At 72.4% G+C, this 56,551-nt stretch carries 48 protein-coding genes (2 of these 48 running past the window's edge); 25 read left to right on the top strand and 23 right to left on the bottom strand.

The window, feature by feature from the left end; translation table 11 throughout:
- Positions 1–563, bottom strand: partial view of an asparagine synthase (glutamine-hydrolyzing) gene (asnB, locus tag ACZ6S0_RS24690; RefSeq protein ID WP_465921682.1) — the 5' end (the start) only. Its footprint begins 1,288 nt before the window's first position; 563 of the gene's 1,851 nt are visible here — the first part of the coding sequence; the start codon lies at positions 561–563; its stop codon lies beyond the left edge, outside the window.
- Positions 564–654: 91 nt separating this feature from the next.
- Complete coding sequence (locus ACZ6S0_RS24685) at positions 655–2,016, bottom strand: sensor histidine kinase (protein WP_465921681.1); 1,362 nt, start codon at positions 2,014–2,016, stop codon at positions 655–657.
- Between the two features lie 68 nt (positions 2,017–2,084).
- Here ACZ6S0_RS24685 and ACZ6S0_RS24680 point away from each other — a divergent pair, with 68 nt between their 5' ends.
- Positions 2,085–2,996, top strand: coding sequence for a LysR family transcriptional regulator (locus tag ACZ6S0_RS24680; RefSeq protein ID WP_465921680.1), 912 nt, complete (start codon positions 2,085–2,087; stop codon positions 2,994–2,996).
- 200 nt (positions 2,997–3,196) lie between these two features.
- Positions 3,197–4,579, top strand: coding sequence for a type I glutamate--ammonia ligase (locus ACZ6S0_RS24675; protein WP_465921679.1), 1,383 nt, complete (start codon positions 3,197–3,199; stop codon positions 4,577–4,579).
- Positions 4,580–4,631: 52 nt separating this feature from the next.
- Here the strand turns inward: ACZ6S0_RS24675 and ACZ6S0_RS24670 are convergent, their stop codons facing one another.
- Positions 4,632–6,305, bottom strand: coding sequence for a glycosyl hydrolase family 28-related protein (locus ACZ6S0_RS24670; RefSeq protein WP_465921678.1), 1,674 nt, complete (start codon positions 6,303–6,305; stop codon positions 4,632–4,634).
- Positions 6,306–6,662: 357 nt separating this feature from the next.
- On the opposite strand from ACZ6S0_RS24670, the gene ACZ6S0_RS24665 reads away from it, so the two are divergent.
- The 7 genes from ACZ6S0_RS24665 to ACZ6S0_RS24635 all read left to right on the top strand — a co-directional run bounded on the left by ACZ6S0_RS24665 (position 6,663) and on the right by ACZ6S0_RS24635 (position 22,242).
- A complete protein-coding gene (locus ACZ6S0_RS24665; protein ID WP_465921677.1) occupies positions 6,663–7,949 on the top strand; it encodes an esterase-like activity of phytase family protein in 1,287 nt (428 codons plus the stop codon).
- A 134-nt stretch (positions 7,950–8,083) separates the two neighbouring features.
- Positions 8,084–11,575, top strand: a complete 3,492-nt coding sequence (locus tag ACZ6S0_RS24660; RefSeq protein ID WP_465921676.1) for a phosphodiester glycosidase family protein — start codon at positions 8,084–8,086, stop codon at positions 11,573–11,575.
- A gap of 265 nt (positions 11,576–11,840) precedes the next feature.
- Positions 11,841–14,210, top strand: coding sequence for an ExeM/NucH family extracellular endonuclease (locus ACZ6S0_RS24655; protein ID WP_465921675.1), 2,370 nt, complete (start codon positions 11,841–11,843; stop codon positions 14,208–14,210).
- A 95-nt stretch (positions 14,211–14,305) separates the two neighbouring features.
- The gene (locus ACZ6S0_RS24650) at positions 14,306–15,820 is read left to right on the top strand and encodes a TIGR02677 family protein (protein WP_465921674.1); all 1,515 of its coding nucleotides are present in this window, start codon (positions 14,306–14,308) and stop codon (positions 15,818–15,820) included.
- A complete protein-coding gene (locus ACZ6S0_RS24645) occupies positions 15,810–17,030 on the top strand; it encodes a TIGR02678 family protein (protein ID WP_465921673.1) in 1,221 nt (406 codons plus the stop codon). The genes ACZ6S0_RS24650 and ACZ6S0_RS24645 overlap by 11 nt, the downstream gene beginning before the upstream one ends.
- Entirely contained in the window at positions 17,027–21,028 is a 4,002-nt protein-coding gene (locus ACZ6S0_RS24640; protein WP_465921672.1) for a TIGR02680 family protein, read from the top strand. The genes ACZ6S0_RS24645 and ACZ6S0_RS24640 overlap by 4 nt, the downstream gene beginning before the upstream one ends.
- Positions 21,025–22,242, top strand: coding sequence for a TIGR02679 family protein (locus ACZ6S0_RS24635; protein WP_465921671.1), 1,218 nt, complete (start codon positions 21,025–21,027; stop codon positions 22,240–22,242). The genes ACZ6S0_RS24640 and ACZ6S0_RS24635 overlap by 4 nt, the downstream gene beginning before the upstream one ends.
- Before the next feature lie 18 nt (positions 22,243–22,260).
- On the opposite strand, the gene ACZ6S0_RS24630 is transcribed toward ACZ6S0_RS24635, so the two are convergent.
- Positions 22,261–22,746 (bottom strand): MarR family winged helix-turn-helix transcriptional regulator, encoded by a 486-nt coding sequence (locus ACZ6S0_RS24630; RefSeq protein WP_465921670.1) that lies wholly within the window; start codon positions 22,744–22,746, stop codon positions 22,261–22,263.
- A gap of 68 nt (positions 22,747–22,814) precedes the next feature.
- Between ACZ6S0_RS24630 and ACZ6S0_RS24625 the strand changes: the two genes are divergently transcribed.
- Entirely contained in the window at positions 22,815–23,783 is a 969-nt protein-coding gene (locus ACZ6S0_RS24625; RefSeq protein WP_465921669.1) for a prolyl oligopeptidase family serine peptidase, read from the top strand.
- Positions 23,784–23,818: 35 nt separating this feature from the next.
- On the opposite strand, the gene ACZ6S0_RS24620 is transcribed toward ACZ6S0_RS24625, so the two are convergent.
- Positions 23,819–24,838, bottom strand: a complete 1,020-nt coding sequence (locus ACZ6S0_RS24620; RefSeq protein ID WP_465921668.1) for a zinc-binding dehydrogenase — start codon at positions 24,836–24,838, stop codon at positions 23,819–23,821.
- A gap of 63 nt (positions 24,839–24,901) precedes the next feature.
- Between ACZ6S0_RS24620 and ACZ6S0_RS24615 the strand changes: the two genes are divergently transcribed.
- Positions 24,902–25,270 carry a winged helix-turn-helix transcriptional regulator gene (locus tag ACZ6S0_RS24615; RefSeq protein WP_465921667.1) on the top strand — a complete coding sequence of 123 codons (369 nt, stop codon included), beginning with the start codon at positions 24,902–24,904 and terminating at the stop codon, positions 25,268–25,270.
- A gap of 27 nt (positions 25,271–25,297) precedes the next feature.
- Here ACZ6S0_RS24615 and ACZ6S0_RS24610 read toward each other — a convergent pair whose 3' ends face one another.
- Both ACZ6S0_RS24610 and ACZ6S0_RS24605 read right to left on the bottom strand, forming a co-directional pair.
- On the bottom strand, positions 25,298–26,140 hold the full coding sequence (locus ACZ6S0_RS24610; RefSeq protein ID WP_465921666.1) for an SDR family NAD(P)-dependent oxidoreductase: 843 nt from the start codon (positions 26,138–26,140) through the stop codon (positions 25,298–25,300).
- Positions 26,140–27,111: an SDR family NAD(P)-dependent oxidoreductase gene (locus ACZ6S0_RS24605; protein WP_465921665.1), complete on the bottom strand. Its 972-nt coding sequence runs from the start codon at positions 27,109–27,111 to the stop codon at positions 26,140–26,142. Before ACZ6S0_RS24605 ends, ACZ6S0_RS24610 begins: the two co-directional genes overlap by 1 nt.
- Before the next feature lie 184 nt (positions 27,112–27,295).
- Here ACZ6S0_RS24605 and ACZ6S0_RS24600 point away from each other — a divergent pair, with 184 nt between their 5' ends.
- From ACZ6S0_RS24600 to ACZ6S0_RS24565, 8 genes are all read left to right on the top strand, one after another.
- Positions 27,296–27,841 carry a hypothetical protein gene (locus ACZ6S0_RS24600; protein ID WP_465921664.1) on the top strand — a complete coding sequence of 182 codons (546 nt, stop codon included), beginning with the start codon at positions 27,296–27,298 and terminating at the stop codon, positions 27,839–27,841.
- A gap of 116 nt (positions 27,842–27,957) precedes the next feature.
- Positions 27,958–28,863 carry a DUF4097 family beta strand repeat-containing protein gene (locus ACZ6S0_RS24595; RefSeq protein WP_465921663.1) on the top strand — a complete coding sequence of 302 codons (906 nt, stop codon included), beginning with the start codon at positions 27,958–27,960 and terminating at the stop codon, positions 28,861–28,863.
- A gap of 29 nt (positions 28,864–28,892) precedes the next feature.
- Positions 28,893–29,858 (top strand): ATP-binding cassette domain-containing protein, encoded by a 966-nt coding sequence (locus ACZ6S0_RS24590; protein WP_465921662.1) that lies wholly within the window; start codon positions 28,893–28,895, stop codon positions 29,856–29,858.
- Positions 29,855–30,658: an ABC transporter permease gene (locus ACZ6S0_RS24585; protein ID WP_465921661.1), complete on the top strand. Its 804-nt coding sequence runs from the start codon at positions 29,855–29,857 to the stop codon at positions 30,656–30,658. Before ACZ6S0_RS24590 ends, ACZ6S0_RS24585 begins: the two co-directional genes overlap by 4 nt.
- Entirely contained in the window at positions 30,655–31,194 is a 540-nt protein-coding gene (locus tag ACZ6S0_RS24580; RefSeq protein ID WP_465921660.1) for a DUF1707 SHOCT-like domain-containing protein, read from the top strand. Before ACZ6S0_RS24585 ends, ACZ6S0_RS24580 begins: the two co-directional genes overlap by 4 nt.
- Before the next feature lie 110 nt (positions 31,195–31,304).
- On the top strand, positions 31,305–32,078 hold the full coding sequence (locus ACZ6S0_RS24575) for a maleylpyruvate isomerase family mycothiol-dependent enzyme (protein ID WP_465921659.1): 774 nt from the start codon (positions 31,305–31,307) through the stop codon (positions 32,076–32,078).
- 119 nt (positions 32,079–32,197) lie between these two features.
- The gene (locus ACZ6S0_RS24570; protein WP_465921658.1) at positions 32,198–32,578 is read left to right on the top strand and encodes a YciI family protein; all 381 of its coding nucleotides are present in this window, start codon (positions 32,198–32,200) and stop codon (positions 32,576–32,578) included.
- A 25-nt stretch (positions 32,579–32,603) separates the two neighbouring features.
- Complete coding sequence (locus ACZ6S0_RS24565; RefSeq protein WP_465921657.1) at positions 32,604–33,764, top strand: RNA polymerase sigma factor; 1,161 nt, start codon at positions 32,604–32,606, stop codon at positions 33,762–33,764.
- A gap of 53 nt (positions 33,765–33,817) precedes the next feature.
- On the opposite strand, the gene ACZ6S0_RS24560 is transcribed toward ACZ6S0_RS24565, so the two are convergent.
- Positions 33,818–34,189: a DoxX family protein gene (locus ACZ6S0_RS24560; RefSeq protein WP_465921656.1), complete on the bottom strand. Its 372-nt coding sequence runs from the start codon at positions 34,187–34,189 to the stop codon at positions 33,818–33,820.
- 124 nt (positions 34,190–34,313) lie between these two features.
- The gene (locus ACZ6S0_RS24555) at positions 34,314–34,751 is read right to left on the bottom strand and encodes an ester cyclase (RefSeq protein ID WP_465921655.1); all 438 of its coding nucleotides are present in this window, start codon (positions 34,749–34,751) and stop codon (positions 34,314–34,316) included.
- 32 nt (positions 34,752–34,783) lie between these two features.
- Here ACZ6S0_RS24555 and ACZ6S0_RS24550 point away from each other — a divergent pair, with 32 nt between their 5' ends.
- Entirely contained in the window at positions 34,784–35,044 is a 261-nt protein-coding gene (locus tag ACZ6S0_RS24550; protein ID WP_465921654.1) for a cupin domain-containing protein, read from the top strand.
- A gap of 15 nt (positions 35,045–35,059) precedes the next feature.
- Here the strand turns inward: ACZ6S0_RS24550 and ACZ6S0_RS24545 are convergent, their stop codons facing one another.
- Positions 35,060–35,872, bottom strand: coding sequence for a FadR/GntR family transcriptional regulator (locus ACZ6S0_RS24545; RefSeq protein WP_465921653.1), 813 nt, complete (start codon positions 35,870–35,872; stop codon positions 35,060–35,062).
- Between the two features lie 238 nt (positions 35,873–36,110).
- On the opposite strand from ACZ6S0_RS24545, the gene ACZ6S0_RS24540 reads away from it, so the two are divergent.
- Both ACZ6S0_RS24540 and ACZ6S0_RS24535 read left to right on the top strand, forming a co-directional pair.
- Complete coding sequence (locus ACZ6S0_RS24540) at positions 36,111–36,956, top strand: hypothetical protein (protein WP_465921652.1); 846 nt, start codon at positions 36,111–36,113, stop codon at positions 36,954–36,956.
- A gap of 41 nt (positions 36,957–36,997) precedes the next feature.
- On the top strand, positions 36,998–37,426 hold the full coding sequence (locus ACZ6S0_RS24535) for a GlcG/HbpS family heme-binding protein (RefSeq protein WP_465921651.1): 429 nt from the start codon (positions 36,998–37,000) through the stop codon (positions 37,424–37,426).
- A 65-nt stretch (positions 37,427–37,491) separates the two neighbouring features.
- Here ACZ6S0_RS24535 and ACZ6S0_RS24530 read toward each other — a convergent pair whose 3' ends face one another.
- From ACZ6S0_RS24530 to ACZ6S0_RS24495, 8 genes are all read right to left on the bottom strand, one after another.
- Positions 37,492–38,922, bottom strand: coding sequence for an MDR family MFS transporter (locus ACZ6S0_RS24530; RefSeq protein ID WP_465921650.1), 1,431 nt, complete (start codon positions 38,920–38,922; stop codon positions 37,492–37,494).
- 9 nt (positions 38,923–38,931) lie between these two features.
- Positions 38,932–39,513, bottom strand: coding sequence for an NADPH-dependent FMN reductase (locus ACZ6S0_RS24525; protein WP_465921649.1), 582 nt, complete (start codon positions 39,511–39,513; stop codon positions 38,932–38,934).
- A 93-nt stretch (positions 39,514–39,606) separates the two neighbouring features.
- Positions 39,607–40,464 carry an ABC transporter permease gene (locus ACZ6S0_RS24520; protein WP_465921648.1) on the bottom strand — a complete coding sequence of 286 codons (858 nt, stop codon included), beginning with the start codon at positions 40,462–40,464 and terminating at the stop codon, positions 39,607–39,609.
- Between the two features lie 4 nt (positions 40,465–40,468).
- The gene (locus ACZ6S0_RS24515; protein WP_465921647.1) at positions 40,469–41,338 is read right to left on the bottom strand and encodes an ABC transporter ATP-binding protein; all 870 of its coding nucleotides are present in this window, start codon (positions 41,336–41,338) and stop codon (positions 40,469–40,471) included.
- Between the two features lie 70 nt (positions 41,339–41,408).
- Complete coding sequence (locus tag ACZ6S0_RS24510) at positions 41,409–42,467, bottom strand: ABC transporter substrate-binding protein (protein ID WP_465921646.1); 1,059 nt, start codon at positions 42,465–42,467, stop codon at positions 41,409–41,411.
- A 150-nt stretch (positions 42,468–42,617) separates the two neighbouring features.
- Entirely contained in the window at positions 42,618–44,078 is a 1,461-nt protein-coding gene (locus ACZ6S0_RS24505) for a benzaldehyde dehydrogenase (protein ID WP_465921645.1), read from the bottom strand.
- Positions 44,075–45,688 carry a thiamine pyrophosphate-binding protein gene (locus ACZ6S0_RS24500; protein ID WP_465921644.1) on the bottom strand — a complete coding sequence of 538 codons (1,614 nt, stop codon included), beginning with the start codon at positions 45,686–45,688 and terminating at the stop codon, positions 44,075–44,077. The genes ACZ6S0_RS24505 and ACZ6S0_RS24500 overlap by 4 nt, the downstream gene beginning before the upstream one ends.
- Positions 45,685–46,803: a fumarylacetoacetate hydrolase family protein gene (locus ACZ6S0_RS24495; protein ID WP_465921643.1), complete on the bottom strand. Its 1,119-nt coding sequence runs from the start codon at positions 46,801–46,803 to the stop codon at positions 45,685–45,687. The genes ACZ6S0_RS24500 and ACZ6S0_RS24495 overlap by 4 nt, the downstream gene beginning before the upstream one ends.
- Before the next feature lie 172 nt (positions 46,804–46,975).
- On the opposite strand from ACZ6S0_RS24495, the gene ACZ6S0_RS24490 reads away from it, so the two are divergent.
- On the top strand, positions 46,976–47,920 hold the full coding sequence (locus ACZ6S0_RS24490) for an IclR family transcriptional regulator (protein WP_465921642.1): 945 nt from the start codon (positions 46,976–46,978) through the stop codon (positions 47,918–47,920).
- 31 nt (positions 47,921–47,951) lie between these two features.
- Here the strand turns inward: ACZ6S0_RS24490 and ACZ6S0_RS24485 are convergent, their stop codons facing one another.
- Positions 47,952–48,704, bottom strand: a complete 753-nt coding sequence (locus ACZ6S0_RS24485; RefSeq protein ID WP_465921641.1) for an IclR family transcriptional regulator — start codon at positions 48,702–48,704, stop codon at positions 47,952–47,954.
- A 159-nt stretch (positions 48,705–48,863) separates the two neighbouring features.
- Between ACZ6S0_RS24485 and ACZ6S0_RS24480 the strand changes: the two genes are divergently transcribed.
- Positions 48,864–50,048 carry a 4-hydroxybenzoate 3-monooxygenase gene (locus ACZ6S0_RS24480; RefSeq protein WP_465921640.1) on the top strand — a complete coding sequence of 395 codons (1,185 nt, stop codon included), beginning with the start codon at positions 48,864–48,866 and terminating at the stop codon, positions 50,046–50,048.
- Positions 50,049–50,101: 53 nt separating this feature from the next.
- On the opposite strand, the gene ACZ6S0_RS24475 is transcribed toward ACZ6S0_RS24480, so the two are convergent.
- Complete coding sequence (locus ACZ6S0_RS24475) at positions 50,102–50,521, bottom strand: PepSY domain-containing protein (protein WP_465921639.1); 420 nt, start codon at positions 50,519–50,521, stop codon at positions 50,102–50,104.
- 111 nt (positions 50,522–50,632) lie between these two features.
- On the opposite strand from ACZ6S0_RS24475, the gene ACZ6S0_RS24470 reads away from it, so the two are divergent.
- A complete protein-coding gene (locus tag ACZ6S0_RS24470; RefSeq protein ID WP_465921638.1) occupies positions 50,633–51,565 on the top strand; it encodes a dihydrodipicolinate synthase family protein in 933 nt (310 codons plus the stop codon).
- 37 nt (positions 51,566–51,602) lie between these two features.
- Here the strand turns inward: ACZ6S0_RS24470 and ACZ6S0_RS24465 are convergent, their stop codons facing one another.
- The 3 genes from ACZ6S0_RS24465 to ACZ6S0_RS24455 all read right to left on the bottom strand — a co-directional run.
- Positions 51,603–53,183, bottom strand: coding sequence for a DUF7405 family protein (locus ACZ6S0_RS24465; RefSeq protein WP_465921637.1), 1,581 nt, complete (start codon positions 53,181–53,183; stop codon positions 51,603–51,605).
- A gap of 179 nt (positions 53,184–53,362) precedes the next feature.
- Positions 53,363–55,240, bottom strand: a complete 1,878-nt coding sequence (locus ACZ6S0_RS24460; protein ID WP_465921636.1) for a hypothetical protein — start codon at positions 55,238–55,240, stop codon at positions 53,363–53,365.
- Between the two features lie 41 nt (positions 55,241–55,281).
- Positions 55,282–56,551 carry the 3' portion of an alpha-galactosidase gene (locus ACZ6S0_RS24455; RefSeq protein ID WP_465921635.1) on the bottom strand. The gene runs 857 nt beyond the window's last position, so 1,270 of the gene's 2,127 nt are visible here — the last part of the coding sequence; its start codon lies off the right edge, out of view; it ends in the stop codon at positions 55,282–55,284.

Below are 56,551 nucleotides of genomic sequence, written 5' to 3'. Positions count from 1 at the left end.
CCCATCAGCTCGCACAGCCCCTCGGCGTCGAGCACCCGCCGCGCCATCGGGTTGGCCAGGATGGCCTTCGGCTCCGAGCCGAACAGGACGCCGCGCGGGGTCGGGTAGTAGTACAGCGGCTTGATGCCCATGCGGTCGCGGACGAGGAGGAGTTCCTCGGAGCGGGCGTCCCAGATGGCGAAGGCGTACATGCCGTTGAGGTGCTCGGCCAGGTCCTGTCCCCATTCGAGGTACGCGCGCAGCACCACCTCGGTGTCACTCTGGGTGCGGAAGCGGTGGCCGCGGGCGATCAGCTCCGCGCGCAGTTCGCGGTAGTTGTACACCTCTCCGCTGTAGGTGAGGACGGCGGGCTCCCGCCCGTCGTCGTCGGCCACCATCGGCTGTCGCCCACCCGCGAGGTCGATGATGGCGAGCCTGCGATGCCCGATGGCGGCGTGGGAGGCGGTCCAGAGCCCCTCGTCGTCGGGTCCGCGGCAGGCCATCGTGTCGGTCATGGCCTGTGCGGTGTCGCGGGCCTCCCGGAGGTCTCGCTCGAAGTCGACCCATCCGCAGATGCCACACATGTTGGTCCCCCCATCTTTCGAGGTTCCTAGACGTGCCCGCTTTTAGGTAGATTGTCGGGATTTGTCGCTAAATGTGGTGTATGTCGCTTTTTTAGTGATGGCCTCTTGGCGCAGGCGGGCAGCCCTCGATCGGGAGGCGCAGGGCGAACCTGGCCCCCTGGGGCGAGTCCTCGACCTCGAGCGTCCCGCGGTGCGTATGGGCGATGTCACGGGAGATGGCCAGGCCGAGTCCGCTCCCGTTGGGGTCGCGGCGGCGGCTGTCGTCCAGGCGGACGAAGCGTTCGAAGATGCGTTCGCGGTTGGCGGGGGCGACGCCGGGGCCGTCGTCGGTCACCGCCAGGACGGCCTCGCCGCCGTCCAGTTCGACGCTCACGACGACCGCGGAGCCGGCGTGCCGCTGCGCGTTGGCCAGCAGGTTGTCCAGCACGCGGATGAGCTGCATCCTGGACCCGCAGACGACGAGCCCGGGAGTGGCCTCGACCGTGGCCGGCACCCGGCCGTGCTGCGCGGACACCTCCGTCTCGGCCAGCTCGCCCAGGTCGATCGGCTCGGGCGGCACGGGGTCGGCGGCCCGCAGGCGGGCCAGTTGCAGCAGGTCGTCGACGATCGCCTCCAGCCGGTCGGTGGCCGCCAGCGCCGAGCGGATCGTCGCGTGGGGATCGGTGTCGTCGGGATATCGCACCGCCTCCTCCAGTTGGGCGCGCAGCCCGGTGAGCGGGGTGCGCAGCTCGTGCGAGGTGGTCGAGGCGAAGCGGCGCTGCTGCTCCACCGCGCCCTCCAGGCGGACGAGGGTCACGTTGGCGGTGCGGGCGAGCTGGACGAGCTCGTCGTCCCCGGGCGGGACGGGGACCCGCAGGCTCAGGTCGCTCACCGTGATCTCCGAGAGCCGGGCGCGGATGGCCTCGACGGACCGCAGCGTACGCCCCACCAGCAGCCACGTCGTCCAGGCGGCGACGGTCGTGATGAGGACGATCCCGGCGCCGATGAGGAGTTCGAGCCGGGGCATGGCCAGCAGGTCGGGCTCGGGGGTGCCCGCGTAGACGACGGCGGCGTCGTCCGCGGGGGTCAGCCGGATGGCCATCAGCGCGAGGCACGGCCCCTTCACCGGACACTCGATGATCCGCATGAACCGGTCGTCCGGCGGCGGGCGTACCCGGCTGAGCGGGATGGTCTCCGAGGCCCGCCTGCTGGACTCCACCACGCGATGGCGGGCGTCCACGATCTGGACCAGCTCGACCGGGGCGGAGGCGGGGATCTCCTCGGGGATCGCGCCGCGCCGCGCCAGCGCGCTCCACTGGCTCGCCACGCGCTCGGCCTGGTCGAAGACGGAGTTCTGGAGCTTGTAGCGGATCGCCAGGTCCAGCGTCGCGCCCAGCCCGGTGAGGATGATCAGCGCGAACGCCCCCACCGCGAACGTGTAACGCGCGCGGATGGAATCGGTCAACCTCCCCATGTCGATAGTCTCAGCACAATTGGGACCAGAGAGAAATGCGCTTTAAGCGAGTTTTATACGCTTATGGTATGGACCTGCAGCTACGCCATCTTCGCGCCCTCGTCGCGGTGGTCGACGCGGGCACCTTCACCGACGCGGCGGAGTTGATCGGCTGCTCGCAGGCCGCGGTCTCCCGTTCCATCGCCGCGCTCGAAGCCTCGCTCGGGGCACGAATGCTGGAACGGTCCACCCACCACGTCGCGCTCACGAGCGCGGGCGGGCGGGTGCTCTCCCACGCCCGGCGCGTCCTCGACGAGATCGCCTACCTGCGGCGGATCGCCGACGAGTCCCACTCCGAACTGCGGCTCGGCTACGCCTACGCCGCCCTGGGCAAGCACACGCGCCGCCTGCAGAAGACGTGGGCGCTGGCCCATCCCGGGATGCCGCTGGTGTTCGTCCACTCCAACAGCCCGACGGCCGGTCTCAGCGAGGGCGTCGCCGACGTCGCCGTGATCCGCCGCCCCCTCTCCGACGACCGCTTCGAGGTCACCTCGGTCGGCGTCGAGACCCGCTACGCCGCGATGGACGTCGACCACGCCCTCGCCCGGCGCCGTTCGGTGAGCCTGGCCCAACTCGCCCGCTACACCGTCGCGATGGACCACCGCAGCGGCACGACCACCCCCGACCTGTGGCCGCTCGGCGCCCGCCCCGCGACCCGCTTCACCGACGGGGTCGACGAGTGGCTCACGCTCATCGCCTCCGGCCAGGCCGTCGGGGTCACCGCCGAGGCCACCGCCAACCAGAACCCGCGGCCCGGCGTCGCCTACCGCGCCGTCAGCGACGCGCCCCCGATAGACGTCCGGCTGGCCTGGTGGAAGGACGACCCGCCCCCCTGCCTGGACGCGCTGCTGAGGATGACCCGCGAACTGTACGCGAGCACACCGCCCGTACCGCCACAACGCTCGCGCCCGCAGACCGCGCGGCAGGGCCGGGCCAGGTAGCCGAAGGGCCTGGTCAGGTAAGGGACCTCGATCGAAGACGCCAGGAATTCCGCGGATCCCGGAGCTGTGACGCCGGTCACCTGTACCGTTCCATGCGGACGACGGTCCCACCGCCGTGCCGCACGGATGACGGTCTCACGTGACGGCGCCCGCCGCGCGGCGCCGGCCGGGCAACACGGATCCCTTGGGGGGAGTACAGGATGATCGCGCAGGACCTGGAGAGCACGGCCGTTCGGCGGGACGCCGGTGACCTGGCGAAGGAGGGCGTCGTCGGGGTCACCATCGTGTGGGCCGACAACAACGGCATCCCGCGCTCGCGTACGGTGCCGGTCGACCAGTTCGACGCAGCGGTGCGCCGAGGTGTGGGGGTGACGCCGCTGTTCGCGGTGTTCGACTCGCACGACCAGATCACGTTCGAGCACGCGCCGCTGGGCACGCCTTCGGGTGACATCCGGCTGGTGCCGGTCAACGATCGGCCGGTGCGGCTGGCGGGACAGCCGGGGTTCGGCTGGGTGCCGGGCCGGCTGACGGAGGCCGACGGGTCGCCGTGGGCCTACGACCCGCGGGGCGTGCTGGAGCGTCAGGTGGCCCGCGCGGCGGATCTCGGGCTGCGGTTCCTGGCCGGCTACGAGATGGAGTTCCAGCTCACGACGACCGGTCACGAGGACGGCGACCTGCCGCGCCCGGCCTTCGAGGGCCCCTCGTACGGGCCCGCGAAGCTGCTGGCGGTCGACGAGTTCGCCGGTCAACTGCTGAGCGACCTGCGCGAGAACGGCATCCGGGTGGGCCAGTTCCACGGCGAGTACGGCCCGGGCCAGTTCGAGTTCAACATCGCCCCCGCCGACCCGCCGGCCGCGGCCGACCAGCAGGTGCTGGCCCGCCAGACCATCCACGCCGCCGCCCGGGCGCACGGGCTGCGCGCGAGCTTCGCCCCGCTGGTGACCCTGGGTCAGGTGGGCAACGGGTGGCACCTGCACACGTCGGTGTCGCGGGCGGGGGTGAACCTGCTGTCTGGCGGGAACGGTCCACACGGGCTCACCGCCGACGGGGCCGCGTACCTGGCCGGGCTGCTGCGCGACCTGCCGGCCGTGGTGGCCGTCACCGCCCCGAGCCAGTGCTCGCTGCAGCGGCTGCGGCCGGGGTTCTGGTCGGGCGCGTACGCGTTCTGGGGCGTCGAGAACCGGGAGGCGGCCCTGCGCCTGGTGCCCTCCACCCCGCTGCTGGGGCCCGACCACGCGAACGTCGAGCTGAAGCCGTCGGACGCGTCGGGGAACCCGTACCTGTCGCTGGCCGTGGTGATCGCGGCGGGCGTGGCCGGGATCGAGGACGGGCTCACGCCGCCCCCCGCGATCCAGGAGGACCCCGGGCGGTGGAGCGAGTGCCGCCGGGCCGAACTCGGCGTCCGCCGCCTGCCCACGACGGTGGCGGAGCAGACGGAGGCGCTGCTGGGGAGCGAGCGGATCAGGAACGCGCTGGGCGAGGAGCTGACCGGCGCGTTCCTGACGGTGCGGGCGTCCGACGCGGCGTGGGCCGCCGACCGCGACGCGACCGAGGTGGTCCGGGCACACCGCTGGCTGTACTGACCGGCCCTCCCGGCACGGCTTGCACCGGTCCTCCCGGCTCGGCTCGGTGGGGTCAGTGCGGGAGGTGGTCGCGCTGGGCGGCGTACAGGTCGGTGACGCGGGGCGTCGAGCCCTGCTGGGCGGCGAGGTTCTGCAGGTCACTGGCGAAGTCCCGGGGCAGCCCGCTGGCCGTGTCGGCGGTGCCCCGCACGCCCAGGGTCACGCTGCGCGGGGCGACGTCCGCGACCGCCACGGCGTACGCGCTGTCGCCCGTGATGCGGACGTTCCAGTGCGCCATCCTGGCGCCGAACAGCGGGCCGGAGGCGGCCGAGCCGCCGACCCGGCCGTTGTTCACCAGGGTGATGTCGGTCCTGACGTTCTCGAAGGGCAGTGCCCGGTGGGTGTCGAACGTGCCCTCCGCCATCCGGCCGCGCCGCCAGACGTTGCCCGACGACAGGCCCTCCACGTTGAGTCCGTGGTGGAGGGCGCCGGACGGCACCGGCACGGTGAACTCCTCGATCACGAAGTCCTCGACGAGGTTGTCGTGCGACTGCATCCGGCAGGCGAAGCTGTGGTGCACGGCCCGGCCGCCGACCGCGACGTCCGAGAGCGTGATCGACTTGGCGGAGGTGAACCCGAAGCCGAGGTCGCAGTTCTCGACCCGGACCCCGCTCGCCCAGCAGTCGTGCACGGCCTGGAAGCAGACCCCGTTCGAGCCGGGGTGCCTGTTGTGCGCGGTCATCGCGACCGGTTCGTTGCGGATGGTCAGGTGCTCGACGCCGCTGTCGCTGACCGTGGGGCCGATCGCCCTCAACCGGGCCGGCCAGCCGGGACGCAGGTCGTGCTTGAGCGCCTGGGCCAGGACGACCAGCCGGTCACCGAGAACGGCCTCGACGCGGACGGGCCACTGGAGGGTGGCGTACTGGACGTACTGGCCGCCCGAGCCGGTGACGAGCTGCGGCGCGCGGCGCGGCCAGTCGTACGACAGGGCGCCGGGAACGTCCCCGGCGAGATGCGCCAGCAGGCTCGCGTCCGGCGGGTTGTCGCATTCGAGCACCACCATGTCGCCCGCCCGCAGCCCGCTCGTCGCCGAGACCAGCAGCGTTCGCTGGCCGCGTGCGGCGGGGGCCACGTCCGCGAGGGTGTCGCCCAGCAGCCAGCCTTCGGTGCCGGCGAAGTCCTCCGCCTCCGAGCGGGCCCGCCGCTCGGCGGCCACGAACCAGATCTGCCCGCCGGTCCACGACCAGCGGCTGTTCCCGTTGGACTGGCGGGCCTGCCGGTAGCCGTCGTCGAGCGTACGGCTGAAGTGCAGCACGGTGGCCTCTCGCCCGGCACCCCTGAGCACGACGCCGGACCAGTGCACGAAGACCGGCGAGGCCAGCAGGTACGTTCCGCGCGGCACCAGGACGACGCCGCCGCCGCGCTCCCCGGCGGCGCGCAGGGCGGCGTTGAACGCCGGGGCGCAGTCTGTCGTCCCGTCCGCGCGGGCGCCGTGGTCGGTCACCCGGGTCACGATCTCGCCCCGTGGCGGGCGCGTGCCGAGGCGGTGGCCCGCGCGGGAGACGTCGGGGATCAGGGGATGGGTTCCCGGCCCGTCGGCCCACTGGTCCAGTAACGCGGACGAGGCGTCCGGCGGCCGGTCGGCCGCGGCCTCCGCCGCGAGTGCGGGGACACTTGCTGGCACGGCGGCCGCCGCCGCGCCACCGAGCAACGCCCGGCGGCTCAGACCTGCGGAATCGTGACGCATCGCGGCACGTCGAGACGGCATTGGTCACCACCGGGGGGTCGTGGAGACATCGGATCTCTGAGCGTAAATGGTGCCGCGAGGGGATTCAAATCTTGACGAAAGCGATTTCACCTGGATGCACGTGCTCTTTCGACGCAGGCACTTGCCCTCCGGAAGGGTGCGAGCGCCAACCGGGCACACATCCGATGTATGCGGCCCACGATAGCCGACCTCGCAGACCACCGCCGGTTCCGGCCGACTGCCCCCGCGACGGGCGGGCGGTGACCGACGGCGGGGATTCATCGGCAGGTCAACATACGGTCATTTGCCGACATTAGCGTCTGGACGCTGGTGATTGCTGTGTTGAAAGGCCATGTCATGTTCCGTCCTGTTCTCGCAGGTCTTGCGCTCGCCGCCGCGACGATCGCCGTCCCGCACGCCGCCTCGGCCGAGCCCGCGCCCGCGCCACGGCCCGTGGTCGTCAAGGATGTGAGCATTCCGCCGGTCCCCTTGGGCGACCTGCAGGCGTCCATCGACGACGATCGCGGGGTTAGGCTGGGCGGGGTCGGCAGCGGCCTGTTCCCGGCCGGGCGGAGCGGCGACTACTGGATGGTCACCGACCGTGGGCCCAACGGGCAGATCACCGTGGGGACGGAGAAGCGCCGCACGTTCCCGATCCCCGAGTTCGCCCCGGCGATCGTCCAGGTGTCCACCCGGTTCGGCGTCGAGATCAAGAAGTACGTGCCGCTGGTCGGCCGCTCCGGCAAGCCGATCACGGGCATGAGCAACCAGGCGGGCCACGACGAGCGGCCCTACACCTGGGACGCGCAGACCGCGCTGCCGTACAACCCGAGCGGGGTTGACACCGAGGACATCGTGCGCACCTCGCGCGGCGACTTCTGGCTGATCGACGAGTACGGCCCGTCGCTGCTGCACGTCTCGGAGCGGGGACTGGTGCTGGCCCGGTACGTCCCCAAGGGCCTCGGGCTCACCGGCGCCGACTACCCGGTCAAGGAGTCGCTGCCGGCCATCCTCGCCACCCGCCAGCAGAACCGCGGCTTCGAGGGCCTGGCGATCGACGGCGACACCCTCTACCTCGCGGTGCAGAGCCCGCTGGAGAACCCCGACAAGAAGACCGGCACGTCCTCCCGCATCGCCCGCATCCTCACGTTCGACCTGCGCTCCGAGAAGGTGACGGGCGAGTACGCCTACCGGTTCGAGGACGTCACCACCTTCGACCCCAAGGCGAACGGCGACCAGAACCAGATGAAGATCTCCGGCCTGTCGCACGTCGGCGGGCGCAGGCTGCTGGTCGACGAGCGCACCGACAACGTCGCCAGGATCTACCAGATCGACCTGGCCAAGGCCACCAACCTGCTGGGCGGACGGTACGACGACCGGGCCACCGCGCCCTCGCTGGAGGCGCAGGCCGACCCGTCGGGCGTCAGGCTCCCGGCCAAGTCGCTGGTCGCCGACCTGTCCCAGGTGGCGCCCACGCTGCCGGGCAAGGTCGAGGGCATCGCCCTGCTCGGCGACCGGCGGACGCTCGTCGTGGCCAACGACAACGACTTCGGCCTCGGCGAGTTCGGCGCGGACGGCCGGCTGGTGGACACCGGCGTGCAGAGCCGGATCGTCACCATCCGCCTGGCCCGCCCGCTCCGCTGACGGCCCCGGCATCGGGGCGCCGGGCGGCGGATCCGAGCGGCGCCCCGACGCCGGGGTGGCCCGGAACGATCTGTCGCCTGGCGTTCACCGTTCACGTGTGGAATGTGATGCTTTAGAGCTATTTGACTTCCGATGTGACCTTCAACTTATGGCAGGCCCCCCTGTCTCACAGGCGCCGCAGACGCGCCGCGGCGCTGCTCGCGGTGGCGGCGCTCGCCCTCACCGGCCTTCACGCGCCCGCGTACGCGGAGCCGTCCGACCCGGTGGCGGAGACGGCCGAACAGGCGTGGCTCGCCTCCTCCTACCTCCCGTCGGCGACTCCGCTGCTCGACACCCCAGCAGGTACGGCAGGCACGACAGCGGACACGGCGGCACAGGCGGCCGCCACCGGCGGGCCCATCGAGACCTACCGGACCGACCGACCGGTGGCCCCCGGCGTGGTGCTCGACTCCGTCGACACCGTGGACCCGCGCGGCTGGCAGCGCTCCGACGCCCTCACCATCGACCTCACCAAGGGCAGCAGGATCGGCTACCTCGACGCCGGCAAGGTCGCGGCGACGGGCAGGATCACCGAGATGGCCGACCGGGCCGGCGCGGTGGCGGCGGTGAACGGCGACTTCTTCGACATCAACAACTCCGGCGCCCCCGAAGGCGTCGGCATCCGGGACGGGAACGTCGTCAAGTCGCCCTCCGGCAACTCCGGCAAGGCCGTCGCCATCGACTCCTCCGGCGTCGGGCGCGTCCTCGACGTGCTCTTCGAGGGCACGGTGACGCTCCCGGGCGGAGAGCCGACGCCGCTGGCCCGGCTCAACGCCGCCGCCCTGCCCGCCGGCGGCATCGGCGCGTACGACGCGCGCTGGGGCGCCCACACCCGGGCCCGCGCCGTGCAGAACGTGTCCCAGGTGACCGAGGCGCTGATCGTGGACGGCAAGGTGCGGCAGGTCACCTCGGGCGCGGGCCAGGGCGACATCCCGGCGGGGGCGACCGTGCTGCTCGGCCGGGACGCGGGGGCCGCCCGGCTGGCGGGGCTGACGCCCGGCGACGCCGTCGAGGTCTCCTACCGGGTCCACCCGTCCGTGGACGCGGACCTGGTCACCGCCGTCGGCGGGCGCGCGCTGCTGGTCAAGGACGGCGCCGCGCAGACCGTGGACGACGTCACCCTCGCCGCCCGCATGGCCGTCGGGTTCAGCGCCGACGGCAGGAAGATGTTCCTGGTGACCGTGGACGGCAACCGTACGGCCAACAGCCGCGGCGCGACGCTGAGGGAGATGGCCGACCGGCTCGTCCGGCTCGGCGCGAACGTCGGGCTGGAGATCGACGGCGGCGGCTCGGCCACGATGGCCACCCGCTCCCCCGGCTCCGCCCAGGTGCGGATCGCCAACGAGCCGAACGACGGCACCGAGCGCCTCGTCCCCAACGGCCTGGCCGTCTACGGCAAGAAGGGCAGCGGCGAACTGCGCGGCGTGTGGGTCCGCCCGGCCGTCGAGACCTCGCTCGCCCCCGGGACGGGGCCGGTGCCCGGCGGCCGGCCCGACCGGGTGTTCCTCGGCCTCACCAGGACCATCGCCGCCACCGGCCACGACGAGACGTACGGACCGGTGGACGGCGCGGCCCGCGAACTGCGGTGGAGCGCCACGCACGGCAGCGCGGACGACGGCGTCTTCCGCGCCAAGCTGCCCGGCGCCGCGACGGTGACCGCGTCGTCCAGGTCGGTGCGCGGCAGCACCAGGCTGGAGGTGCTCGGCCGGGCCGTCCGGCTGGAGCCCACGCAGACGTCCGTGAACATCGCCGACGCCTCGGCCAGTGCCTCCCTCGGCATCGTGGGCTACGACGAGCACGGCAACTCGGCCCCCGTCGAGCCGCGGGACCTCACGCTGACGTACGACACCACGCTGCTCGACCTCACCGCCGACGACGCGGGCGGATACCGGATCACCGCCAGGAAGCCCTCGGGCGCGGGCCTGGTGACCGTCCGGGCCGGCGACGTGACCACGACCGTGGCCGTGAGCGTGGGGGTGGAGAAGCAGACCCTGGCGAACTTCGACAACGCCGCCCAGTGGACGGCGGGCTCGGCCCGGGGCACCGCCACCGTGACCCCGGCCGCCGAGGGCGTCAGCGGCGGCGGGCTCAAGCTGGCCTACGACTTCACCCAGTCCACCGCCACGCGGACCGCCTACGCCACCTCGCCGCAGCGGCTCGGCCGGCCCGGTCAGACCCGCGCGTTCGGGCTGTCGGTCCACGGGCGCGGCCAGGGCGAATGGACGGCGATCCAGGTCATCGACGCCACCGGCAAGGCGACGTCGGTCTACGGGCCGTACATCACGTGGAACGGCTGGCGGGAGATCGAGTTCCCGGTGCCCGCGGGGCTGGCGCAGCCCGTCACGGTCAACCGGTTCTACGCGATCGAGATCAAGGCCAACCGGCAGTACGCCTCCGACGTGCTGATCGACGAGCTGTACGCCCAGGTGGCCCCGTCGGTCGAGGCGCCCGCCGCGCCCCAGGTGCGCGACCGGCTCGTCTCCGGGCAGCCGGGACGCGGCGACTGGCGGTTCGCCGTCATGTCCGACGCCCAGTTCGTCGCCCGGGATCCGGACTCGGCCCTGGTGGCCGGCGCCCGGCGGACGCTGCGCGAGATCAGGGCGGCCAGGCCGGACTTCCTGGTGATCGCCGGGGACCTCGTGGACGAGGCGTCGGAGGCGGACTTCCAGCTCGCCAGGCGCGTCCTCGACGAGGAGCTGGGCGGCGCGCTGCCGTACTACTACGTGCCCGGCAACCACGAGGTGATGGGCGCGAGCATCGCCAACTTCCGTACGTACTTCGGCGCCACCAGCCGGACGTTCGACCACAAGGGCACCAGGTTCGTCACCCTCGACAGCTCGCTCGGCACGATCAGGGGCGGCGGCTTCGACCAGCTCGAACGGCTGCGCACCGCACTGGACGAGGCGGCAGGGGACGACCGGGTCGGCTCGCTCGTCGTCGTCGAGCACCACCCGCCGCGCGACCCGACGGTCGCCAAGCTCAGCCAGCTCGCCGACCGCAAGGAGGCCGCGCTGGTCGAGCAGTGGCTCGCCGACTTCCAGCACCGTACCGGCAAGGGCACGGCGTTCGTGGGCGGCCACGTCGGCACCTTCGACGCCGGGCGGGTGGACGGCGTGCCGTACCTGATCAACGGCAACTCGGCCAAGACGCCGTCCACGACGCCCGCCCAGGGCGGCTTCACCGGCTGGAGCCTGCTGTCGGTCGACCCGGTCGGCAAGGCCGAGCGGACGGCGGCGAAGCTGTTCCCGTTCGCGGGCGGGCCGCGCTGGCTGACCGCCGAGCTGCGGCCGCACGTGGACCAGCTCACCGTGACCGCCCCCGCGCAGCTCGAGGTCGGCGCGTCGGCCCAGGTGAGCGCGACGATCACGCAGGGTTCCCGTCAGGTGCCCGCGGCCTATCCGGCCGGTGTCACCTGGTCGGGCAGCCGCGACCTGCACGTCGGGGAGGCCAGGTCGGCGGACCGCGGCGACGTGGCGGTCTTCGACCCGGCGACGGGGACGCTGACGGCGCGCAGGCCGGGCACGGTGACGCTCTCCGTGACGGTCAACGGCGTCACCCGCGAAACCACGCTCACCGTCGTCCGATAACTCCGGTCGGTCCGGCCTGACTCGTCGGTCCGGCCGTTCCGGCCGGTCCGGCGAGTCCGGCGAGTCCGGCGAGTCCGGCGAGTCCGGCGATCGGATGAGACTCGTCCCCGCCTTCGGGCCCGGTGCAGGCCGGGCGCGAGGGCGGGGCACGAGGCAACCGGTCAGGTTGACCTCAGACCACGGTCAAAGGTCATGACCTGAGATTTCATGACTTGTCCACTCTTCATATATAGATCTCCGCGTTTGTCGGTTTACGCTCCCCGGCATGCATGTAAAGTCCCGGGTCCCGGCGATCCTCGTCGCGGCCGGCGTCCTCGTCGGCTCGATCGCCGCCCTCTCCTCACCCTCCGTGGCCGAGCCCTCCGCTGCCGCGGCCCCCGGAACCGTGGTCGTCAGCCAGGTCTACGGCGGAGGCGGCAACTCCGGCGCTCCCCTGACCAACGACTACGTCGAGCTGTTCAACCGGAGCAGCGCGCCCGTGCCCCTGGACGGCTGGTCGGTGCAGTACACGAGCGCCACCGGCACGGGGAACTTCTCCGCCAACAAGACCGCCCTCTCCGGCACCCTCGCGCCCGGCCAGTACCACCTCGTCCAGCTCGCGGCGGGCACCACCCCCAGCGGCGCGCTCCCCCAGCCCGACAGCGTCGGCACCATCAACCTGAGCGGCACCGCGGGCAAGGTGGCGCTGGTCCGCTCGGCCGACGGCCTGGCCTGCAACGGCTCGTCCACGCCGTGCACCGACGCCCAGCTCGCGCAGATCGCCGACCTGGTCGGGTACGGCACCGCGAACTTCTCCGAGGGCGCCCCTGCCCCCGCCATCACCAACGCCACCAGCGCGTTCCGCAAGAGCGGCGGCTGCGCCGACACCGACGACAACGCCGCCGACTTCGAGACCGGCGCCCCCGCGCCGCGCAACAGCGCCACCACGGCGGCCCCCTGCGGCGGCGGCGACCCGTCGCCGACCCCCACGCCCACCCCCACGCCCACCCCGAGCCCGACGCCGACCGAGAACTGCGACACCGCGGCCACGCACCAGATCTCCCAGGTGCAGGGCAGCGGCGAGACCAGCCCGGTCAACGGCCAGAACGTGCGCGTCGAGGGCGTCGTCACCGGCTCCTTCCAGGGCGCGGGCGGGCTCGGCGGCTTCGCCCTGCAGTCCCTGCGGCCGGACGCCGACCCGGCGACCTCCGAGGGTCTGTTCGTGTTCAGCTCCTCGCCGGTCAAGGCCGGTGACCGGGTGCTCGTCTCCGGCAAGGTGATCGAGTACAACGGCCTCACCGAGATCTCCCCGGCCACCGCCGTGAACGTCTGCGGCACCGGCAAGGTCAAGCCGGTCGAGGTCGACCTGCCGCTCAAGAAGGGCGTCACCTTCGAGCGCCACGAGAGCATGCTCGTGACCTTCGACACCGACCTCGCCGTCTCCGAGGTCTACAACCTGGGCCGCTACGGCGAGATCACCCTCTCCGCGGACAGCCGCCTCTGGCAGCCGACCGACCGCGACGGCGTGGACACCGAGAAGGACGCCCGCCGCAAGATCCTGCTCGACGACGGCTCGAACGCGCAGAACCCGCCCACGCTGCCGTACCACACCAAGGGCTCCGACACCGTCCGGATCGGCGACGAGGTGCGGGACCTGACCGGCGTCCTCACGTACGGCTTCGGCGTCTACCGCGTCCAGCCGACCGAGCCGGTGGACTTCCGGGCCGAGAACCCCCGCCCCGCCCGTCCCGAGCGGGTCGGCGGCGACGTCCAGGTGGCCAGCCTCAACACGCTCAACTGGTTCACCACGCTCGGCTCCCGTGGGGCCACCAACGCCGCGGAGCGGGACCGCCAGCTCGCCAAGCTGGTCGCCAACATCACGACGCTCAACCCCGCCGTGGCCGGGCTGATGGAGGTCGAGCGCAACAACGACGTGGCGCTGAACGCCCTGGTCGACGCGCTCAACGCCAAGGCCGGCGCGGGCACGTACAAGGCGATCACGCACCCCAACCCGGGCACCGACCTCATCCAGACCGCGCTGATCTACCAGCCGGCCAAGGTCACCCCGATCGGCCAGGCGCGGTCGTCGTCCGACCCGATCTTCAACCGGCCGCCGCTGGTGCAGACCTTCGGCAAGGCCGACGGCAAGGGCAAGACCTTCACCGTGCTGGTGAACCACTTCAAGTCGAAGGGCTGCACCGACGTCGACGGGCCCGCCACGGGTGACGACGCCGACCAGGGCGACGGGCAGAGCTGCTACAACGCCAAGCGCGTCAAGCAGGCCGAGGCCGTACTGGCGCTGATCGACGAGCTGAAGCTGCCCAACGCCCTCGTTCTCGGCGACATCAACGCCTACGGCGAGGAGGACCCGATCCACGCCTTCGAGGAGGCCGGGCTGACCAGCCTGAGCAAGAAGCACATCAAGAAGGACGAGCGCTACAGCTACGTCTTCGACGGCCTGTCCGGCGAACTGGACCACGTGCTGGCCGACAGGGGCGCGCGCAAGCTGGTGACCGACGCCACCATCTGGCACGTCAACGCCGACGAGGGCCGGTTCATGGACTACAACACCGAGTTCAACCCGCCCTACCTGTACGCGCCCGACCCCTTCCGCTCCTCCGACCACGACCCGCTGCTGGTGGGTCTGAACCTCTGAACCCGCGCGGCCGCGGCGGTCCCCCGCCGCGGCCGAATCGCCGTAGCGAACCGTGCCCGGGCAGGGCCTGTGTGACGGCATACTGACCTCTTGTCATGTCTCATACGCGTACACAGGTCTTCGCTCACCTCAGCACACCGACCGCGCCGCTGTACCGCCGGATCATGGACGTCTTCATGGCCAACAAGCGGCGATTCGTGGTGCACCTCCGGCCGGAGGACGTCGCCGAGTCCCTCCGTGCCGACGGCGCCGAGCCGGTCGCCCAGGAGCAGGTCGACAACGCCCTGAGCAGCCTGCGCGAATGGGGAAACCTGCGGGCCGACCCCGACACCGGGCGGGTCACCACGGTCGAGGACTTCTACCGGGCGCGCTACCTGTACCAGCTCAGCAAGGACGGCGAGGCGGCCGAGCACGCGCTGGAGGTCTTCGAGCGGGAGCTGGGGCGCAGGGGCGAGTTGCAGGCGGTGGCGCTGGAGGACATCCGCGTCCGCCTGCACGCGCTCGCCGGCGTGGGCGAACGTCCGGATCCGGCGATCGTCCACAACCTGCTGCTGGAGATCATGAGCAGGCTCGACAGCCTGGCGGCCAACGCCATCGCGTTCATGGGCGGTCTGCAGCGCACCATCGACCTCCAGGACATCGAGGAGGAGGCGTTCCTCGCCTACAAGGACCGGCTGATCTCCTACCTGGAACGGTTCGTCTCCGAGCTGGTCGTCAAGGCGTTCGACATCGCCGACAAGATCCGCGGCCTGGCCGGGATCGACGACCTGCTCAGGCTCGCCGCGGCGCGCGAGGCGGCCGACGTGGCGCCGGGCGAGGCGGACGAGCCCGGCCACGTGCTGGAGACGAAGCTGGCCGAGTGGCGCGACCGCTGGTCCGGCCTGCGCTCGTGGTTCGTCGGCGACCGGACGCGCCCGTGCCAGGCGGACCTGCTGCGTACGCGGGCCCGGCAGGCCATCCCCGACCTGCTGGCCACGATCAGCGTGCTGCACGAGCGCCGGGCCGGCCGCAGCGACCGCTCCGCCGACTTCAGGGCCCTGGCCCGGTGGTTCGCCCAGTGCCCGACCGACGCCGAGGCCCATCGGCTGTGGCGGGCCGCCTTCGGGCTGACCTCCGCCCGCCACCTGACCGCGCAGACGGAATCGGCCGAGGAGGTGCCGGCCGCCACCAGTTGGCTGGACGCGCCCCAGGCGGAGATCTCGGTACGGCTGCGCGCCACCGGCCGCTACGCCAGGCGCGGCGCCCCCAGCAAGGTCGTCGACCGGGGCCCGCAGCGGGAGCGGCTGGCGGCGTTCGTGGCCGCCGAGCGCGAGCAGGCCGAGCTGGCGCGCAAGCGGCTGGCCACCGGCCGCCCCGTGCTGCTCAGCGAGCTGGGCGAACTCGACCCGGCCGAGTTCCACTTACTGCTCAGGCTGCTCGGTGAGGCGCTGGCCATGGGCCCCGGCGAGGTGACGGTCAGGACCTCCGACGGTGGCATGGAGATCCGCCTGCGGCCGGTGGACGGCTACGCCGAGATCCGCACCGTGACGGGCGTGCTGCGCGGCCCCGACCACGAGGTCGTGATCACCGATGTGACAAGGCCCAGGGAGGCGTCCGGGCATGGCGGCTGAGCTGCGCGACTTCCAGGACGCCCAGAGGGAGGACGAGCGCCGCCGGGCCCTGCGCGCCCTGCTGCGCCGCCCGCTGCTCGTCCCCGGCGACGCGGACTACCGGCTGGTCCGCAAGCACCAGGGGTGGTTGACCGACTGGTTCGCCAGGGAGGCCGGCTGGACTCTGCACGCCGACACCGCGGTGGCGCGGCTGCGGAAGGTCCCCGCCCGCCACGGCGACGGCACCAGGGCCGCGCAGGCGAAGGGGAAGGTGCCCTTCAGCCGCCGCCGGTACGTCCTGACCTGTCTGGCGCTGGCCGCGCTGGAGCGGGCCGAGAGCCAGGTGACGCTGGGCTGGCTGGCCGAGCGGCTGCTGGCGTTCGCGGCGGATCCCGAGCTGGCCGCGGCCGGGATGGTGTTCACGCTGGGCAGCAGGGAGGAGCGCGCCGACCTGGCCGCGGTGGCCGGGCTGCTGATCGGCACGGGCGTCCTGGCCAAGGTGGCGGGCGACGAGGCGGCGTACGTCAGCGGGTCGGGCGACGCGCTCTACGACGTGCACCGCCGCGTGCTCGCCGTGCTCCTGGCCACCCGGCGCGGTCCTTCCACGGTGGCCGCCACCGCGCTCGACGAGCGGCTCGCCACCGTCGGTGAGGAGCTGGTCCCCGACACTGAGGACGGCCACAACCGCATGATCCGCCACTCACTGACCCGGCGGCTGCTGGACGACCCCGTGCTCTACTTCTGGGAGCTGACCGGGCCGGAACGCGCCTACCTCGAACGGCAGCGCGGCCCGATGCTCAAGCGGATCACCGAGGCCACCGGCTTCGTGGCCGAGGTCAGGGCCGAGGGCATCGCCCTGCTCGACCCCACCGGCGAGGCCACGGATCTCGGCCTGCCGGAAGAGGGCACCGACGGTCACGCCACGCTGCTGCTCGCCGAGCACCTGGCCGAGCGGCTGCGCATGTATCCGGACCAGCCGGTGGAGCCCGACGACCTGCGCGCGCACATGGAGGGGCTGGCCCAGCGGCATCGCGGCCTGTGGCGCAAGAACGTCTCCGTGCCCGAGCTGACCACGGGCGCCCTGCACCGCCTGGAGGCCCTCGGGCTGATCCGCGTGCGCGACAGGAGGATCACTCCCCTGCCCGCGCTGGCCCGCTTCGGCTTCGCAGAACCGGTCATCTCGGGAAGCAGATCAGGAAACAGGCCGGGAAGCAGAAAGGACGACGAATGAGCCTGCCGACCGCCGCCACCACCCGCTGGCAGCCGATGCGCACCGGGCTGGTGGACCTGTTCTACTACGACGACCAGGAGTTCTGGTTCCGCGACGGCCGGATCCTGTTCCGCGGCAACAACGGCACGGGCAAGTCGAAGGTGCTGGCGCTGACGCTGCCGTTCCTGCTCGACGGCGAGCTGTCGCCCAGCCGCGTCGAGCCCGACGGCGACCCCGGCAAGCGCATGGAGTGGAACCTGCTGCTGGGAGACCGCTACGAGGAGCGGCTCGGCTACGCCTGGCTGGAGTTCGGCCGCGTCACCGAGGACGGCGAGCGCGCGTACGTGACCGTGGGCTGCGGGATGAAGGCCGTCAAGGGCAGGGGCATCGCCGACCGCTGGTTCTTCCTGACCTCCCAGCGCGTCGGCCAGGGCCTCTTCCTCATCGGCGAGAACGGGACGGCGCTCACCCGCGACCGGCTCACCGAGGCCGTCGGCGTGTCGGGGCAGGTGACCCAGACGGCCGAGGGGTACCGCAGGCTGCTCGACGAGCACCTCTTCCACCTGGGCCTCGAACGCTACGAGGCGCTGGTCAACCTCCTCATCCAGCTACGCCAGCCGCAACTGTCCAAGCGCCCGGACGAGAAGAAGCTGTCGGCCGCCCTGTCGCAGGCGCTCGCCCCGGTCGACCAGGCCCTCATCTCCGACGTCGCGGGCGCCTTCCACGACCTGGAGCAGCAGCGGGAGGAGCTGAGCGGGCTGCGCGACACCCACGAGCACGTACGCCGCTTCCTGACCCGCTACCAGCGCTACGCCGCGGTGGCGGCCCGCAGGCAGAGCGCCGAGCTGCGCTCCGCCCACTCCTCCTACGAGCAGGTCAACCGCGACCTGGGCGCGGTGGCCGAGCAGATCGAGCAGTCCACGCGCGCCGAGGCCGAGGCGGAGGAGCGGACCGAGAGCGCGCAGACCGAACTGGCCGAGCAGCAGGCCGTCCGCGAGGAGCTGGCCGGAGACTCGCGCATCAAGGACCTGGACACCGCGGAACGCTACGCCGACGAGGCCGACCAGGCACTGTCGGCAGAGGAGGCCGCGGCCGGACGCGCCCAGGCCACGGCCGCCGCCAGGAGGGCCAGGCACGGGGAGGCCGTCGCCGCCGCCGCGGTCAGCCACCGGGAGGTGGCCGCGCACCAGGACCGCGCCGCCCCGCTCGCCGAGCGCACCGGGCTCGCCGTGCCCCATGCGACGCTGCTGGCCTCCCTGGGCGAGGAGCCTGGGGGTGACGCGATCCGGGCGGCCGCCGACTCGCGCGCGGCGGCCGTCGCGCACGTCACCCGGCTGGCGCGGGAGGCCGTCGCGCGCGAGCGCGATCTCGGCCTGGCGAGGAGCGCGCTCGCCAAGCGGGAGTCCGAGCGCGACAGAGCCGCCGACCGGCTGGCCGACGTGCGCGGGGAACTCGCCACCGCGATGTCGGACCACGTCACCGCCTGGCGCGGGTACGCGCTCGGCCTGCGCGAGCTGACCCTGCCGGACCCGGAGGAGTACGCACTGGCCGCCTGGGCCGAGACCCTGTCGGGGCCGCATCCGGGCGAACGGGCCCTGCACGAGGCCGTCCGGCGGGCCGGACAGGAGCTGGCGCACGCGCAGGCCGCGGCGGCGGCCGAGCGGGAGCAGGCCGTGGCCGCCCTGGCCGCCCTGCGGGAGGAACGGGATCGGTTGGCGGCGGGTGAGCAGGCCCGGCCGCGCGAGCCGTACACGAGGGCGGGAGGCGTCCGCGAGGGGCGGCCGGGCGCGCCCCTGTGGGCGCTGGCGGACTTCCGCGACGGCCTCGACGAGCGGTCCCGGGCGGGGCTGGAGGCGGCGCTGGAAGCCTCCGGCCTGCTGGACGCCTGGGTCACCCCCGACGGGCGGCTGCTCGCCCCGGGAACCCACGACGTGGTCGCCCTGCCGGGCGAGCGGGCCGCCCGGCCGCTGAGCGAGGCCCTGGTGACGGCGGACGCGAGCGCGCGGGCCGTACTGGACGGCATCGGCCTGGAGGAGCAGGCGGGCCCCTACGTGTGCGCGGACGGCAGGTGGCGGCTCGGCCCCCTGCACGGCGCGTGGGACAAGCCGAGCGCCGAGTACCTGGGCGCGATCGCCCGCGAGCGGGCCAGGCAGCGGCGGCTCGCCGAGCTGGCCGACCTCGTCGAGGCGGCGGAGCAGGCGGCGGGCGACGCCCAGGACGCCGTCGACCGGCTGGCCGCCCGCGAGCGGGCGCTGGCGGGCGAGTCGGCCGGGCACCCCGACGACGCCGGGCTCCGTGACGCGCACGCGTCGGCCGCGACGTCCGCGGAACGCCACCAGGACGCCGTCCGGGCGGTCGATGAGCAGGCCGAGGAGGTGCGGTGGGCCGAGCGCGACCTGGACACGGCGGTGGCGGAGCGCGACCGGGCGGCCGCGGACACGTCCCTGCCTGCCACGGCGGACGAACTGGCCGAGGTCGAGGGGGCGCTGCTGGCGTACCGGCAGGTGGTCACCGAGCTGCTCGCCGCCGCGCGGGTGCACGCGGGCAGGCAGGCCGAGGTGGGCACCTGGGCGGCCGAGGTGGAGACGGCCGAGGAGGACGTGCGCCGCGCGCACGAGCGCGAGCGGGCGGCCAGGCGGCGGGCGGCCGAGGAGCAGGCGCGGCTGGCGACCCTGCGGGCCGCCATCGGAGCCTCGGTGGAGCAGCTCAAGGCCCGTCTCGCCGGCACCAAGTCCCGGATCGCCGCGTTGTCCGCGGAGCTGAAGAGCCTGGAGCAGGCCCACAGGCGGGCGGTGGAGCAGCGCGCGCGAGCCGAGGGCAAGCAGGAGCAGCTCGGGACCGAGCTGGTGGCGTCGGTCGAGCGGCGCGAGGCCGCCATCGGGTCGCTGCGCCGCTTCACCGAGACAGGGCTGCTCGACGTGGCGTGCGAGGTGGAGCGCACCGGCTCGTGGGCGCCCGACCCCGCGGTACGACTGGCCCGCCGGATCGAGCAGCTCCTGTCCGACGTCGACGACTCGGAAGAGGCCTGGCACCGGGTGCAGGACGAGATCACCCGCCGCTACAGCGAGCTGGCCGAGGCGCTCACCCGGCACGGTCACCACGCGGTGGCCGGGCTGTCCGACTGGTTCGTGGTGACCATCCAATTCCAGGGCAGGGAACGTCCGCCGAGCGAGCTGACCACGCTGCTCGACGCCGAGATCGACTACCGGGAGCGCACGCTCACCGCCCGCCAGCGCGAGATCGTCGAGGAGCATCTGGTCAACGACGTGGCGGCACACCTTCAGCAGCTCATCGCCGACGCCGAGGAGCACGTCGCCCAGATGAACCGCGAGCTGGAGGAGCGGCCCACCTCGACCGGCATGAGGCTGCGGATGTCCTGGGTCCCGGCCAAGGACGCGCCCGACGGCCTGGCCGAGGCCCGCGCCAGGCTGCTGCGCCAGGGGGCCGACCTGTGGTCCCCCACCGACCGAACGGCCGTCGCCGACTTCCTCCAGGCCCAGATCGAGGCCGAACGGCGCGACAACGAGCACGGAACCTGGGCCGAGCACCTGCGCAGGGCCCTCGACTACCGGGGCTGGCACACGTTCCTGATCGAGCGCTACCAGGACGGCCGCTGGCGGCCCGCGACCGGTCCTGCCTCGGGCGGCGAGCGGGTGCTCACCGTCTCGCTGCCGCTGTTCGCCGCCGCGTCGTCGCACTACCGCTCCGCGCACCCGTACGCGCCGCGCCTGGTGACGCTCGACGAGGCGTTCGCCGGGGTGGACGACGACGCGCGGGCCAAGTGCCTGGGTCTGCTGACGACGTTCGACCTGGACGTGGCGATGACCAGCGAACGGGAGTGGGGCTTCTATCCCACCGTGCCCGGGATCGCCACCCACCAGTTGGTACGCCGCGACGGCATCGACGCCGTCCACGTGACCACCTGGGAGTGGAACGGCACCAGGGCGGAGCAGGTGGAGCGGGCCGCCACCAGCCGCCGTCCCGGCGACAAGGCCCGGCAGGAAGACGGCGGGTGGTGACCGACCCGGCACGGCTGCGCCGCACGCTGGGCGCGCCGGGGCTCGGGCGGCTGATCGAGCGGCTCGCGGCCCGCGTCGAGCAGGACCGGGAGCTCTACGCGCCCGTCGTGCTCACCCAGCCGACCGACGAGGAACGCAGGGCCGTCGAGCGGCTGCTCGGCCGCCGCGCCCGGCAGGGGACGGGGAGACTCGGCGTCAGCCCCCACGCGGTCGAGTCGGCGCTGCGCCTGGCCGGGATCTGCGACGACCTCCGCGAGGCTCTGGACGCCCTGGTGGGCCCTATCTCCGTCCGCTCCCACGAGCGGGCCCGCGAGGCGGAGGCCCGCGCGGCGCTGCTCGCCCTGCTGGCGGAGTGCCGCCACGCGGCCGAGCCGTGGTTCGCCGAGTGGCTGGCCGACCTGTCGTCCGACGGCACTCTGACCAGGGCCGTTCGCCAGGGCGGGGAGCCGGTGAGCCGGGCGCGGGCCGTGCTCGACGTGCTCCCGGCCGACGCCAGGCCGATCAGCGTGCTCGCCGAGCAGGTCACCGGCGACACCAAGGCGCTGTCGGGCACGCCGCTGGCCCGGCTCGTCCTGCGGGCGCTCGCCGCGCGGGCGGGCGAACCGGCGCCCGCTTCGGCGGCGCAGCGCCGGGCGCTGTGGGAGTCGGCGGGCGTGATCGTGGACGACCTGGCCAGCCAGGTGCTGGTGCTGGGGCTCAGGGCGGCGGGTTCGCCGCTCGGGGAGTGGCTCACCGCGGCGGCCGGTCACGCCACGCCGTTCCGCGTGACCCTGCACCAGCTCGTCACGATGCCCGTGCTGGTCACCTCGCCCGTGGTGTTCGTGTGCGAGAACCCCGCCGTGCTGCGGGCCGCCGTGGGCGTCGCCGGGGCGGCGCTGGTCTGCACCGAGGGCATCCCCTCCATCGCCTGCCACCGGCTGCTCGCCGCCTGCGCCGACCGGCGAGTGTGGTGGCGCGGCGACTTCGACTGGACGGGCCTGCGGACCACGACCGAGGCCGTCGCCCGCCACGGAGCCGAGCCCTGGCGCATGGACGTGGCGACCTACGAGCGCGCGCTGGGCGGCGGGGACTCCGAGCCGCTGCGCGGCAGCCCGGCGGCCAGCCCGTGGGATCCCGGCCTCGCGGCGCGCATGACGGTCACGGGGCGGGCGGTCATGGAGGAACGGCTCGTCGACGACCTGATCCACGACCTGCGGGCCGCCGACGCGCCCTGACGTGCCCCCGGCGCGGGCTCACGTGCGCCTGGCCAGGACCTCCGCCAGCAGGTCGAGCGCCTCTATCACGCGGTCGCGATCCGCGCCGAGCCCGTCCAGCAGCTCGGCCTCCCTGGCCAGTTGCCGGGGGAAGAGCGCGTCGACGGCCGCCTCGCCCACGGGTGTGAGGCGTACCAGGGCGGCGCGGCGATCGGCCGGGCTGGGCTCTCTGGTGACCAGACCTCGCTTCTCCAGCCGGAGCAGCGTCTTGCTGATCGCGGCGCGGGAGTGGCGCATCTGGTCGGCCAGGCGGCGCGCGATCGTCGGGTTGGGGTCGTGCCGCAGCCGCAGGCACACGTCGAGGTCCGCGCCGGTGAGCGGGGCGTCCACGTACAGGTGGTCCAGCGCCTCCTCCAGCAGGGCGGTGACGCGCTTGAGCGGACCGATCACCTCCATCGGGGACGTGTCGAGGTCGGGACGGGCAGCGGCCCACAGCTCACGGACCCGGTCGGCGCCCCGGCTCATGCCACCTCCAATTGTTAACTGGTTAACTACTAGGTTACCGTTGGTGGCCCGCGTGAGAGGAGCTTCGCATGAACGGAATGCGGCTGATCATGGCCCTGGCCGCGCTGACCGGCCGCCCGATCCGGCTGTCCAGCGTGGCCGCCCCTGACGACGACCCCGACAGCCTCCGGCTGCGGGTGGATCCCGCCGACCAGATCGCGCCCGGTCGCGCCTCCCACGCCCATCGGGGGATCCAGTACGCCGCCCCCGGACGCAAGCTCCGCCTCGACCTCCTGACCCCGCGCACCCCCGGCCCGCACCCGCTGGTGGTCTACCTGCCCGGGGGCGGCTTCGTCACCGCCCGGCGCGCGATGGCCGCCCGGCAGCGCCGCCAGGTCACCCAGGCGGGGTTCGCGGTGGCCGCCGTCGAATACCGTACGGTCGGCGACGGCGCCACGTACCGCGACGGGCTGGCCGACGTGGCCGCGGCGGTGAGCTTCCTGCGCGCCCACGCCGCCCGGTACGGCCTCGACCCCGCCAGGACCGCGCTGTGGGGCGAGTCGGCGGGCGGCTACCTGGCCGCCATGGCCGCGACGGACCCCGACCACGGCGTCGCGGCCCTGACCGGCGCGGGGGTGGACGCGGTGGTCGACGTGTTCGGGGCCACCCACCTGGCCACCGTGTCCGCCGGCTTCGACCCGGACACGGCGGCGGCCACCACCGCCCCCGGCACACCGCTGCCCGCCTACGTGCTGGGGCCAGGCCGGGCGTTCGCCGACCACCCCGACGAGGTGACCCGGGCCGACCCGGTCAGCCACGTCACCGGCGCGACGCCGCCGTTCCTGCTGCTGCATGGCGACGACGACCGCCTCATCGCGCCCGCGCAGACCGCGCGCCTGCACCGCGCCCTGCGCCGCGCCGGGGTGGACAGCACCCGGTACGTGCTGGAGGACGCCGGGCACGGGGCCCTGTCACCCCAGGCCAGGGCCTGGACGAGCACGCAGGTCATGGACATCGTCGTGGGCTTCCTCCGCTCCAGGCTCGGCGACGAGGTCTGACGCCCAGGCGACCCGACTTTCCGCAAGGCGGCAGGTCAGGGCATGGTGACGACCATCTTGCCGATGTTCTCGCCACGGAACAGGCCGCTGACCGCCCCCGGCAGCGCGTCGAGGCCGTGGCGTTCGGTCTCCAGGGGGATCAGTCGCCCGCTGCCGACCCAGTCGATGAGCTGGTCGAGCGCGCCGGGCAGGACCTGCGGGAACTGCAGCGGGGTGTAGCCCTGCAGGGTCAGGCCGTTGGCGTAGACGGGAGTGATGTCGACCGTCCAGGCGGTGTCGTCGTCGTAGGTGGAGATCAGGCCGCACACGACGACGCGGGCCGGACGCCGCATCACGCTCATCACGGTCTGGCTGACCGCGCCGCCGACGGAGTCGAAGTACAGGTCGGGCCCGTCGGGTGCCAGCGCTCTGAGCTGGTCGGCGAGGTCGGCGGCGTGGTAGTCGAGCGCGGCGGCGAAGCCGAGCCGGTCGGTGAGCAGGTCTCGCTTGCGCCGGTTGCCGGCCAGACCGATCACCCGTGCGCCGCGGAGCGCGGCGATCTGGCCGGCCAGCGAGCCGACGTTGCCGGCGGCGGCCGAGACCACGACGGTCTCCCCCGCCTGTACGCTCCCCGCCTCGACGATGCCGGTGTACGCGGTCAGCCCGCCGAGCAGGCCGTACACGCCGAGTGCGTGGGAGGCCCGGTCGATGCGGGGATCGACAGGGGCCGGGTCCAGCCAGTTGTCCCGGGTCGGCCAGATCGCCAGCTCGGCCCATTCGGCCTGGCCGAGCACCCGGTCCCCGGGCCGGTGGTCCGGGTGGCGGGAGGCGACCACCTCGGAGACGGCGATCCCGCTCACCGCCTCCCCGACCCGGATCTGCGGCAGGAAGTAGCCCTCGTGACCGGTCACCTGGCCGCGCAGGGTGGCGTCGATGGAGAAGGCGGCCGGGCGCAGCAGGAGCTGGCCGTCCTCCAGCTCGGGCAGTTCTTTCGTGGCGATGGTGAAGTGCTCGGGTTCGATCCGCCCGGTGGGCAGGTGCCGGTTGAGCGCGACGAACCTGGTGGTGCGTGTCATGTGTGCCTCGGATGAAAGTACGGGGAGGTTGTGCCGGTCCGACGCTAGATTTAAGCTCCGTTTGTGGGAAGTACTGACAAAAAAGTAAGTACGGTCGCCGCCCAGGAGCAGGGTCGGCCCGGCTGCTCGATCGGCCAGGTCGAGCGCGCCCTGTCCATCCTGGAGGGCCGCTGGAAGCTGCTGATCGTCCACCACCTCCTGGTACGCCGGCCGCGCCGCTTCTCCGACCTGGAGCGCGCGATCCCCCGCGTGACGCAGAAGATGCTGATCCAGCAGTTGCGGGCGCTGGAGGCCGACGGGGTGGTCCGCCGCATCGTCTACCCCGAGGTGCCCCCGCGCGTCGAGTACGACCTCACCCCGGCGGGGGCCGCGCTGACCCCCGCGCTCAACGCCCTGCACGACTGGGCGGCGGACAACTGCCCCGACCGATGACCCACCGCCCCCGGCCGGCGCCCCCGGCTACCTCCAGGGAGCCCAGGGCAGGACCGTCCCCTCCCTGACCAGCTCGCCGTAGTGGCCGGGCTCGACGGGCTCCAGGGCGAGGTCCAGGAGGGCGACGGCGGCCCGCGCCGGGCTGGGCGCGCCGGAGACGTCCCACCACATGCCCGAGGTCGGGGTGTTCATCATCCCCGGGCAGACGGCGGCGAGCAGGATGCCGCGCTCTGTGTCCCGCTCGCGGCGCCGCGCGGCCAGGGCGCGCACGGCGGCGACCTGGCCGATCTTGGACGGGATGTTGACGAAGCCGGGCCAGGCGCCGGCGCGGGCGCTGCCGTCCTTGACCGCGTCGCGCCAGGCGGCGACCTGTTCGTCCACCTGCTCCAGCGACGCGAGAGCGTCGAAGCGGTCGTGCAGCACGGGAGCGAGGTGGTGCAGCGTGCCCAGCGAGCTGGCCACGACGATCAGCCTGCCGCCGTCCCTGAGCAGCGGCGCGAACGCACGCAGCACCCGGGTGGCGCCGAAGTTGTTGACCTCGGCGTAGTCGTCGACGATCGCGCGCGGGTCGTCGTCGGGGCCCACGCGCATGACCGCGTTGTTGAAGACGATGTCGACGCCGCCGTGGCGCTCCCCCAGGCGTACGGCGAGCCGGGCGGCGGCCTCGCGGTCCGCCACGTCGAGGATCTCGCCCCGTACCCGGGCTCCACCGGCGGGCAGCGCGTCCACGGCCTGGTTGACGCGGTCGAGGTCGCGGCCGGTGAGGTAGACGGTGTCGTGGGCGGTCAGACGGCGGGCGAGCCCTTCGACCAGGGCCAGGCCCAGCCCCTGGGTGGCCCCGGTGACCAGGGCGACTCTCGGCGCGGCCATCACGGCGTTCCTTCCGCTCCCGGCGCGGCCGTCACGGCCGCCCCTTCCGCGAGCAGCTTCTCCGACAGGGCCCAGAGGCGCTCGGCCCCCTCCGGGTCGAGGGCGTAGCGGGCCACGCCGTGCAGTGGCGGCGCGGCGCCGCGCCGGTCGATGGTCCCGGTCTCGTTGCAGTCGGCGAAGTAGCGTCCGCCGACGCCTTCCAGCAAGGGCGAGGTGGCGAGCAGCACCGAGGTGGCGGCGCCCTGCGCGGGCGTCTTGATCAGCTCGGGCGGGACCGACCCGCTGCCGCGTCCGCCGGTGTGGCGTTGCAGGTTGGTGTAGATGGCGCCGGGCATGAGCGCGTTCGCGGTGACGCCGTCGGCGGCCCAGCGCCGGGTCGCCTCGACCGCGAACAGCACATTCGCCGTCTTGGACTGGCCGTAGGCGAGCCAGGGGTCGTACGGGCGGAAGGCGAAGTTCACGTCGTCGAAGACCACCGGCGACAGTTGGTGCCCGGTGGAGCTGACGACCACGATCCGCGCCGAACCGGCGGCCGCCAGCGCCGCGTGCAGCCGGGTGGCCAGGGCGAAGTGACCGAGGTGGTTGGTGGCGAACTGCCACTCCCAGCCCTGCGGGGTGTACTGCTCGGGGCTCGCCATCACGCCCGCGTTGTTGACCAGGATGTGCAGCGGACCCGTCCAGGAGCCGGCGAACGCGGCGACGGACGCCGGGTCGGTCAGGTCGAGCCGCTCGACGTGCGGGACGCGGTCGCCGGTGGTCGCGCCGATGTCCTTGGCCACCCGCTCGCCCGCGGCGAGGTCGCGGACCGCCAGGGTGACCTCGGCGCCCGCGGCGGACAGCGCCGCCGCGGTCTCCACGCCGATCCCGGAGGACGCGCCGGTCACGACGGCGCGCTTGCCGGTCAGATCGACGTCCGCGACGACCTCGGCGGCGGTGCTGGCAAAACCGAAAGGCGTTTGGATCAGACTCATGCCACTCACGCTAGGCAGCCGACTGGCCATGCCACAAGCAACACATTCTCAAGGTAGCCATGCGTAACTGTCATGGCCATGGGCTGACGTCCCGCCCACGCGCCGTCACGTATGGCGTCGTGATGACGCCAAGAAGGATCCAGCTCCACTTGTGATGACGCCATAGTGGTGTCATGATGACGTCATGGACCTTGCGCCGTATGTCGATCAGCTCCGCCGCGAACTCGCGATCGCCGCGGGAGCGGGTGGCGAGGAAGCCCGCGCGCTGGCCGAACGTCTCGCCGCCACGCTCGAGTCGGCCACCCGGCTCGCGCTGCTGGAGGCCCTGTCCACCGCCGCGGACGAGATCACCCAGGACCTCGCGCCCGGCTCGGTCGAGGTGCGCCTGCGCGGGCGTGACGCCGCCTTCGTCGTGACGCCGCCGCCGAGCGCCCCCTCGTTCGCGGGCGGGAGCGAGTCCGGGCAGGCCGAGCGGCCGCCCACCGCGCCCCCGCCCGCCCCGCCGCCGCCCTCCGACGCCGACGAGGGCGGCACGTCCCGGATCTCGCTCCGGGTTCCCGAGCACCTCAAGCCGCGCATCGAGGAGGCGGCGGCCCGCGACGGGCTGTCGGTCAACGCCTGGCTGGTCCGCGCCGTCTCCGCCGCGCTCGAACCCGGCGACGCGGGCCGCCGCGCCGGCCCGCGTCCGGCCCAGCAGACCGGCAACCGCTTCAGCGGCTGGGTCCGCTGACGCCCGCGCCGGTGAACACGCAGAAGACCGCGCCCACGACCGGGCCCACGACCGCGCTCACAACTGGGCCCACGACTGCGCCCACGATGATGCCCACCCACGACAAGGGGCCCGGAATGCCGACCTTCGATACCCCCGAACCCATCCTCGCCGTCCTCGACCTGGCGACCGCCGAGATCCGCGTCAACGCGAGCGACCGCGCCGACACCGTCGTCGAAATCCGCCCGAACGACCCGCACAACGACGCCGACGTGCAGGCCGCCCAGCACACCCACGCCGAGTACGCCGACGGCAGGCTGCTGGTGCGGACCGACAGGGCACACGCCGGGGCGTTCCCCGGCCAGGGCTTGACCCTCGACAAGCTCGTCGAGTCGCCGATGAACTGGGCGCGTTCGCTGCTGCTCGGGCCGGGCAGCATCGACGTGACGATCGAGCTGCCGGCCGGCTCCCGCCTCGACGCCAAGACGACGGCGAGCCTGCGCTGCCACGGCCCGCTCGGCGAGGTGACGATCACCACCTCCTACGGCGACATCCGGATCGAGCAGGCCGACCGGCTCCGGCTGAAGAGCACCCACGGCGACATCACCGTGACCCGCGCCTGCGGGCACGCCGAGGTCACCACGACCCACGGCGGCATCCACATCGGGGAGCTGAAGAGCACCGCCATGGTCAAGACCTCCCACGGCGACGTACGACTCGGCGAAGTGACCGGCGAGCTGCGGCTGAACAGCGCCCACGGCGACATCACGGTGAACCGCGCCCTGGCCGGCGTCGTCGCCAAGACCGCGTACGGCAGCGTGGAGATCCGCGAGGTGGTGTCCGGGTCGGTCGTCATGGAGACCACCGGGGGCGGTCTTGACCTGGGGATCCGGGAGGGCACCGCCGCCTGGCTGGACGTCAGCTCCCAGTACGGCACCGTGACCGTCTCCCTCGACACCGGCGACGCCCCCGGCGAGGCCGACCGGGTCGTGGAGGCGCGGGCCCACACCACCTACGGCGACATCCTCGTCCGCCGTTCCTGAACGCGTTCCTGCCTGGAAAGGAGATCCTCATGCCTGACGCGATCGTCGCAGAAGGTCTGGTCAAGAAGTACGGCGACGTGGTCGCCCTCGACGGGATGGCGCTGACCGTCCCGGAAGGCACGGTGTTCGGGCTGCTCGGCCCGAACGGCGCCGGCAAGACCACCACCGTCCGAATCCTCACCACGTTGCTCAGGCCGGACGCCGGACACGCCACGGTGGCCGGGTTCGACGTCGTCCGCGACGCCGACCGGCTGCGCGCGCACATCGGCGCCTCCGGCCAGTACGCCGCCGTCGACGACCACCTCACCGGCGCCGAGAACCTGGAGATGGTCGGCCGCCTCTACCACCTGGGCGTCAGGCGCGCCAAGCGGCGGGCCCGCGAGCTGCTGGAGCGTTTCGACCTCACCGAGGCGGCCGACCGCCCGGTACAGGGTTACTCCGGAGGCATGCGCCGCCGGCTCGACCTGGCGGGCGCGCTGGTCGCCGCCCCGCCGGTGTTGTTCCTCGACGAGCCCACGACCGGCCTCGACCCCCGGGCCAGGGCGGGCCTGTGGGACGTCATCGCCGAGCTGGTCGCGGACGGCACGACGGTGCTGCTCACCACCCAGTACATGGAGGAGGCCGACCGGCTCGCCGATCGCATCGCGGTGGTCGACCACGGCCGCGTGATCGCGCTCGGCACCGCCGACCAGCTCAAGGACCAGGTGGGCGGCGACCGGATCGAGCTGTCGGTGACGAGTGCGGCCGACCTGGAGACCGCCAGGCGGACGCTGGCGCCGCTGGCCATCGGCGACGTGCGGACCGACGCCGCCGCCCTCCAGGTGACGATCCCGGTCACCGGCGGCGCCGCCGCGCTGACCAGCGCGCTCGGGCACCTGGCCGCCCAGCGCGTCACCGTGCGCGACGCCGGGCTGCGCCGGCCGACCCTGGACGACGTGTTCCTGACCCTCACGGGACACGAGACCACCGAGAAGACCAAGGAGACCGTCCGATGAGCACCCTCCGACTGGCGATCGCCGACGGCCTGACGATCACCAAGCGCAACGCGCTGAAGATCAGGCGAGCGCCCGACCTGCTGGGCGGCGTGATCATGCTGCCGATCGTGTTCGTGCTGCTGTTCACCTACGTCTTCGGCAGCATGATCGAGCTGCCCGGCCTGTCCTACGCCGAGTACATGCTCCCCGGCATCTTCGTCATGACGATCACCACGAGCGCGCAGATCACCGGCTACACCCTCACCCAGGACCTGCAGAAGGGCATCTTCGACCGGTTCCGCACCCTGCCGATGTCGCCCTCGGCGGTGCTGACCGGCCAGACCGTCAGCGACCTGATCATGAACGTGACCAGCATCGCCACGATGGCGCTGGTGGGGCTGCTGGTCGGGTGGCGGATCCACAGCTCGCCGCTCGAGGCGCTGCTGGGCTTCCTGTTGCTGGTGCTGTTCGCGTACGCCTTCTCCTGGGTGACGGCGACGGTCGCGCTGACCCTGCGCACGCCCGAGGTGTTCAACAACGTGGCCACCCTCGTGTCGCTCCCGCTGGTCTTCCTGTCCAACGCGTTCGTCGACAGCGCCCGCCTGCCCGGTCCGCTGAAGCCGATCGCCGAGTGGAGCCCGGTCTCCACGTTCATCCAGGCCGCCCGCGAGCTGTTCGGCAACACCAGTACGGCCATGCCCGCGCCCGACGCCTGGCCGCTGCGGCACGCGGTGCCGGTGTCGCTGCTGTGGATCGTCGTGCTCCTGGCCGTGTTCGTGCCGCTGGCCACGCGGCTGTACAAGAGAGCGGTCAGCAGGTGAGCGGCGTCCCCGGCTTCGACCGCCTCGACCGTCTCGACCGTGAGCGGGCGGTCGCGCTGGTCCAGCAGGCGTACGCGGACGGCCGGCTCGGTCCCGCCGAGCTGGACCAGCGGCTCGAACTGGCCCTCACCGCCACCTCCTCCCAGGAGCTGGAGCCGGTCGTCTCCGACCTGCCGCACGACGACCACGGTGACGAGGTGCTCCAGATCGCCTCCATCGGCGGGCGCGTCACGCGGACCGGCGACTGGCTGGTCCCGCGCAGGCTGCGCGTCGAGTCCGAGTACGGCAGAGTGCTCCTCGACCTGTCGCGGGCCCACGTCCCCTTCGGGCAGATCGACATCGAACTCCGGCTCACCTACGGCCACGCCAGGATCGTCCTGCCCGCCGGCGCGAGCGCGAACACCGACGCGGTGCACGCCGGCTGGCACGGCGTGATCTGCAAGGCGCCGAGCCGCCCGCGCCCCGGGACGCTGCACGTCCAGGTCTCCGGAGAGCTGACCTACGGCCGTCTGACCATCCGCACCGCGCGCCGGTGAGGGAGGCCGCCCGGTCTGGTGGCGGCTCCGCTGCCCGAAGGTCGGTTCCGGGGAGCCGGTCCGGGAAAAACCAGTTCAGGAAGTCCGGAGGCGGCTGGTTCGATGGCCCGATGGACTTTCCCCGGCTTCTCGCCTGTCTCGACGACGACTTCGCCCGGCTGCGCGCCGCCGTGGCCGGAGCGGACCCGTCCGTACGCGTCCCGTCCTGCCCCGACTGGTCGCTCGGCGATCTCGCGAAACACGTCTCCGAGGTCTACCTGCACAAGGCCGAGTGCATCCGGCTCAACGCCTTCCCCGAGGAGTGGCCGGAGGGCGTGTTCGACCCCGACCCGGTGATCTCGCTGGACCGCACCTACGCGGAGCTGACCGGCCACTTCGCCGAACGCTCACCGTCCGGCCCCGCCGCCACCTGGCACGAGCCCGATCAGAGCGTCGGCTTCTGGATCCGCCGCATGGCCCAGGAGACGGTGATCCACCGCGTGGACGCCGAGCTGGCGGCGGGCGGTCCGGTGTCCCCGATCCCGGACGACCTCGCGCTCGACGGCATCGACGAGGTGCTGAAGCTGTTCCTCGGCTACGGGAGCACGCGCTGGCTGGACGACTTCGGCACCCTGCTCGACGCGCCGGACGAGCGTCCGATGACGGTGGCCACGGAAGGACGCGCCTGGTCGCTCGCGGCCGTGGCCGGCGAGGGCGGGCGGCCGGGCCGGGTGGAGGTGACCGACGTCCCGCCCGGCTTCGGCGGGGACGCCCGGGTGAGCGGTGCCGCGGCGCCCCTCCTGCGCTGGTTGTGGAACCGCGGCGACGACGGCTCCGTACGCGTCTCCGGCGACGGCGTCCTGCTCAAGCAGTTCCACGCCCTGCGGACCGCCGCGACGCAGTAGCGCTCCCGCCGCTCCGGCCGGAGGACCGCCTGGCCGAAATGAGAGAAATTCGCAATCGGTGTCACCTACGCTGCCGCTCGTTCGTCGTGCTGGTGAGAGCCCGTTGCCCTGGAGGTCGCATGCAGTACGCCCTGTTGGTCTACGACGAGCCCGGCTACCTCGACGAGCTGTCGGACGAGGAGCGCGAGGCGGCGTACGCGGAGTATTTCGCGCTGGCCGACGACGAGCGGTTCCTCGGCGGCGCGCAGTTGGGGTCCGCCGAGACGGCGACGAGCGTGCGGCTGGTCAACGGCCGGACGCTGATGACCGACGGCCCGTTCGCCGACACCAAGGAGGTGCTCGGCGGCTTCTGCCTGATCGAGGCGGCCGACCTGGACGAGGCGATCGAGCTGGCGGCGCGGATCCCGGCCGTCAGGCTCGGCGGCGTGGTGGAGGTCAGGCCGGTGGGGCTCGGACCTGCGGGGATCGCGGGGTTCCGGCTGGTCGGGACGGGCCGGTGAGCGGGCCGGTGGTGCGGCGCTGAGCATGCTGGAGGGAGTCTTCCGTGACGAGTGGGGCCGGGTGCTGGCCTCGCTCGTCGGGTTCCTCGGTGACTTCGACCGGGCCGAGGAGGCCGCGCAGGAGGCGTTCGCGATCGCGGCGCAGCGCTGGCCCGCGTCGGGCGTACCGGCGAACCCGGGCGCGTGGCTGGTAACGACCGGCCGCAACCGGGCGATCGACCGGCTCCGCCGGGAGCGCACCCTGGCCGAGAAGCTCCACCTGCTGCCGGCGGCCGAGGCTGTCATGGACGAGTTCGACGACGACGACGTGATCAAGGACGAGCGGCTTGAGCTGATCTTCACCTGCTGTCATCCGGCGCTGCCGCTGGAGGGGCAGGTGGCGCTCACGTTGCGGGCGCTCGGCGGCCTGGAGACCGCCGAGATCGCCCGCGCGTTCCTGGTCTCCGAGGAGACCATGAAGCGGCGGCTGTCGCGTGCCAAGGCCAAGATCAAGGCGACCGGGATCCCGTTCGCGGTCCCCGGCGCGCACCTGCTGCCCGACCGGCTCGACGCGGTGCTGGCCGTGCTCTACCTGATCTTCAACGAGGGCTACCGGGGCCGGGTCGACCTCGGCGCGGAGGCCATCCGGCTGGGGCGCGTGCTCGCCGCGCTCATGCCGGACCAGCCCGAGGCGCACGGGCTGCTGGCGCTGATGATGATCCACCACGCCCGGCAGCGGGCCCGCTTCTCCGGCGAGGACCTCGTCCTGCTCGACGACCAGGACCGTTCCCTGTGGGACCCGCGCCAGATCGCGGCCGGGCGGGCGGTCCTCGATCGGGCGCTGGCGCTGGGCGGGCGCGGCGCCTACGTCGTCCAGGCCGTGATCGCGTCGCTGCAGACGCACGAGCGGATCGACTGGCCGCAGGTCGCCAAGCTGTACCGGCGGCTGGTCGGCCTCACCGGCTCCCCGGTGGTCGAGCTCAACCGCGCCGTGGCGCTCGCCCAGGCCGGTGACCCCACCGCGGCGCTGCGCGTGGTCGACGGGCTCGACCTGGACGGCTACCTCTACTTCCACTCGACCCGCGGCGAGCTGCTGCGCCGTCTCGGCCGGGACGCCGAGGCCAGGACGGCCTACCGCCGGGCCCTCGACCTGGCCACCTCGACCCCCGAACGGCGGTTCCTCACCCGGCGGCTCGGCCAGCTCTGAGCTGTCGGCTCGGACCCGGCCGACCCGGTCGAGGCGGCGCGGTCCTCAGCCGGTCACCAGCCGTACGGGCCGAACCGGCCCCAGGCGACGAACGCGGTGAGCACGAGCAGGACGGCGGTGATCGCGACCCCCTGCGGCTCCCTGCGGCGCACGTGCGTGCCCGCCCCCAGCACCGCGATGACCGCCAGCCCGGTCGCCGCGATCGGCGTCAGGACGGGGACGATCCCGGTCGCGGCCGGCACGACCACCCCGACGGCGCCCAGCATCTCCATCACCCCGATGAACCGCACGGCCCCCTGCGAGAAGTCGTCCACCCACGGGTACCTGCCGGCCAACCTGTCCTTCGGCTGGAGGAGCTTCACCAGGCCGGACATGCCGAACAGAGCGGCCAGGGCCGCCTGCACGATCCACAACAACACGTTCATCGGGAGTCTCCCCTGCGCTCGTCGGTGTCGGACTCATCAGTACGACGACACAACGAGGCGGATTCAAAGGTCCCGGTGACGCGGGCGTCCGGGTGACCGCCGCCGGGATCTTCGCCACCGTTGGTCACGAAGCGCCCCCGGGAAGGGCGCCAAGCTGCCTGAGCTGCGAGAAGATGTCGACGACCCCCCAGATCTCGGCCGCCCGGCCACCGGTGAACCGGATGATGAAGATCTCGTGGTACTTGACGGACCTGCCGGTCGGCGCCAGGCCCCGGTACTCGCCGAGGTGGGTGCCCGTCACCGTGTTCCTGCTGACGACCTTGTCCCCTTCGGCGATCACGTCCTCGACCGTGACGTGGATGTCGGGGAAGGCGCGAAGGAGCCCGGTCCACACCTGCTTGAACGCCTGCGCCGCCGTCGCGTCCGTCCGGGCGGGCGAGTGGAACTGCGCGTCCGGCTCGACGATCTCGTCGATCATCTTCGCGATGCGCGCCTCGTCGCGGCTGTTGATGGCCTCCTGGAGGCGGGCGAAGATCGCCTTGTTGCTCGTGACCGCTGACATGCGTCTCTCCCTGGAGTCGGCTGGAACGCCCGGTGGTGGGCGTTCACATCCAGGCGACGAACGGGCGTCCGTCCAGGGGACACGGGCCGCCGCCCGAGACCCTGTCGCCGCTGTACGACCAGGCGTTGCCCGGCGTCGCGGGCAAGACGTTCACCTCGGCGCTCGTGGACTTCCCGCCCGGCGCTCACCACGTGCTCACGGAGAACACCAGCGGGACGGCGCCGGCCCGGCTGCTGGTCATCTTCATCTCCGGCACGGGAGCCAAGCTCAAGGTCGAGGCTCCCCCGGGGTGAGCGCCTCCCGGGGGCTCAGGATCCGCCCGGCTGCCGGTCAAGTCGCACGTTCGACCTGAGCCAGGAGGACAGGAACGCGGCGAGCCCTGGATCGGTCTCCCTGATCTCCTTGACGCGGGGCGCGGACTGGAGCCGGGCGATGACCCTGCGGTGGTAGTCGTGGACGAGCTGGACGGCCGTGCCGGTGTCGCGCCGCGCGACGGCGTCCACGATCTCCATCCGCATCGTGTGCATCGGCCCCGCGACCCGCAGCCAGCCCTGGGAGCTGCCGCCGGTGAGCTCGACCGCGATGCCGAACTGGATCTCCGTGATCACCCGGCAGAGCGCGGCGAGCAGCGGGTTGTGCGAGATCTCGGAGAGGGTCACGAAGAAGCGCTTGAGCGCCTCGGCGGACGACCCCACGTCGGGGCGCTCGGCCGCCTCCTCGGCCGCCTTGCGCAGCTCGGCGATCTCGTCGTCGGAGGCCCGCTCGACGGCCTGCTCGACCGCGTACGCGTTGAGCGCCCGCAGCACGCCGAGGACGTCGGCGGCGCTCATCTTGCCGAACTGGACGACCGAGGCGATGGACATCGCGAGCAGGGTGTAGCCGTCGGCGGTGACCGTGGTCCTGCTGCCGTTCCTGGTGTTGAGCAGGCCCATGGCGGTCAGTACGCGTACCGCCTCGCGGATGGTGGGGGCGCTGACGTCGTAGTGGGCCGCCAGCTCGCGCTCGGACGGCAGCCTGGCCCCGTCGGGCAGTGCGCCGCTCAGGATCTGGTTGCGCAGGTCGTCCACGATCTGGTCGGCCACCCGCCCGCGATACAGCTTGGGTGGTTGCGGCGTCGCCATGGTTCGTTCGTCCTCCGACTTCCTGCGCCGGGCCGTTGCGGCTCCTCGTGGTGCCAGGGCCTGGCACGCATCTGACATTACGCCTACCTGGTAGGTAGCGCCGCCCGCGATCCCGATTTTCCCCGGCTTTTCGGCTGGGCGGCAAGGTTCCCTACCTACCTTGACAACAACCTACCAGGTAGGTTGGATCCCAGGTAGTGGAGCTGGACAGACAGCCGAGCGAGACGACGGAGGACCGATGAAGATCACCCCATACGACGAGAACGGCTTTCGCATGGACCATCCGAGGGGCACGGTGTCCTTCAACTACCTGCTCATGGGTGGTGAGCCCGAGAAGCTGGAGAACTTCCGCTACATCCTGGGACGCCAGGAGGGGGACTTCTCGATGCCGCGGCACCGGCACACGTTCGAGCAGATCCGCCTGCCGCTGATCGGCGACATGAACCTGGGCGAGCAGGGCATCCTGCACGAGGGCGAGATCGGCTACTTCCCCGAGGGCCAGACCTACGGCCCCCAGGACGACCCGCTCGGCGACCCTAAGCAACTGCAGTTGGTGCTGCAGTTCGGCGGCGCGTCGGGGCTGGGCATGGCCGGTGGACGCGGGCGCGGCCCGGACGCGCAACGCGACGGGATCGCGCGGCGGGGCGAGCGCAGGGAGATGAAGTTCCCACGCCCCCGCTACCAGAGCGTCCTGATCATGAACCCCGCGCACTTCAACTGGCTGCCGGTGCCCGGCGCGGACGGGGTCGAGCGCAAGCACCTCGGCTCGTTCACCGAGCGGCAGTTCTGGATCGAGTTCGTCAAGATCGACGCCGGTGCGGAGTGGGTCTCGGTGTCCGAGACCGGCAGGCAGCTCATGGTGGTCCTGTCGGGCCAGGCCGTCGCTGAGGGCACGGAGATCGGCGCGCTGGCCGCGCTCCAGGTCGAGCCCGGCGAGAAGCTCCACGTCAGCGCCGTCGAAGAGACCGTGCTCTACAACGTGGGCCTGCCCCCGATCCGGTTGCCGGCCATCCCGTCGGACCAGTTCGACGTCATCACCAGCGACGGCGCGATCCAGTTCGAGAAGGCGCGGGAACGGGTCTGACCACCCGATCCGGCCGTTCGTACCAGGAAAGGAACCATGAAGTGGCATTGTCGTTGAACCAGGCGTCCGAGATCGTGGACGCCGGGCTGCGCAAGGCGCGCGAGCTCGAACTGCGGCCCCTGACCGTCACCGTGCTCGACCCCGGTGGCCATCCGATCGTCGTCAAGCGCGAGGACGGCGCCGGGATCCTGCGGCCCCAGATCGCCCACGCGAAGGCGTGGGGCTGCCTGGGCACCGGCGCGGGTGGCGCCGCGGGCGCCCGGCACGCGACCCGCGACCCGTCCTTCTTCGCGGCCCTGGCGGCGATCTCCGAGGGCCGGATCGCGTCCTCGCGTGGCGGCGCGCTGATCCGCGACCAGGACGGCACCCTGCTCGGCTCCATCGGGGTCAGCGGCGACCGTCCCGACAACGACGAGGCCGTGGCCGTCGCCGGGGTCGAGGGCCTCGGCCTGGTCGCCGACGTCGGCTGACCCACACACCACCGAGCGGCGCCGCCCCGACGCGGCGCCGCTCGGCGCGTGCGCGCGGGTGCCGGTCAGCCCTTCCCCGCGGTGGGTTTCGCGGGGCGTCGTGGCGGTGACGGCATGGTGGTGGCCGCGTCGGCGTTGCGCACCGCCAGCGCCGGCCAGAGCGCCAGCAGGTTGATCACGGCGACCACGAGGAAGGCCACCTGGTACGGACGCGTCCCCGCCCCGCCCCCCGCGACCGGCCCACCGGCTCCGGCCAGCACCATGGCGGTCGTCTCCGCGGCGATGCCCAGGGCGCCACCGAGCCGCCGGCCGACGTTGAAGATGGTCGACGCGCGGCTCGACGACGCCTGCGGGATCGTCGCGAACGCGGCGGCCTGGGTCGACACGAACACGAGGCCGACGCAGCAGCCCATGCAGTGCAGCAGCAGGCCGACACCCCACAGGGGCGTACCGGAGCCCACGGTCGCGAGCAGCGCGACGAACAGGCTCGTGCCCGCGACTCCCCCGGTCATGACCGCCCGTGGGCCGAAGCGCGGATACAGCACCCGGCTCGCGAGCTGCGAACCGAGCATCACGCCCACGGCCTGCGGCAGGATAGTCAGCCCTGTGACGAGCGGGCTGAGGTCGCGGCCGTCCTGGAGCAGCAGCGACACCGTGTAGACCGCGCCGAGAAACGCCACCGACACGCTGGTCATGACCGCGGTGCTCGACCGGAAGCAGCGGTCCGTGAACAGCCGTACGTCGATCATCGGGGCGCGCCGCCGCAGCTCGACGACCACCATCGCGGCGAGCAGAGCGGCGCCGGCGACCATGCCGACCAGTACGGGCACCGCGTCCCACCCCTGGTCGGGGCCCTCGGAGATGCCGAACAAGAGCAGCGCCAGCCCGGCCGCGGAGAGCACGAAGCCGGCGGCGTCGAACCGTTCGGCCCGCCGCTCGCCGAGGTCCCGGACGAACAGCAGGCCGAAGACCAGCGCGCAAACCCCGACGGGGAGGTTCACGAAGAACACCCAGCGCCAGGACAGGTTCGTGACCAGGAGGCCGCCGAGGGTGGGCCCGAGCGTCGGGGCGACGGCCGTGGCGATGGTGATCATGGAGAGCGCCCTGACCCGTTCGACCGGGGCGAAGCTCCGCAGCACCATCGCCATGCCGACCGGCGCCAGCATCCCCCCGCCGAGCCCCTGCAGGATGCGGTACGCGACCAGCTCACCGAGGCTGGAGGCGGAGCCGCAGAGCGCCGAGGCCGCGGTGAAGACCGCGATCGCGGTCATCAGCACCCGCTTCCCGCCGAAGCGGTCGGCGAGCCAGCCCGACGCGGGGATGAACACGGCCAGGCTGACCAGGAAGGAGATGGTGATCGAGTCGACCGACGTCGAGGGGATCGAGAAGGCGTCGCCGATGGCGGGCAGCGCCACGTTCACGATCGTCGTGTCCATGGTGCTGAGGAAGATCGCCGCGACGTAGACGACGGTCACCGCGGTCGTCGGCCGGACCATGACGCGCATCTACCGGGCCGCGGCGCGCCGTGTCATCGCGAGGTCGACCGCCCACTCCGCCAGCTCGTCGAGGAGTTCGGCGGCGCCGTTGCCGAGCCGCTGGTGCGGCGTGAACCCGCCGTCCGCGGTCATGGACCGGGCGATGGCCGAAATGTGCACCGGACGCGACATGGGCACCATGCCGAGTGCCGTGACGACCGGGACCAGGCCCTGGACGGAACGCGCGCCGGCCGCGACGCCGCCGTAGCCGACGAAGCCCACGGGCTTGCGCCGCCACTCCTGGCACAGGTAGTCCAGCGCGTTCTTGGTGGCGGCGTTGTAGCCGCGGTTGTACTCGGGGACGACGAACACGTACGCGTCGCCCGCGCTGACCTTCGCGCTCCACCGCTTCGTGTGCTCGTGGACGTAGCGGCCGAGACGGGGATGATGCGGCTCGTCGAACAGCGGCAGATCGATGACGGCCAGGTCGAGCAGCTCGACCGTGAACGCGTCGTGCTTCACCGCGACGTCGCGGAACCAGGTGCCGACGGCCTCCCCGGCGCGGCCCGGCCGGGTGCTGCCGATGACGATCTGGAGATGTGGTTTCTGCATGGGGGCCTGCCTTCGAGGCTAGGAGGCCCCGCGCGGTACGGCGCGCGGCACACGCCCGGCCGCACCCGCGGGGCCTGGAAAAATGGGAGTACGTCAGTCCTTCAGCCAGGCCAGGGCTCGCCGCTGGAAGAAGCTGATGATCCCGCTGCCGACGACGACCATCGCCACGATGATGACGATGGCGGCGAAGAGTCCCGCCGAGTCGAACTGCTGCGTCGCCGCCATCGAGTAGTGGCCGAGGCCCTCGTCCGCCGAGACGAACTCCGCGGCGATCACCCCGATCATGGCCATGGGCACACCGGCCCGCAGCGCGGCGAACAACGGCACGCTGACCGACGGCAGCACGACCCTGCGCACGATGTACGCCTGGGACGCGCCCATCACCTTGGCGACGTCGACCAGCGGCTGCGGGACGTTCCGCATGCCGGAGTAGACGTTGTTGAAGACCAGGAAGAACACGATCATGCTGGCGATCGCGACCTTCGACCCGATGCCCAGGCCGAACCAGAGCAGAAACATCGGCGCCAGCGCGACCTTCGGGATCCCGTTGACGGCGATGATGATCGGCTCCAGCACCTCGCCGAGGAACTTCACCGCTCCGATGCACCACCCCACCACGGCCCCGGCCGTGGAGCCGAGGGTCCAGCCGAGGATCAGCTCCTGACCGGTGATCAGGATGTTGTGATGCATCTGGGGGTCGCCGAGCAGCTCGAACAGCTTCACCGACACGTCGATGGGGTTGCTGATGAGGAAGTCCTCGACCACCCGGCCGCTGAGGAACTGCCAGGTCCCGAGGATGAAGGCGACGAAGCCGATCCTGGCGACCAGGATGAGAGTCGCCCGCTGCCGCGGGTTCTGATGGGCGCCGTCGTCGTGGGCGCGGCGCTTGGCGGAGAACCCGCGGGGCAGGCGCCCGCCGCCCCGGACCAACGTGTCCATGTTCGCGGTCATCGCGTCACTGCTCCTCGGACTTCAGCTCGGACTTCAGCCCTGATTCCGGCCCCGTCTCCGGCACTGTCTCCGTCCCTGTCTCCAACTCCGTCTCCAGCAACTGCCACAGCTCGCGTCGCAGCGACTTGAAGGAGGGAAGGTCGGTGATGTTGTAGACGTCGCGGGGGCGTTCGATGTCGATGTCGACGATCGCCCGGATGCGCCCCGGGCGTCCGGTCATGACGGCGACCCGGTCCGAGAGCGCGATCGCCTCGGTGAGGTCGTGCGTGATGAAGACGACGGACGTCTGCCGCTTCTCCCACAGCTCCAGGACGGTCTTCTGCAGGGTCGACTTCGTGATCGCGTCGAGTGCCCCGAACGGCTCGTCCATCAGCAGCACCTCGGGTTCGTAGACGAGGGTCCGCGCGATGGAACATCGCTTCTGCATGCCGCCGGAGAGCTGGCGCGGGTAGTGGTCCTCGAAGCCGTCCAGCCCCACCAGGCTCAGCCACTCGGTGGCGCGCTCCACGCGTTCGCGCTTCGGCACGCCCCTGATCTCCAGCGGGGCCATGACGTTCTGGATCGCCGTCAGCCACGGGAAGAGGTTCGAGTCCTGGGTGATGTAGCCGATCTCCTGCTGTTCCAGTTCGCGGTCGTTCTTCACCAGGCGTACCTCGCCCGAGGCCGGCCGCAGCAGGCCGGAGGCGACGTTCAGCAGCGTGCTCTTGCCGCAGCCGCTGGGCCCGACGACCGTGAAGAACTCCCTCTCCCTGACCGTGAACGAGACATCCTGCAGGATGTCCATGACGCCGCCGTCCGGGCTCTGGAACCGGTGCGTCAGATTGCCGGTGATGACCGCTGGTTTGTCTGCCACGAGGCTGCCGTGCTCCGTCATCGGCTGGCCCATCCTTCCCTGGTGGTCACGGCCTGCTGCGTCGATGAGATCTGGGTCGATGAGGTCGGGGTCATTTCTGGTACGCCGAGGTGTAGGCGGTCTTGATCTGGTCCTGGGTCACCTCGGCGAACATGTCCATCGCGGCCAGCACGTCGACGCCGCGGAAGAAGTCCGCCTCGCTCATGCGTCCGTCGCGCGCCCACTTGTACGTCGGCAGGCTGTCCTTGAGGATCTGGAAATCGGTGGGAATGAGGCTCTTGAGCTGCTCGGCCGCCTGGTCCGGGTGGTCGTCGAGGTAGTCGTTGGCCCGGCCGACGGCGTTGCAGACCTTCGTCGTCACTTCAGGGTTGGCCTTGGCGAAGTCCGCCGAGGTGGCGATCGTGGACCAGGGCACGTTGTCCATCTCGGCGAACAGCGGGGAGTCGCCGATGTTGTAGAGGATCCGGCCGGGCACCTTCGACAGCACCTGGTCGGGCTGGGGCTGCGGCTGGAAGATCAGCCCGACCTGGCCGTTCTGGAACGCCGCGGTCGCCTGCGAGCTGCCCGCCATCGACAGCACCCCGATCCAGTCCGGGGGCAGCCCGTTCTTCGTCAGGAGCGCCTGCAGCAGCTTCGCGCCCGGGTTGGTGGTCCGCCCGCCGACGGCCGTGATCTGCTCGCCCTTGAGCGCGGTCAACTGCTCCTTCAAGGACATCGACTCGTTCAGGCCGCGCTGCTTCCACACGGCGTCGCTCACGGCCAGGATGTACGAGGGATCGATCTGCGTCACGCAGACGGCCTGGAGGCCGATGCCCTGCGACGCCGACTGCAGCAGCGTGCTGGTGTTGACCTGGCCGAACTTCACCTGGCCGGTGGCGACCTGCAGCGAGGCGTTGGCGATCTCCTTGACCTGGACGTTCAGGCCCTCCTCCTTGAAGTAGCCGAGAACGTCCGCGAGGAAGACAGGAGCGGCCGACGGAGCGGCGATCGAGACCGACACCAGGAGTTGCTCGTCCGCGCCGACCTCGGCATTGCTGGATTGACAGGCCGGCGTCACGGCCACGGCGAGCGCGGCGAGCGCGATCCAGATCCGCCGGCCGGGCCGGACGGCTCGAAACGCCCTCTCGGAAGCGGCTTTGTGGTGATTCATCGCTGGACCCCTTCACGTCCAAATGTGCAACAGGTGGGACGGCGGGAGACCCGCCGTCGAGCTGCCCCCGAAAGACCGTCGTCGAGCGGAGCCTCGGCCCCGATCGGCGACCTGAGCGGCGACCTGAGCGGCACGGCCGCCCGGCGCCGGTCAGAACGGATACGGCTGGATCGCCCCCTGCATCGTGAGCCACTGGGTCTCGGTGAACGCCTCCACGTTGGCCGCGGCCCCGCCGAACCGCGAGCCGGTCCCCGACGCGCCGACTCCGCCGAAGGGCGCCACCGCCTCGTCTCCCACCGTCTGGTCGTTGATGTGCACGATTCCGCTCGGGATCTGCTCGGCGATCGCCAGGGCGGCCATCACGTCGTTCCCGAGGATCCCGAGCGAGAGGCCGTACTCGGTGCCCTTGGCCAGGGAGACGGCCTGCGCGACGTCGCCGAAGCCGATCACCGGGGCGACCGGGCCGAAGACCTCCTGGGCGTAGGCCGGGGTGTCCGGCGTGACGTCGGCGAGCACCGTCGGGCGGTAGAAGAGCCCCTCGTACGTGCCGCCCGCGACGAGCCTGGCGCCCGCGTCCACGCTGGACGTCACCAGCGCGTGGATCTTGTCCCGCTGGCGCTCGTCGATGATCGGCCCGAGCGCCACCTGGCCGGTGGCCGGGTCGCCGACGGGCAGGTGGTCGGCCTTCTCTGCGAGGCGCCGCAGATAGGGTTCGAGCACGCTCTCGTGGACGAGGTGCCGTCCGGTGGTCATGCAGATCTGGCCCTGGTGCAGGAACGACCCCCACGCGCCCGCCGAGGCGGCGAGGTCCAGGTCGGCGTCTTCGAGCACGATGAGCGCCGAGTTCCCGCCCAGCTCCAGGTGCACGCGCTTCAGATGCCGGGCGGCCACCTCGCCGACGCGCCGGCCCGCGGCGGTCGACCCGGTGAAGCTGATCACCCTGACGTTCGGGTCGGTGACGAGCGCCTCCCCCGCGTCGGCGCCGCCCGGGAGCACGTGCAGCACGCCCTCGGGAAGCCCGGCCTCCTCGAAGATCCGGGCGATCGCCACGCCTCCCGAGACGGCGGTGCGCGGATCGGGCTTCAGCACGACGGCGTTGCCGAGCGCGAGCGCCGGGGCGACCGAGCGGATGGCCAGGATCAGCGGGAAGTTGAACGGCGAGATGACGCCCACCACCCCGGCCGGCAGCCGCCGGACCATACTCAGCCGGGGCTGCGCGCTCGGGATGATCTCCCCCACGGCGTGCGAGGCGAGGGCGGCCGCCTCGTAGCACTCCTGCGCCGCGGTGTCCGTCTCGACGCCCGCCTTGGGCGGGATCGACCCGGCCTCCCGTACCAGCCAGTCGCCCACCTCGGCGGCGTGCTCCTCCCACAACCGCCCGGCCCGCCGCAGGATCGCGGCCCGCTCGAGGTAGGGGCGGGCCGCCCAGGCGCGCTGCGCCCGTGCCGCGCGGGCGGCGGCCCTGGCGACGTCCTCGGCGTCCGCGACGCCGATCCGGCCCAGTTCGTGACCTGTGGCCGGCGCCCTGACCGGGGCGTCGCCGCCGGCGGGCTTGACCCAGCCGTCGCTGTAGACGGCGGCGTGCCAGGTGCTCTCTTCCAGGAAGCTCATGCGGTTCCTCCGGGCTGGATGGTCGGGTCGTCGGCGGCCACCGCGACGTCGAGCAGCAGCGGCTCGGTCCTGGTGGCGAGGGCGGGCAGGACCTCGTCGAGCGTGCTGACGAGTTCGGCGTGGGTGGTGATGCGGCGAGCCGGGCAGTTCAGCGAACGGGACAGTTCGGCGATGTCGACGTCCGTGAACGCCGGCCACGGCGGCTTGCCCCCGGCGTCCCCGGCGAGCTGGTCCATGATCGCGTAGCGGCCGTTCGTGAGCACGATGAAGAGCACGCCGCACGAGTAGCGCGCCGCGCTCCACAACCCCTGGACGGCGTAGAGGGACGAGCCGTCGCCCAGCACGGCCACGACGGGACGGCTGGGGTCGCCCATCCTGAGCCCGGCCGCCGCGGGCAGGGCGAAGCCGAGGCCGCCCATCGCCGCGCTGACGAACCCGCGCGGCGAGCGGGCCGGCAGCAGCCGGTGCAGCTCGGGCCGGGACGACGGGGTCTCCTCGACCAGTACGGCATCGCGCGGCAGCCGCTCGGCCAGCGCCGTGAAGACGTGCGCGGCGGCCAGCCGGCCGTTCGCGCCCGGGGGCGCCACGGCCCGCGACGGACGACGGACGGCGATCACCGGCCGTGGCCGCAGCCGTTCCGTGATCGCCGCGCACGCGGACGCCGCGTCCGCCAGCAGGGCCACGTCGGCATGGCTGTGGTGCAGTTCGTCCGGATCGTCGGAGATCACGGCCACCGCGAGCCCGTCCGGCACGAGCGGGCCCGGCTCGTAGACGTACTGGCGGAACGCGCCCGTGCCCACGACGAGCGCGACGTCGTGGCCCGCGAGCGCCGCCCGCAGACCGGACCGGCCGGCCGGCAGGTGACCGGCGAACTGCGGGTGGTCCTGCGGGAAGCCGGCGCGGGCGCCGAACGCCTCCTGCCAGACCGGGGCGCCGAGGCGTTCGGCCAGCGTGACCAGCGCCTCCCAGGCCCGCTGCTCGTCGGCGCCCGCCCCGACCACCAGCACCGGCGACTCCGCCCGGTCCAGCAGCCGGGCCACGCCTTCGACGTCCGGCCCCGGCCGCCTGCGGGCACGCGCCACCGCGAGCGGCCCTGCCACGTCGAGGTCCGGGTCGAACGGGGCCGACCAGTCGTCCATCGGGACCACGACGATGGCCGGGCCGCGGTGCTGGGCCGCCTCGTGGAACGCCCGCCGTACCGCGCCGGGGACGTCCTGCGGCCGGACGGGCAGGTGCTCCCACACGGGGTACGCCCCGGCCAGCCCCTCCAGCCGCCCGGCCAGGAACGGCTCCATGGCCAGGTGGCGGCGGTCCTGCTGGCCCACCAGCACGACCAGGGGCGCGCGGTTGACCCGCGCGGTCGCCAAGGCGCCGACGGCGTTGCCCAGCCCGGCCGTCGTGTGCAACTGGACGAGCGCGGGCTGCCCGGTCGCGATCGCGTGCCCGGTCGCCATGCCGACCACGGCGCCCTCGTGCAGGCCCAGGACGAACTCCAGGTCGTCGGGCAGATCGACGAGGAAGGGAATCTCGGTCGAGCCCGGGTTCGCGAACAGCCGGGTCACCCCGCACCGGCGCAGGACGTCGATCGTGGCGTCGCGAACGGTCCTCATCGCGCCACCCCGATCGACACAGACCCAGGTGACACAGACCCGGGAGACACAGCCCCGGGCGACACAACCCCAGGGGACACGGACCCGGGCGACACGGACCGGGGTGAGGCGGACCGGGGTGAGGCGGACCGGGGTGACGCGGGTGCGGACGACACGGGTGCGGGCCGCGGGCTCGCGGGCTCGGGGACCACCGTGTTCTCGTGCACGCCCAGTCCCTCGATCTCCCCGCGCAACTCGTCACCCGGCACCACGCTGCGCACCCCGGGCGGCGTGCCCGTCGAGACGACGTCGCCGGGCGCGAGCGTGAGTGCCCGCGTCAGCCAGGACAACTGCTCGGGGATGTCGTGGAACATCTCCGACGTGCTCCCGTCCTGCCGCAGCTCGCCGTTGACCCAGAAGCGGACGCGCAGCGCGTGCGGATCCGGGATCTCGTCCGCCGTGACGAACCAGGGTCCGGCGATGGCGAAGGTGTCGAACCCCTTCCCCCGGTCCATCCGGCGGTTGTCCAGCTCGGAGATGTCACGGGCGCCGACGTCGACCAGGGCGACGTAGCCGGCCACCGCGCGCATGGCGTTCTCACGGTCGAGTCCGTGGCAGCGCCGCCCGATCACCACGCCGAGCTCCAGCTCCGGATCGACGCGGCGGCTGATCGCCGGGTGGCGGAGGTCGTCGTACGGGCCCGCCAGCGCGCCGGGCGCCTTCAGGAAGCCCGAGAGGGGACGGGGCGGCGCGTCGTCCGCCGGGGGCGGTGCCTGACGGTCCCTCGGGTAGTTGCCGGTCATGCCCCAGATCGTGTGGGGACGTCCGATGGGCGGGCCGTACGACGGCCGCTCGGCGGACCACGTGCAGTCGTCCGTCAGGTCACCGGTGCCGACGGCCGCCAGCGCCCACTCGTGCGCCGCGCGTACGGCCTTGAGATCCGGATCGGCCTGCAGGGCTGCGGGGAGGGACTCCGCGATCTCCCGCCGCGACCGCGGGATCGCGTCGTCCCGGTGGCTGCCGCGGGTCTCCAGCATGCGGGCGTACGCTGCCTGCACGTCGACGAGACGGTCGCCGACGACGTCCGGGAAGCAGAGCCGGTCGCCGAGATAGGTACGCCTGATCGCGAGTTTCACTCAGACCGCCCTCGTCGGGGCCGGGGAAGAAGCGTCCACGTGGAGCCCCTCCTTTCCAACATGTCGAAAACTCCTGCGGCTTCGTCGCATGCGTCTGGCGAAGATTTCCTGGAGGTTGCACGCTAATGACGACCCAGATAACCGGGCAATAATGGAGCCGAGGATTTCCACGATGCCGAAGACCGACCCCACCGCCCCGGCCCCACCGCCGGGCGACCCGAACGCCCCGGCCGCCCCCAAGGATGCGCCGGACAGCGCCGCGCCACCCATGGACGCTCCGGACAGCGCCGTGCCGCCCAAGGACGCGCCGGACAGTGCCGCGCCGCCGCAAGGCGAGCCGAACGAGGCCGTACCACCCAAGGGCGAGCCGAACGATGCCGTGAGCAAGTGCCTGCGGGCGCTGCTCGTGCTCGCCACCCACGAGTCGCTGGGGGTCAGCGAACTGAGCAGGGAGCTAGACGTCGCGGTGTCCACCGCGCACCGCCTGCTCTCGATCATGCGCCAGCACGACTTCGTCGAGCAGGACCCGCACTCCCGCAGGTACCGGCTCGGGCTCGCGGCACGGAAGCTCGCCGAGCAGAGCAGGGTCGATCACAACCTGGTCGCCGTGGGCCACTCCCACCTCTCCCGGCTGCGCTCGGTGGTCGACGAGACCGTCAACCTCGTCGTGCTCGACGGCGCGGAGGCCCTGTTCATCGACGGCGTCCAGTCCCGCCAGCCGCTGCACGTGGCCACCCGCACCGGCGCCCGGCTACCGGCCTACGCCACCGCCGGAGGGAAGGTGCTGCTCGCGTACCTGCCGAAGGCGATCCTGCGCACCTACTACCCGTCCGAGCTACGGAGGGTGACCCGGTACACGCTGCCGGAGCGCCAGGCGCTCGAACACGAGCTGGAGAAGACCCGCGACTGCGGCTACGCGCTCAACCTCGGCGAGCACCTCGTCGAGGTGTGCGCGATCGCCGTACCGGTCAACGGGGCGCACGGCCGGCCGATCGCCGCCCTCACCGTCGCGGCCCCGCGTACCAGGTGGACACGCAGGCAGCTCGTGGCGCTGACGCCGACGCTCACCGCGACGGCCGCCGCCATCACGCACGACCTGCGCGGGCACAGGTCCTGACCGATCCTGACCGGACGGCACGGCGGCCGGGTCAGCCGCCGAGGCTGCGCGTGACACCCTGCGCGGCCACCTGGAGGGCCGACAGCAGCCGGGCGCGGTCGCGCTTCAGCGTCGGCACGACGACACCGATCGCGGCGACGGCCTCGCCGTCCCTGCCGCGTACCGGGACCGCGATCGAGCAGGCCCCGAGCGTCATCTCCTCGACCGTCGTGGCGCAGCCGTCGCGGCGTACCTGCTCCAGTTGGGCCCGCAACCGGTCGGGACGCGTGATCGTGTACGGCGTCAGCGGGGCGAGGTCGGCCATCACCGCCTCCTGGACCTCGTACGGGGCGTACGCGAGCAGCGCCTTGCCGACGCCGGTCGCGTGCATGGGCAGCCGCGCGCCGACCCGGCTCACGACCGGGACCGAGGCCCGCCCGGACAGCCGTTCCAGGTAGAGCACCTTGGCGCCGTCCCTGATGGCCAGGTGCACGGTCGCCCGCGTGACGGCGTGGATGTCGTTGAGGAACGGCGCGGCGATCCGGCGCAGCCCGGTCTGCACGGGAGCGAGGAGCCCGACGTCCCAGAGCCGCCGGCCCACGACGTACGCGCCGTCGGCCCGCCGCACCAGCGCACCGCCGGCGACCAGCTCCCCGGCCAGCCGGTACGCGGTGGGCACCGGCAGGCCCGCCCGCCGGGCCAGCTCGGTGAGCGTCAGCCGGCGGTGCCGGTCGTCGAACGCGTAGAGCAGCGCCAGCGCACGCGAGACCACCGTGGCACCCGGCGCCGAAGTGTTACCCGCCATCGCCTGCCCTCCGGCCCGTCCGCCGCCCGGTGCCTAGCCGTCGTCCTGTTCTTCCGCTCAGTGGAAGCCTAGGCTCGAACCGGGCACCCGCGCCAGGCGACGCTGCTGACTCGGGCACGTGCCCGCCCGACGTCCCGACGATCAGTGAAGGGTGGCCGCATGCCCCGTACCGTCTCCGGCACCACCGTGGGCATCGTCGGCGGTGGGCCCGCCGGTCTCATGCTGTCGCACCTGCTGCACGTCGCCGGCATCGAGTCGGTGGTCATCGACCTGCGCTCCCGTGACGAGATCGAGCACACCCACCGCGCCGGCATCCTCGAACGCGACAGCGTCCGGCTCCTGGTCGAGTCCGGCGTGTCGGACCGGGTGCTCCGCGAGGGGCACGAGCATCCGGGCATCGACCTGCGCTTCGGCGGGGTCAGCCACCGGATCGACTTCCAGGGCCTGGTCGGCGCCTCGACCTGGCTCTACCCGCAGACCGACGTGTTCGTCGACCTCGCCGACGCCCGGCTGCGCGACGGCGGCGACGTCCGCTTCGGCGTGACCGGGACGTCGGTGGTGGACGTGACCTCCGACCGGCCGGGCCTGCTGTTCACCGACGCCGACGGCGTGGCCCACGAGGTGCGCTGCGACGTTCTGGTCGGCGCGGACGGCTCGCGCAGCATGACCCGCCTCTCCGTCGCCGGGCGCAGGGAGTATTTCCGCCAGTATCCGTTCGCCTGGTTCGGGATCCTGTGCGAGGCCCCGCCCAGCGCGCCGCTGCTCATCTACACCCGGTCGGATCGCGGGTTCGCGCTGATCAGCCAGCGGACCGACCGCGTGCAGCGGATGTACTTCCAGTGCTCGCCCGAGGAGGCGGTCGACGACTGGCCGGAGGACCGGATCTGGTCGGAGCTGCAGGCGCGCCTGGCGGGCGAGGACGGCTTCGCGCTGAAGGAGGGCCGGATCTTCGAGAAGACCGTGCTCCCGTTCCGTTCGTACGTCTGCGAGCCGATGCGCCACGGCAACCTGCTCCTCGCCGGGGACGCCGCCCACACCGTGCCGCCGACCGGCGCGAAGGGCCTCAACCTGGCGCTCGCCGACGTACGGGTGCTCGCCGAGGTGCTGGAACGGGCCCTGCGCAAGAACGACCGTTCGGCACTGGACGACTACACAGAACGCGCGCTGGCCAGGGTGTGGCGGGCCCAGCACTTCTCCTACTGGATGACCACGATGCTCCACTCCACCGAGGAGTCCACGGACTTCGACGTACGCCGGCAACTCGGCGAACTGGACGCGGTCGCCGGGTCCCGCGCGGGGGCGACGTACCTGGCCGAGGGGTACACGGGCTGGCCGCACGGCTGACCCGCGGGTGTGCCGTCCCGGGTCACCGCGCGGGTGACCCGGGCGCGGCGCGATCAGTCGTCGTCGCCGCCGTGCCGGCCTCCGTGGTCGTCGTCGCCGCCGTGCCGACCGCCGTCGTCGTCACGACCGCCGTCGTCGTCCTTGTCGGCCCGGCGGCTCTCGTGGTGAATGATCTTGCCGGTGGCGACGGCGACGTACAGTTCGTGGCGCTGGGAGCCCTTGAGGAGCTTGATCTCCCACACGTCCGGACGCGTGCCCCGGCGTTCGTACTCGACCTTGGTGACCTTGGCTCCCGGCACCGCCTTGAGCGCGATGCGTACGGCCTGCTGTCTGGTGACCTTACCGGTGGCCCCGGTGGTGAGAGCGGTCGTGCCCGCCGGGGCGGACGCGGTCGCGGCCAGGGCCACGCCTCCGCCCGCGATCAACGTGACGGCTCCGGTGCCTACGACGATGAACCTCTTCATGAGCTGCATGGCCTCACTCAACCGCCGACGCCGGTAACCGCGCGCTAAGCGGCGGTTAAGGCCGGGCTCCTGGAGGGGTGCGGGGAACGCGCGTGTGGCCGAGGGGGGAAGATTCGTTGTATGTCCAAATTTCTCTCCCGCGAGACCCTCAGCGGAACGTGGGGCACCGTGCTGCTGCCGCTCCGCCCCGACGACACCATCGACCGCCCCCGCCTGCTGGACGAGCTGGACGTGCTGGCCGCCGCCGGGCTCGACGGCGTCTACGCCCACGGCACGGCCGGTGAGTTCCACGAGCTGGACGACGAGGAGTTCCAGCAGGTCAACGAGCTGGTCGCGGAGCGGTTCGCGGGACGCCCGATCCAGATCGGCGCCGGGCACATGAGCGCGCGGGCCTGCCTGCGGCGGGTGGCCATGGCGCGGGCGGTCGAGCCCGGCGCGATCCAGGTGACGCTGCCCGACTGGGTGCCGCTCTCCCGGTCCGAGGTCCTGACGTTCCTGGAGCGGGCCGCGGAGGTGGCCGACCCCGTCCCGCTGGTGCTCTACAACCCGCCGCACGCCAAGACCCAGGTGGGGCCGGACGAGTACGCCGTGCTCGCCGAACGCCTGCCCGCGCTCATCGGGATGAAGGTCGCGGGCGGCGACCCCGCCTGGTACGCCGAGATCACCGGCAAGGCGGGCGACCTCGCGCTCTTCGTCGCCGGGCACACCCTCGCCACGGGCACGGAACTCGGCGCGAAGGGCTCCTACTCCAACATCGCCGCGCTCAATCCCACCGGCGCCATGGCCTGGCAGCGGCTGATCAGGTCGGACGGCGCGGCGGCGCGCGACGTCGAACGGCGGATCGCCCGGTTCTTCGCCGAATACGTGGCCCCGCTCCAGGCCGAGGGCTACTCCAACCCGGCACTCGACAAGTTCCTGGCCCACGTCGGCGGCTGGGCCGACCTCGGGACCAGGATCCGGTGGCCGTACCGGTCGGTCGATGAGGCGTACGCGCTGCGGCTGCGCCCGATCGCCCGGACCGACCTGCCCGAACTGTTCCCGGACGGCCGGTGAGCCGGCCCGGGTGACCGCCGGCCCGCGCCGCCCGCGTTCAGGCCAGGAACTCGGCGAGCGGGAAGGACCGGTGGGAGCGCGGCGGGATCAGGAAGTTCTGCCGGTGCGTCGTGTGCACGACGGAGTTCAGGCCCGCTGCCCGGGAGCGCGGGGAGAAGGAGGCGCGCCTGCCGCCGGGCAGCTCGCCGTCCATGGCGAGGCGCACGCGGTTGAAGATCTCGGTCGTCGGGGTGAAGAGCAGGAAATGCAGCCCGGCGGCCGGCTGCTTGCTGTAGTGGTCTCCCGCGGGATCCGAGGTGTAGTGGAACGGGTTGTCCATCGTGGCGAAGTCGCCGCGATTCGTGATGGCCGTGTTCACGGGGTAGCGGTGGCCGTAGTTGCTGGTCAGTTCCCGCTGCAGGCGGTTCACCGGCTGCATGCTCCCGTTGTGCCCGTAGGCGTGGAATTTCGCTATGTCGTGAAGGACGTCGGCCTCGTTCTGCTCCGGCGGGTCCGCCGTGACCGTGTTCGGCGGGAAGGAGATTCCCGGGCGGAACATGGCGTGGATGCGGTCCTCGAATTTCGGGAACGTCGTGGAGTACCAGGCCACGAGGTCCTGGAACAGGTGCGACAGGGGCATGATGGTCCCCTGCTTGAAATAGCCGTTGGGCCACTGGTCGGTCCAGCCGGGAAACGTCTCGAAGTTGGAGACGGGGGTGGAGCTCTCCGCGTCCCTGAGCGTGGTGGTGAATCCCAGGAAGATCGGCGACTGCCGGGGAATGAGCTTCGCGCCCGGCAGGTCGTGCTCGATCGCCAGTTTGCTGGCCAGCGTCTGTCCTCCGGTGTGCCCGCCGCCGGTGAAGCCCCGGCGGATGCTGGTGACCTTGAACAGGTCGCCCGCCTGGTCGGCGCCCGTCCCGAACAGCGCGTTCGTGGCGGTCATGAGGGTGGTGAGCGAGTCGCCGCGCAGCAGGACGGCCACGTCGTTCTGTTCCAGGCGGATCGGCCCGAAGCCGGGCGGCGGCTCGTCGCTGGGAAAGGTCCTCGACTCCTGCAGCGCGTAAACGGTTTTCCCGCGCTCTTTCGAGGTGGTCAGGTCCACCGGCAAATACGCCGGGTACGCCGTGCCGGCGTCGAAATAGCCGGACCCCTTCCCGAGCCGGGGAATGTAATTCTCGAAATACGGCAGCCCCCAGGACACCGTGACGGTTACTCCGCTCGGGGCGGGCGGGAACTGCTGTTCCAGGCGGCGCAGCACTTCTTCCAGGTGGCGCTGCGCCGCCTGGAGGGATTTCGCGTCGGCCGGCACGTTCAGCTTCGCCGTGATGACATGAGCGTGGTACGGCGGGATCGCCACCGCCATCGTGCCCTTGCTGCTGGCGACTCCGGTGCCGTCGTCCATGATGACGCGCGGGCGTGGGAAGACGTACTGTTCCGGCGGCAGGGCGGGCCGGGACGGCGGGGTGGAGGGGGTGGGCGGGGTCGGCCGTTCCCGCGTCCCGATCAGCGCGTCGACGAGTTCGTAGATTCCCGCGGAGGCCAGGGCCGCGGCGAGGGTGCCCCCGGCGAGCAGATACCGCCTGCTCGGCATTCTCTTGTCCTGCGCCTCGGGCGAGTCGCTTCCTTCGCTGCCTGCCATGCCGGGCGTCGTACCATGCCACCGGCCCGCCAAAACCGGTCTTTTCCGCATTTTGGACGGCGCTTTGTCCCGACTAATATTCGAAATAGGCGCCTCTGCGTGCGGTGATTATTCGAAACTCTCATGGTCACCGGAAAGGCGCGACGGCCTTCCCGGTGACCCACCGACGCGCTGTCAGGTCAGGTCTGCGTGCCGACGACCGTGCCGTCGGTGTCGGAGGTGAAGGGTGTGGGCTTGACCCGCAGCCGGCCGCCGCCGTCCACGTGCAGCGCGCCGCCGCCCATGGGCAGGTGGTTGGGGGCGATGCCGTCGAGCCCGGTGTTGCCGAAGCAGGCCCCCGCGTACAGGGTGCCGCCGTCGAACTTGATCTTCGACCCCGCGCCGAAGGTGTTCATGGCGATCAGCGCCGAGGCCCCGGTGGTGACGATCAGCCGCTGCTCGCCCGTACCCGCGATGGTGTTGCCGACGCACTGGTTGTCGAGGCCCTCGAAGCGACCGGCGAACGGCGCTCCGGCGACGTCGAAGCGGTTGTGGTGGATGACGCTCCTCGGGCCCTTGACCCGGAACGCGGCGGCCCCTGCCGAGGTGAAGTGCGAGCCGGTGAGGGTCAGCCCTTCGGCGGCGGGCGCGCCGTTGAGCACGAACGTCCCGGTGCTCTCGCGTACCTCCAGGCCGGAGACCGTGACGTTGGCGGCGGTGACGAAGACCGCCTCCTGCGCCGCGGAGTTGCGGTGGGCCACGGAGCCGTCGGCGAACGTGTTCGACGGCCCCGCGCAGTGGATCGCCCGGCCGTCGGCGGCGCTGCCGAGGGTGGCGCCGAAGTGGAAGTCGCGCACCGAGCAGTTGCGCACGTCGGCGTCGAAGAAGATCATGCGGCGGTTGGTGTCGCCGCCGCGGATGCCGCGGAGGTGGCTGTCGCGCACCAGCCGGGTGAAGATCACGAAGGATCCCGCTCCGGACGTGTTGCCGAAGTCGATGTCCCGGAAGCTCACCCGATAGGCGTTGGAGACCACGATGCCGTTGTAGCCCGTGGTCGTGCAGGACACCTTGGTGAACCCGATGTCGGAGATGTCGGTGCCGGCCAGGTCGGCGGTGCTCTTCACGCCTCCGGGGTAGTAGCTGAGGTCGACCCCCGCCGTCTGCCCCTCCACGCTGATCGCCGAGAACGTCGAACCGGGCTCGGTCGCGGTGCTGTAGATCGTGATGTCCTGGCACTGCACGTTGCGGCAGTGGTACTGGAAGGTCAGCGCCTTGCGGCCGATGCGGCTGAAGTACATGTTGTCCACGCGCACATCCGCCAGGAACGAGCCGCCCAGACCGTTGTTGTTCTTGGTGTTGCGCGTGTCCAGGTGCAGGCCGGAGACCCGGACGCCGCGCACCGTGCGCGCGGGCGGGCCGTCGGCCGTGGTGGGCGCGTCACCGCGGATGCCGATCAGCGCGCCGGCCCCGGTCTCGATCGAGAACAGGGTGATCTTGGAACGGTAGCCGTCGCCGTACCAGGTCGTGCCGTCGAGCTGCAGCGAGATGAGCTGGGTGGTCCGGTAGGTCTTGTCGGTGCCGGGCACGTAGATGACCCGGTTCAGGCGGGCGGCGGCCAGCAGGGCCTCGGTGTCGTCGGCGCCCGTGCCGCTCTCCTCGTCGTAGTCGCCCTTGGCGCCCAGGGCCCGGACCGAGACCACGTCGTCGGCGATCTCCCACCAGGCGCCGTCCGCCGACTTCAGGTGCCACCGGTCGGTCCTGCCCGGGGCGGCGGTCAGCCGCCGGTAGAGCGCGCCGCCGCCGTCACCGGGCTCGGCGTAGCCGTCGGTGCGCAGCACCGTGTGCGTGGCCGGTATGTGGGTGGACGCGACCGCGGCCGCGCTGGCCACCGGCAGCGCCGCGGCGGCCCGCCGAGCCGCCTCGGTCTGTGCGGCCCCGGTCTGTGCGGCCCCGGTCTGTGCGGCCCCGGTCTGGGCCGCGGCGGGGGAGGCGCCGAGGAGGACCGCGCCGGTGGCGCCTGCGCCGGCGTATCCGAGCAGGCTGCGCCGCGACATCGGGGGTACGGGGGCATGGGACATGACGGCTCCTTGCATGGGGGTTGAGAGGGATCCGTTACGGCTCAGCGGGCGCGAAGCTCGATGAGCATTGCCTGGGACGGGTTGAGCAGCGGGGCCGCGAGCCCCGCCCGCGTGAGCAGGGCGCCGGGCAGCGTGGTTCCCGCGGCCGACCAGGCCGGCTGGCGGAAGCGGCGGTCCGGGGCGGCGGTCAGGTCGGTCAGGGGTGTCACGTGGTAGGTGGCGTGTTCGTCGAGCCCGGCCAGCCGGAGCCGGGGCGGCGCGACGTACGGGGAGGTGGCGGTGGCGACGCAGGCGAACAGCGCATGACGGCGGTCGGCCGAGACCACGCCGTGGGTCAGGAGTTCGGGCCGGTGGCCCGGGTCGACCCTGACGACCTCCCCGCCGTGCAGCAGCGGCCGCAGCCGCTTGTACGCCTCCGTCCAGCGGCGCAGGTACGCCAGCTCCTCAGGCGTGCAGGTGGTCAGGTCCCACTCCAGCCCCGCGTGGCCGAACAACGCGGTGGCCGCGCGGAAGGGCAGGTCGGCGGCGCGGCCGGTGACGTGGGCGGTCGGCGGCCCGATATGCGAGCCGATCAGCTCCGGCGGCACCAGGACCGACAGCCAGCGCTGGATGTCCTGCCGGTCCAGCGGGTCGTTGGTGTCGGAGGCCCACACCCGGTCGGTACGGGCCAGGATGCCGAGGTCGATGCGCGCGCCGCCGGAGGAGCACGACTCGATCTCCAGCCGTGGATGCCGCTCGCGCAGGCGGTCGAGCAGCCGGTAGAGCGCCAGGGTCTGCGCCCGGACGCCGGGGCCGCCGTCGTGCACGGCCTCCAGCAGGTCACGGTTGTGGTCCCACTTCAGGTAGCCGACGCCGTACTCGCTCACCAGGGCGTCCAGCCGCCCGAGGATGTGCTCGAAGGCGTCGGGGACGGCCAGGTCGAGCACGTGCTGGTGGCGCCACTCGCGCGGGGTGCGGCCCGGCGCGGCCAGCAGCCAGTCGGGGTGGGCGCGGGCCAGGTCGGAGTCGAGGTTGACCATCTCGGGTTCGACCCAGAGCCCGAACTCCATGCCGAGTTCGCGGACGCGGTCGGCCAGCGGGTTGAGCCCCTCGGGCCAGGTGTCCTTCGCGACGTGCCAGTCGCCGAGCCCGGCGGTGTCGTTCCCCCGGCCGTGGAACCAGCCGTCGTCCAGGACGAACCGTTCCACGCCGATCTCGGCGGCGCGTTCCGCCAGGGTGAGGAGGTGGTCGGGCCGCTGGTCGAAGTAGACGGCCTCCCAGGTGTTCAGCACGACCGGACGAGGCGTGCGCGGATGGCCGGGACGGGCGCGC

The organism is Nonomuraea sp. NPDC051298 (assembly GCF_055586305.1).
Note: the sequence above shows the minus strand (reverse complement) of the source record. Positions and strands in the feature narration are given on the sequence as shown.

Excerpts from the sequence above, each read along its gene's own strand:
- ACZ6S0_RS24680 (WP_465921680.1), top strand. The coding sequence starts at position 2,085 with ATGGACCTGCAGCTACGCCATCTTCGCGCCCTCGTCGCGGTGGTCGAC.
- ACZ6S0_RS24675 (WP_465921679.1), top strand. The coding sequence starts at position 3,197 with ATGATCGCGCAGGACCTGGAGAGCACGGCCGTTCGGCGGGACGCCGGT.
- ACZ6S0_RS24670 (WP_465921678.1), bottom strand. The coding sequence starts at position 6,305 with ATGCGTCACGATTCCGCAGGTCTGAGCCGCCGGGCGTTGCTCGGTGGC.
- ACZ6S0_RS24655 (WP_465921675.1), top strand. The coding sequence starts at position 11,841 with ATGCATGTAAAGTCCCGGGTCCCGGCGATCCTCGTCGCGGCCGGCGTC.
- ACZ6S0_RS24610 (WP_465921666.1), bottom strand. The coding sequence starts at position 26,140 with ATGGCCGCGCCGAGAGTCGCCCTGGTCACCGGGGCCACCCAGGGGCTG.
- ACZ6S0_RS24480 (WP_465921640.1), top strand. The coding sequence starts at position 48,864 with ATGCCCCGTACCGTCTCCGGCACCACCGTGGGCATCGTCGGCGGTGGG.
- ACZ6S0_RS24640 (WP_465921672.1), top strand. The coding sequence starts at position 17,027 with ATGAGCCTGCCGACCGCCGCCACCACCCGCTGGCAGCCGATGCGCACC.
- ACZ6S0_RS24630 (WP_465921670.1), bottom strand. The coding sequence starts at position 22,746 with ATGAGCCGGGGCGCCGACCGGGTCCGTGAGCTGTGGGCCGCTGCCCGT.
- ACZ6S0_RS24515 (WP_465921647.1), bottom strand. The coding sequence starts at position 41,338 with ATGACGGAGCACGGCAGCCTCGTGGCAGACAAACCAGCGGTCATCACC.
- ACZ6S0_RS24520 (WP_465921648.1), bottom strand. The coding sequence starts at position 40,464 with ATGACCGCGAACATGGACACGTTGGTCCGGGGCGGCGGGCGCCTGCCC.
- ACZ6S0_RS24625 (WP_465921669.1), top strand. The coding sequence starts at position 22,815 with ATGAACGGAATGCGGCTGATCATGGCCCTGGCCGCGCTGACCGGCCGC.
- ACZ6S0_RS24540 (WP_465921652.1), top strand. The coding sequence starts at position 36,111 with ATGAAGATCACCCCATACGACGAGAACGGCTTTCGCATGGACCATCCG.
- ACZ6S0_RS24500 (WP_465921644.1), bottom strand. The coding sequence starts at position 45,688 with ATGAGGACCGTTCGCGACGCCACGATCGACGTCCTGCGCCGGTGCGGG.
- ACZ6S0_RS24465 (WP_465921637.1), bottom strand. The coding sequence starts at position 53,183 with ATGGCAGGCAGCGAAGGAAGCGACTCGCCCGAGGCGCAGGACAAGAGA.
- ACZ6S0_RS24560 (WP_465921656.1), bottom strand. The coding sequence starts at position 34,189 with ATGAACGTGTTGTTGTGGATCGTGCAGGCGGCCCTGGCCGCTCTGTTC.
- ACZ6S0_RS24460 (WP_465921636.1), bottom strand. The coding sequence starts at position 55,240 with ATGTCCCATGCCCCCGTACCCCCGATGTCGCGGCGCAGCCTGCTCGGA.
- ACZ6S0_RS24525 (WP_465921649.1), bottom strand. The coding sequence starts at position 39,513 with ATGCAGAAACCACATCTCCAGATCGTCATCGGCAGCACCCGGCCGGGC.
- ACZ6S0_RS24685 (WP_465921681.1), bottom strand. The coding sequence starts at position 2,016 with ATGGGGAGGTTGACCGATTCCATCCGCGCGCGTTACACGTTCGCGGTG.
- ACZ6S0_RS24645 (WP_465921673.1), top strand. The coding sequence starts at position 15,810 with ATGGCGGCTGAGCTGCGCGACTTCCAGGACGCCCAGAGGGAGGACGAG.
- ACZ6S0_RS24650 (WP_465921674.1), top strand. The coding sequence starts at position 14,306 with ATGTCTCATACGCGTACACAGGTCTTCGCTCACCTCAGCACACCGACC.
- ACZ6S0_RS24620 (WP_465921668.1), bottom strand. The coding sequence starts at position 24,838 with ATGACACGCACCACCAGGTTCGTCGCGCTCAACCGGCACCTGCCCACC.
- ACZ6S0_RS24565 (WP_465921657.1), top strand. The coding sequence starts at position 32,604 with ATGCTGGAGGGAGTCTTCCGTGACGAGTGGGGCCGGGTGCTGGCCTCG.
- ACZ6S0_RS24605 (WP_465921665.1), bottom strand. The coding sequence starts at position 27,111 with ATGAGTCTGATCCAAACGCCTTTCGGTTTTGCCAGCACCGCCGCCGAG.
- ACZ6S0_RS24600 (WP_465921664.1), top strand. The coding sequence starts at position 27,296 with ATGGACCTTGCGCCGTATGTCGATCAGCTCCGCCGCGAACTCGCGATC.
- ACZ6S0_RS24505 (WP_465921645.1), bottom strand. The coding sequence starts at position 44,078 with ATGAGCTTCCTGGAAGAGAGCACCTGGCACGCCGCCGTCTACAGCGAC.
- ACZ6S0_RS24510 (WP_465921646.1), bottom strand. The coding sequence starts at position 42,467 with ATGAATCACCACAAAGCCGCTTCCGAGAGGGCGTTTCGAGCCGTCCGG.
- ACZ6S0_RS24665 (WP_465921677.1), top strand. The coding sequence starts at position 6,663 with ATGTTCCGTCCTGTTCTCGCAGGTCTTGCGCTCGCCGCCGCGACGATC.
- ACZ6S0_RS24470 (WP_465921638.1), top strand. The coding sequence starts at position 50,633 with ATGTCCAAATTTCTCTCCCGCGAGACCCTCAGCGGAACGTGGGGCACC.
- ACZ6S0_RS24570 (WP_465921658.1), top strand. The coding sequence starts at position 32,198 with ATGCAGTACGCCCTGTTGGTCTACGACGAGCCCGGCTACCTCGACGAG.
- ACZ6S0_RS24545 (WP_465921653.1), bottom strand. The coding sequence starts at position 35,872 with ATGGCGACGCCGCAACCACCCAAGCTGTATCGCGGGCGGGTGGCCGAC.
- ACZ6S0_RS24530 (WP_465921650.1), bottom strand. The coding sequence starts at position 38,922 with ATGGTCCGGCCGACGACCGCGGTGACCGTCGTCTACGTCGCGGCGATC.
- ACZ6S0_RS24555 (WP_465921655.1), bottom strand. The coding sequence starts at position 34,751 with ATGTCAGCGGTCACGAGCAACAAGGCGATCTTCGCCCGCCTCCAGGAG.
- ACZ6S0_RS24490 (WP_465921642.1), top strand. The coding sequence starts at position 46,976 with ATGCCGAAGACCGACCCCACCGCCCCGGCCCCACCGCCGGGCGACCCG.
- ACZ6S0_RS24485 (WP_465921641.1), bottom strand. The coding sequence starts at position 48,704 with ATGGCGGGTAACACTTCGGCGCCGGGTGCCACGGTGGTCTCGCGTGCG.
- ACZ6S0_RS24595 (WP_465921663.1), top strand. The coding sequence starts at position 27,958 with ATGCCGACCTTCGATACCCCCGAACCCATCCTCGCCGTCCTCGACCTG.
- ACZ6S0_RS24590 (WP_465921662.1), top strand. The coding sequence starts at position 28,893 with ATGCCTGACGCGATCGTCGCAGAAGGTCTGGTCAAGAAGTACGGCGAC.
- ACZ6S0_RS24585 (WP_465921661.1), top strand. The coding sequence starts at position 29,855 with ATGAGCACCCTCCGACTGGCGATCGCCGACGGCCTGACGATCACCAAG.
- ACZ6S0_RS24475 (WP_465921639.1), bottom strand. The coding sequence starts at position 50,521 with ATGCAGCTCATGAAGAGGTTCATCGTCGTAGGCACCGGAGCCGTCACG.
- ACZ6S0_RS24575 (WP_465921659.1), top strand. The coding sequence starts at position 31,305 with ATGGACTTTCCCCGGCTTCTCGCCTGTCTCGACGACGACTTCGCCCGG.